At 45.2% G+C, this 57,506-nt stretch carries 56 protein-coding genes and 1 pseudogene (1 of these 57 only partly in view); 39 read left to right on the forward strand and 18 right to left on the reverse strand.

Features of this window, described 5'->3' with window-relative positions; translation table 11 throughout:
• The 5 genes from BS63_RS0103595 to BS63_RS0103620 form a co-directional block, all read left to right on the forward strand.
• A protein-coding gene (locus BS63_RS0103595) for a biotin transporter BioY (RefSeq protein ID WP_002962584.1) crosses the window boundary here: on the forward strand, positions 1-35 show its 3' end. It extends 496 nt beyond the left edge of the window; 35 of the gene's 531 nt are visible here — the last part of the coding sequence; its start codon lies beyond the left edge, outside the window; the stop codon is at positions 33-35.
• Positions 36-177: 142 nt separating this feature from the next.
• Entirely contained in the window at positions 178-1,467 is a 1,290-nt protein-coding gene (locus BS63_RS0103600; RefSeq protein WP_002962582.1) for a DUF975 family protein, read from the forward strand.
• A gap of 1,020 nt (positions 1,468-2,487) precedes the next feature.
• Positions 2,488-6,894 (forward strand): PolC-type DNA polymerase III, encoded by a 4,407-nt coding sequence (locus BS63_RS0103605; RefSeq protein ID WP_002962868.1) that lies wholly within the window; start codon positions 2,488-2,490, stop codon positions 6,892-6,894.
• Positions 6,895-7,878: 984 nt separating this feature from the next.
• Positions 7,879-8,316, forward strand: coding sequence for a MarR family winged helix-turn-helix transcriptional regulator (locus BS63_RS0103615; RefSeq protein ID WP_002962869.1), 438 nt, complete (start codon positions 7,879-7,881; stop codon positions 8,314-8,316).
• 120 nt (positions 8,317-8,436) lie between these two features.
• Positions 8,437-8,985: an NADPH-dependent FMN reductase gene (locus BS63_RS0103620; RefSeq protein ID WP_032798546.1), complete on the forward strand. Its 549-nt coding sequence runs from the start codon at positions 8,437-8,439 to the stop codon at positions 8,983-8,985.
• Between the two features lie 129 nt (positions 8,986-9,114).
• Here the strand turns inward: BS63_RS0103620 and BS63_RS0103625 are convergent, their stop codons facing one another.
• Complete coding sequence (locus tag BS63_RS0103625) at positions 9,115-9,804, reverse strand: CPBP family intramembrane glutamic endopeptidase (protein WP_019770984.1); 690 nt, start codon at positions 9,802-9,804, stop codon at positions 9,115-9,117.
• A gap of 338 nt (positions 9,805-10,142) precedes the next feature.
• On the opposite strand from BS63_RS0103625, the gene BS63_RS0103630 reads away from it, so the two are divergent.
• From BS63_RS0103630 to BS63_RS0103645, 4 genes and pseudogenes are all read left to right on the forward strand, one after another.
• Entirely contained in the window at positions 10,143-10,322 is a 180-nt protein-coding gene (locus tag BS63_RS0103630) for a hypothetical protein (RefSeq protein ID WP_028798441.1), read from the forward strand.
• A 124-nt stretch (positions 10,323-10,446) separates the two neighbouring features.
• On the forward strand, positions 10,447-10,689 hold the full coding sequence (locus BS63_RS0103635) for a hypothetical protein (protein ID WP_002962872.1): 243 nt from the start codon (positions 10,447-10,449) through the stop codon (positions 10,687-10,689).
• A 34-nt stretch (positions 10,690-10,723) separates the two neighbouring features.
• Positions 10,724-10,937, forward strand: a pseudogene (locus BS63_RS1000000111720) (hypothetical protein).
• A gap of 33 nt (positions 10,938-10,970) precedes the next feature.
• Entirely contained in the window at positions 10,971-11,156 is a 186-nt protein-coding gene (locus tag BS63_RS0103645) for a hypothetical protein (RefSeq protein WP_002962873.1), read from the forward strand.
• Between the two features lie 64 nt (positions 11,157-11,220).
• On the opposite strand, the gene BS63_RS0103650 is transcribed toward BS63_RS0103645, so the two are convergent.
• Positions 11,221-12,621 (reverse strand): MFS transporter, encoded by a 1,401-nt coding sequence (locus tag BS63_RS0103650; RefSeq protein WP_002962875.1) that lies wholly within the window; start codon positions 12,619-12,621, stop codon positions 11,221-11,223.
• Between the two features lie 177 nt (positions 12,622-12,798).
• On the opposite strand from BS63_RS0103650, the gene BS63_RS0103655 reads away from it, so the two are divergent.
• Entirely contained in the window at positions 12,799-13,428 is a 630-nt protein-coding gene (locus BS63_RS0103655) for a TetR/AcrR family transcriptional regulator (RefSeq protein WP_002962877.1), read from the forward strand.
• Between the two features lie 694 nt (positions 13,429-14,122).
• Here BS63_RS0103655 and def read toward each other — a convergent pair.
• Positions 14,123-14,737, reverse strand: a complete 615-nt coding sequence (gene def / locus BS63_RS0103660; RefSeq protein WP_002961664.1) for a peptide deformylase — start codon at positions 14,735-14,737, stop codon at positions 14,123-14,125.
• Positions 14,738-14,816: 79 nt separating this feature from the next.
• Positions 14,817-15,470 (reverse strand): Crp/Fnr family transcriptional regulator, encoded by a 654-nt coding sequence (locus BS63_RS0103665; protein WP_002998926.1) that lies wholly within the window; start codon positions 15,468-15,470, stop codon positions 14,817-14,819.
• An 89-nt stretch (positions 15,471-15,559) separates the two neighbouring features.
• On the opposite strand from BS63_RS0103665, the gene BS63_RS0103670 reads away from it, so the two are divergent.
• The 11 genes from BS63_RS0103670 to BS63_RS0103720 all read left to right on the forward strand — a co-directional run bounded on the left by BS63_RS0103670 (position 15,560) and on the right by BS63_RS0103720 (position 27,918).
• On the forward strand, positions 15,560-16,726 hold the full coding sequence (locus BS63_RS0103670) for an MFS transporter (protein ID WP_002961666.1): 1,167 nt from the start codon (positions 15,560-15,562) through the stop codon (positions 16,724-16,726).
• 127 nt (positions 16,727-16,853) lie between these two features.
• A complete protein-coding gene (gene rpsO, locus BS63_RS0103675; RefSeq protein ID WP_002961667.1) occupies positions 16,854-17,123 on the forward strand; it encodes a 30S ribosomal protein S15 in 270 nt (89 codons plus the stop codon).
• Between the two features lie 603 nt (positions 17,124-17,726).
• Entirely contained in the window at positions 17,727-20,396 is a 2,670-nt protein-coding gene (adhE, locus tag BS63_RS0103680; RefSeq protein ID WP_002961668.1) for a bifunctional acetaldehyde-CoA/alcohol dehydrogenase, read from the forward strand.
• Positions 20,397-20,861: 465 nt separating this feature from the next.
• Positions 20,862-21,194, forward strand: coding sequence for a hypothetical protein (locus BS63_RS0103685; protein WP_002959867.1), 333 nt, complete (start codon positions 20,862-20,864; stop codon positions 21,192-21,194).
• Positions 21,195-21,459: 265 nt separating this feature from the next.
• Positions 21,460-23,763, forward strand: a complete 2,304-nt coding sequence (gene pnp / locus BS63_RS0103690; RefSeq protein WP_002959869.1) for a polyribonucleotide nucleotidyltransferase — start codon at positions 21,460-21,462, stop codon at positions 23,761-23,763.
• Positions 23,764-23,890: 127 nt separating this feature from the next.
• On the forward strand, positions 23,891-24,640 hold the full coding sequence (locus BS63_RS0103695) for a hypothetical protein (RefSeq protein WP_002959870.1): 750 nt from the start codon (positions 23,891-23,893) through the stop codon (positions 24,638-24,640).
• A gap of 21 nt (positions 24,641-24,661) precedes the next feature.
• Complete coding sequence (gene cysE / locus BS63_RS0103700) at positions 24,662-25,246, forward strand: serine O-acetyltransferase (RefSeq protein ID WP_019771342.1); 585 nt, start codon at positions 24,662-24,664, stop codon at positions 25,244-25,246.
• Positions 25,247-25,312: 66 nt separating this feature from the next.
• Complete coding sequence (locus BS63_RS1000000112115) at positions 25,313-25,486, forward strand: hypothetical protein (protein WP_169447858.1); 174 nt, start codon at positions 25,313-25,315, stop codon at positions 25,484-25,486.
• Between the two features lie 28 nt (positions 25,487-25,514).
• The gene (locus BS63_RS0103710) at positions 25,515-26,171 is read left to right on the forward strand and encodes a hypothetical protein (protein WP_002959872.1); all 657 of its coding nucleotides are present in this window, start codon (positions 25,515-25,517) and stop codon (positions 26,169-26,171) included.
• Between the two features lie 12 nt (positions 26,172-26,183).
• On the forward strand, positions 26,184-27,527 hold the full coding sequence (gene cysS / locus BS63_RS0103715) for a cysteine--tRNA ligase (RefSeq protein WP_002959873.1): 1,344 nt from the start codon (positions 26,184-26,186) through the stop codon (positions 27,525-27,527).
• Complete coding sequence (locus BS63_RS0103720) at positions 27,520-27,918, forward strand: Mini-ribonuclease 3 (protein ID WP_019769784.1); 399 nt, start codon at positions 27,520-27,522, stop codon at positions 27,916-27,918. The genes cysS and BS63_RS0103720 overlap by 8 nt, the downstream gene beginning before the upstream one ends.
• Before the next feature lie 206 nt (positions 27,919-28,124).
• On the opposite strand, the gene pbp3 is transcribed toward BS63_RS0103720, so the two are convergent.
• Positions 28,125-29,360: a D-alanyl-D-alanine carboxypeptidase PBP3 gene (gene pbp3, locus BS63_RS0103725; protein ID WP_002959876.1), complete on the reverse strand. Its 1,236-nt coding sequence runs from the start codon at positions 29,358-29,360 to the stop codon at positions 28,125-28,127.
• A 185-nt stretch (positions 29,361-29,545) separates the two neighbouring features.
• Complete coding sequence (locus tag BS63_RS0103730; protein WP_019770626.1) at positions 29,546-30,919, reverse strand: aspartate kinase; 1,374 nt, start codon at positions 30,917-30,919, stop codon at positions 29,546-29,548.
• A 169-nt stretch (positions 30,920-31,088) separates the two neighbouring features.
• Between BS63_RS0103730 and BS63_RS0103735 the strand changes: the two genes are divergently transcribed.
• The 15 genes from BS63_RS0103735 (at position 31,089) to BS63_RS0103805 (ending at position 44,853) form a co-directional block, all read left to right on the forward strand.
• Positions 31,089-31,733, forward strand: a complete 645-nt coding sequence (locus BS63_RS0103735) for an HAD family hydrolase (protein WP_002959877.1) — start codon at positions 31,089-31,091, stop codon at positions 31,731-31,733.
• 216 nt (positions 31,734-31,949) lie between these two features.
• The gene (gene fabM / locus BS63_RS0103740) at positions 31,950-32,741 is read left to right on the forward strand and encodes a trans-2-decenoyl-ACP isomerase (protein WP_002959879.1); all 792 of its coding nucleotides are present in this window, start codon (positions 31,950-31,952) and stop codon (positions 32,739-32,741) included.
• Positions 32,742-33,716: 975 nt separating this feature from the next.
• Positions 33,717-34,151 carry a fatty acid biosynthesis transcriptional regulator FabT gene (gene fabT, locus BS63_RS0103745; protein WP_002961461.1) on the forward strand — a complete coding sequence of 145 codons (435 nt, stop codon included), beginning with the start codon at positions 33,717-33,719 and terminating at the stop codon, positions 34,149-34,151.
• Complete coding sequence (locus BS63_RS0103750; RefSeq protein WP_019781548.1) at positions 34,151-35,125, forward strand: beta-ketoacyl-ACP synthase III; 975 nt, start codon at positions 34,151-34,153, stop codon at positions 35,123-35,125. The genes fabT and BS63_RS0103750 overlap by 1 nt, the downstream gene beginning before the upstream one ends.
• Positions 35,126-35,190: 65 nt before the next feature.
• Entirely contained in the window at positions 35,191-35,415 is a 225-nt protein-coding gene (locus BS63_RS0103755; protein ID WP_002961463.1) for an acyl carrier protein, read from the forward strand.
• Between the two features lie 222 nt (positions 35,416-35,637).
• Complete coding sequence (gene fabK, locus BS63_RS0103760) at positions 35,638-36,606, forward strand: enoyl-[acyl-carrier-protein] reductase FabK (RefSeq protein WP_019781549.1); 969 nt, start codon at positions 35,638-35,640, stop codon at positions 36,604-36,606.
• Positions 36,607-36,782: 176 nt separating this feature from the next.
• Positions 36,783-37,703, forward strand: coding sequence for an ACP S-malonyltransferase (fabD, locus tag BS63_RS0103765; protein WP_002961465.1), 921 nt, complete (start codon positions 36,783-36,785; stop codon positions 37,701-37,703).
• Positions 37,704-37,712: 9 nt separating this feature from the next.
• On the forward strand, positions 37,713-38,450 hold the full coding sequence (fabG, locus tag BS63_RS0103770) for a 3-oxoacyl-[acyl-carrier-protein] reductase (RefSeq protein WP_002961466.1): 738 nt from the start codon (positions 37,713-37,715) through the stop codon (positions 38,448-38,450).
• A gap of 133 nt (positions 38,451-38,583) precedes the next feature.
• A complete protein-coding gene (gene fabF / locus BS63_RS0103775) occupies positions 38,584-39,816 on the forward strand; it encodes a beta-ketoacyl-ACP synthase II (RefSeq protein ID WP_021674281.1) in 1,233 nt (410 codons plus the stop codon).
• A 3-nt stretch (positions 39,817-39,819) separates the two neighbouring features.
• Positions 39,820-40,293, forward strand: coding sequence for an acetyl-CoA carboxylase biotin carboxyl carrier protein (gene accB / locus BS63_RS0103780; RefSeq protein WP_002961468.1), 474 nt, complete (start codon positions 39,820-39,822; stop codon positions 40,291-40,293).
• Positions 40,290-40,712, forward strand: a complete 423-nt coding sequence (fabZ, locus tag BS63_RS0103785; protein WP_002961469.1) for a 3-hydroxyacyl-ACP dehydratase FabZ — start codon at positions 40,290-40,292, stop codon at positions 40,710-40,712. Before accB ends, fabZ begins: the two co-directional genes overlap by 4 nt.
• Before the next feature lie 442 nt (positions 40,713-41,154).
• Entirely contained in the window at positions 41,155-42,522 is a 1,368-nt protein-coding gene (locus BS63_RS0103790; RefSeq protein ID WP_019770620.1) for an acetyl-CoA carboxylase biotin carboxylase subunit, read from the forward strand.
• A gap of 8 nt (positions 42,523-42,530) precedes the next feature.
• Positions 42,531-43,394, forward strand: coding sequence for an acetyl-CoA carboxylase, carboxyltransferase subunit beta (gene accD, locus BS63_RS0103795; protein WP_002961472.1), 864 nt, complete (start codon positions 42,531-42,533; stop codon positions 43,392-43,394).
• Positions 43,391-44,161, forward strand: a complete 771-nt coding sequence (locus tag BS63_RS0103800; RefSeq protein ID WP_002961474.1) for an acetyl-CoA carboxylase carboxyl transferase subunit alpha — start codon at positions 43,391-43,393, stop codon at positions 44,159-44,161. The genes accD and BS63_RS0103800 overlap by 4 nt, the downstream gene beginning before the upstream one ends.
• A 65-nt stretch (positions 44,162-44,226) precedes the next feature.
• Positions 44,227-44,853 (forward strand): hypothetical protein, encoded by a 627-nt coding sequence (locus BS63_RS0103805; protein WP_019775164.1) that lies wholly within the window; start codon positions 44,227-44,229, stop codon positions 44,851-44,853.
• Between the two features lie 184 nt (positions 44,854-45,037).
• Here the strand turns inward: BS63_RS0103805 and serS are convergent, their stop codons facing one another.
• Positions 45,038-46,315, reverse strand: coding sequence for a serine--tRNA ligase (gene serS / locus BS63_RS0103810; RefSeq protein WP_002961478.1), 1,278 nt, complete (start codon positions 46,313-46,315; stop codon positions 45,038-45,040).
• Positions 46,316-46,648: 333 nt separating this feature from the next.
• Between serS and BS63_RS0103815 the strand changes: the two genes are divergently transcribed.
• From BS63_RS0103815 to BS63_RS0103825, 3 genes are read left to right on the forward strand one after another with little or no spacing between them, the layout of a single operon-like run.
• Positions 46,649-47,206: a TetR/AcrR family transcriptional regulator gene (locus BS63_RS0103815; protein ID WP_002961479.1), complete on the forward strand. Its 558-nt coding sequence runs from the start codon at positions 46,649-46,651 to the stop codon at positions 47,204-47,206.
• Positions 47,199-47,777, forward strand: a complete 579-nt coding sequence (locus tag BS63_RS0103820) for an NAD(P)H-dependent oxidoreductase (protein ID WP_002961481.1) — start codon at positions 47,199-47,201, stop codon at positions 47,775-47,777. The genes BS63_RS0103815 and BS63_RS0103820 overlap by 8 nt, the downstream gene beginning before the upstream one ends.
• Positions 47,778-47,792: 15 nt before the next feature.
• Positions 47,793-48,278, forward strand: coding sequence for an ATP-binding cassette domain-containing protein (locus BS63_RS0103825; protein WP_002961483.1), 486 nt, complete (start codon positions 47,793-47,795; stop codon positions 48,276-48,278).
• On the opposite strand, the gene BS63_RS0103830 is transcribed toward BS63_RS0103825, so the two are convergent.
• The 11 genes from BS63_RS0103830 to BS63_RS0103880 form a co-directional block, all read right to left on the reverse strand.
• Positions 48,249-48,524 (reverse strand): hypothetical protein, encoded by a 276-nt coding sequence (locus BS63_RS0103830; protein ID WP_002961485.1) that lies wholly within the window; start codon positions 48,522-48,524, stop codon positions 48,249-48,251. The genes BS63_RS0103825 and BS63_RS0103830 overlap by 30 nt on opposite strands.
• Before the next feature lie 431 nt (positions 48,525-48,955).
• Positions 48,956-49,330, reverse strand: a complete 375-nt coding sequence (locus BS63_RS0103835) for a DUF956 family protein (RefSeq protein WP_002961487.1) — start codon at positions 49,328-49,330, stop codon at positions 48,956-48,958.
• A gap of 81 nt (positions 49,331-49,411) precedes the next feature.
• Positions 49,412-50,332 (reverse strand): PTS system mannose/fructose/sorbose family transporter subunit IID, encoded by a 921-nt coding sequence (locus BS63_RS0103840; RefSeq protein WP_002961489.1) that lies wholly within the window; start codon positions 50,330-50,332, stop codon positions 49,412-49,414.
• Between the two features lie 14 nt (positions 50,333-50,346).
• The gene (locus BS63_RS0103845; protein WP_019769395.1) at positions 50,347-51,162 is read right to left on the reverse strand and encodes a PTS mannose/fructose/sorbose transporter subunit IIC; all 816 of its coding nucleotides are present in this window, start codon (positions 51,160-51,162) and stop codon (positions 50,347-50,349) included.
• 36 nt (positions 51,163-51,198) lie between these two features.
• Positions 51,199-52,200, reverse strand: coding sequence for a PTS sugar transporter subunit IIB (locus BS63_RS0103850; protein WP_028798442.1), 1,002 nt, complete (start codon positions 52,198-52,200; stop codon positions 51,199-51,201).
• Between the two features lie 314 nt (positions 52,201-52,514).
• Positions 52,515-52,901: a DUF956 family protein gene (locus tag BS63_RS0103855; RefSeq protein WP_002963193.1), complete on the reverse strand. Its 387-nt coding sequence runs from the start codon at positions 52,899-52,901 to the stop codon at positions 52,515-52,517.
• Positions 52,902-52,914: 13 nt separating this feature from the next.
• On the reverse strand, positions 52,915-53,838 hold the full coding sequence (locus tag BS63_RS0103860; RefSeq protein WP_002963191.1) for a PTS system mannose/fructose/sorbose family transporter subunit IID: 924 nt from the start codon (positions 53,836-53,838) through the stop codon (positions 52,915-52,917).
• A 15-nt stretch (positions 53,839-53,853) separates the two neighbouring features.
• Positions 53,854-54,660, reverse strand: coding sequence for a PTS mannose/fructose/sorbose transporter subunit IIC (locus BS63_RS0103865; RefSeq protein WP_002963190.1), 807 nt, complete (start codon positions 54,658-54,660; stop codon positions 53,854-53,856).
• A gap of 17 nt (positions 54,661-54,677) precedes the next feature.
• The gene (locus BS63_RS0103870; protein WP_019780513.1) at positions 54,678-55,688 is read right to left on the reverse strand and encodes a PTS sugar transporter subunit IIB; all 1,011 of its coding nucleotides are present in this window, start codon (positions 55,686-55,688) and stop codon (positions 54,678-54,680) included.
• A gap of 473 nt (positions 55,689-56,161) precedes the next feature.
• The gene (locus BS63_RS0103875; protein ID WP_002963089.1) at positions 56,162-56,974 is read right to left on the reverse strand and encodes a Cof-type HAD-IIB family hydrolase; all 813 of its coding nucleotides are present in this window, start codon (positions 56,972-56,974) and stop codon (positions 56,162-56,164) included.
• A 223-nt stretch (positions 56,975-57,197) separates the two neighbouring features.
• Positions 57,198-57,506: IS30 family transposase (locus BS63_RS0103880; RefSeq protein ID WP_028798443.1), on the reverse strand; the 309-nt coding region annotated here is incomplete at its 5' end.

A 57,506-nucleotide genomic window follows, 5' to 3' on the forward strand; every position in this document is an offset into this window, starting at 1 on the left:
TTTCACTCCGTTTTCATAAAATTTCAGAAAAATAGTGTGCTGAGATTAGCTTCAGCCTAAAGCTTATCGCCTTTTCATTGTAAGGGGCGACTTTTTTACATTGACAAGCCTTGCTAAGCGTAATAGAATAGTAGTATTCATAATTTTTTGACTAGAAATGCGATAAAGGAGCATATTGTGAAAACAAGAAATGAACTAAAAGAGCAAGCCAAGACTGCTCTACGAGGGAATTGGCCTTGGGCTGTGGGTGTCCTCTGGGTACCGACCCTAGTCCTAATTGTGGTCTTTGGCATTTTGCTGGGCGTGATTAGTCTAGTTTGGAAGGCTGCAACAGCTGACTTTACAGCCTCATCCAATGTTGTACTGATTTTTATCGTGATGGCTTTCTTGATGCTAGCTCTCTTCACCTTCTTTGCCTCAATCGGTATTAGCGCAGGTGCTACCTATGCCTATCTAGATTTGATTCGGGGACGTAAGCAATCCTTTAGGGAAGCTGCCACCTATGCCTTCAAAGAACAGCGCTTTGATAGTATCTTTGGTGTTGTTCTCATGACAGTTATCTATATCCTCCTTTGGATGGTGCTCTTGATTATCCCTGGTTATATGAAGGCTATGGCTTATTCTCAAGGCCTCTTCATTCTTAAGGATGATATGGAGACTGGTAAGGGAATCACGACGACCTCCGCCATCACCAAGAGTAAAATTCTGATGGAAGGCCACAAGAAAGACTATTTCATTCTCATTTTGAGTTTCCTAGGTTGGGCTCTAGTACCGATTGCCTTTTGTGGACTAGCGGTTGCTCTTTTTGTCAGTCATCAGATTGGCTGGGCAATCTTCTGTCTAGCTCTCTATATCCTTGGCTTAGCTATTTTAGTACCTTACGTGACCACGACTCAGGCGGCTTTCTATGAGGATTTGATTCATCAAGAACAACCGGAAGAAATTGCTCAATTGGAAGAAAAATTAGCAGATGCCAAGTTAGAAGCTGACAAGACTATGGCTGACTACAATGGTCGAGTTGCTGAGCGTAAGGCTGATAAGAAAAAGGCTCATGATGAAAAAATGGCCAAGAAGTTGGATGCCAAGAAGGAACGTGAAGAAAAGCGTCGGGAAAAGGTAGCTAAGAAACGTCAAGAACGTGAGGGAAAAGAAGCCAAGAAGCCTAAGAAGAAATCTAAGGCCAAGGCCGATAAGAAGACTTCCCAAGATAAAAAGCCAGAAAAGTCTGCTAAGAAGTCTCAAGACTCCGAGTCACAAGCTAAAAATGGCGCCGACAATACGGCTAAGTCTTCAGCTAAGCCAGAAGCTAGCAAGTCACAAAGTAAGAAAGACGGCGACAAGTCAAAAGAGTCAGCGACCAAGACTGAGAAGTCAGAAACTAAGCCAAACAAGGGCAGCCATTCAAGCTCTAAGAAGCCAAAGTCTAAATCGAAAGCCAAAAAGAAAAAAGGCAAAAAGCGTAAGTAAAATGGTGTCTCTGCTTGGCTGGCCCCCAACTGAAACAACCGCTTCATTTAGAAGAGACTGGAAGATATTTCCGGTCTTTTCTTTTGGCTTCGTCTAAGGGAATTTATGGGTCAAATATGCTATAATAAGAGGGTTAATTGACTCGGGAGTTTTCTTGATACTCCTTAGAATTTAAAATCTGATACTTATGGTACTAGTGTGGTCCTATCTGGCAGAAAGGGTCTAGTTCTTTAGCCAATGATGCAAGGGAAATGGATACTTTCGTCAAAGTGGTATTATTAGCAATATCTACTCTGTTGTTAATAACAGAAATTTTCGAGAGAGATTTAGTCCACCGGACTAAATCTGCCTGAGCTTAAAAACTAGAGAGCGAAGGGGCTCAAAATTTATCACGGGGCAAAGACATCAGCCACTAAAGTAGCGCTGTCTAACGCCAATCTCTATAGCGATTGACTAGCCCCCTGATTAACTTGGTTAGGCCAGTAAAATCGGCTGGGCTAACCTCGTGTCGTAATGAAATTCCGGAATTGAACTCGCCTACACCACTGTGGAAAAAGAGAGGTGGCTGTTTTGACTTTAGTCAATCTACAGCCGCGGCTACCTTGAGGTATAAATCTGCCTTGGAGCTCTGTTAGCTCCTTCGTCAGATTTCCTGCCTCGCCTTCCTATTTTCGAGTTCGGGTAAAAAAGGTCTCCCAGACCTTTTTAATCCTTTGTGGCGCTTAACGGCTCTGTATCTTGCCAGGAGTTTGCTTGCGTCCGCACTTTTAAACGACATTCCCTTTTCAAAATCGATATTATTTGAAAAGGGAATTAGTAAAGTAGCTAGGTAAGTCGCCATAGCGATTACCGTAGTTCATCAGTGATTTTTAAACACTGATGAACTTGCTACGTTAGAAAATACCAAAGTGTAAGTTTTGATTTTAAATGAGTATGATAAGGTCTGATAAACCCCTGCTTTGACTGGGCTTAATGACCTAAGCACTCTGGGTCAATCTTCAAGAAAAATGGGAGCTAGTCATGTCAGAACTATTTAAAAAATTGATGGAACAGATTGAAATGCCGCTTGAGATGAGACAGTCTCAGGCCTTTTCATCTGCTGACATCAAGGAGGTCAAGGTCCATGCCCTCAGTCGCCAGTGGGACTTTCACTTTAGTTTTGACCAAATTTTACCGATTGGTCTCTACCAGGAACTAGCCTACCGCCTAGTCTCGACCTTTAAGGAGGCAGACATCAAGGCAACTTTTGCTATTGAAGCTGGGTCAGTCGATTTTTCTGATGCTGACTTACTACAGGCCTATTATGCCGAAAGTTTCAACCATGCCTTATGCTCCAGCGCCAGCTTCCGCTCAACCTTTTCTCACTTGAATGTTTCCTATGACCAAACCAAGGAGCAGATTATCATCCATGCTCCGGGCTTTTTGGACAATGACCATTTCAAACAAAATCACCTGCCCAAGTTGGAACAACAATTTGTCCAGTTTGGTTTTGGTCAGGTTTCCTTTGCCATTGAAGCAGATGAAGGCATGACCCAGGAGGCAAGGCAATCCTTTGAGAGTGGTCGTGATAAGAAAATTGAACAAGCCCAAGAAGAGAATGCTCAGGCTGTCGCTTCCTTGGAAGCTTCCATGCCTGCTCAAGAAGAGTCAGCTCCTGCCCCCAAGTTTGACTACAAGGAGCGAGCCGCCAAGCGACAAGCCGGCTTTGAAAAGGCAGAAATCACGCCCATGGTTGAAATTGAGACCGAGGAAAATCGGATTGTCTTTGAGGGTATGGTTTTCGATGTAGAACGGCGGACGACCAGAACCGGCCGTCACATCATCAGTTTTAAGATGACCGACTACACCTCATCCTTTGCCATGCAGAAGTGGGCCAAAGATGATAATGACCTCAAAAAATACGATATGATTGCCAAGGGAGCTTGGCTGAGAGTTCGCGGTAATATTGAAAATAATCAATGGACCAAGAGTCTGACCATGAATGTCCAGGACGTCAAGGAAATCGTCCACAAGACCAGAAAGGACCTCATGCCTGAAGGGCAGAAGCGGGTCGAATTTCACGCTCATACTAATATGTCCACCATGGATGCCCTGCCGACAGTTGAAGAGCTGATTGATAAGGCGGCAAGCTGGGGCCACCCTGCCATTGCCATCACTGACCACGCCAATGTGCAGAGCTTCCCCCATGGCTACCATCGGGCCAAAAAGGCTGGTATCAAGGCTATCTTTGGCCTAGAAGCTAATATTGTTGAGGACCGGGTGCCCATCACCTACAATGAAGTCCCCATGGACCTCCACGAAGCGACCTATGTCGTCTTTGACGTAGAAACGACAGGTCTCTCTGCCGTTAACAATTCTCTGATTCAGATTGCGGCCTCCAAGATGCACAAGGGTAATATCGTCGACCAGTTCGATGAATTTATCAATCCCGGTCATCCTCTGAGCCAATTCACCACGGATTTGACAGGAATTACCGACAACCACCTCAAGGATGCTAAACCGCTCTTACAGGTTCTGCAAGAATTCCAAGAGTTTTGTCAGGATACAGTTCTGGTCGCTCACAATGCCACCTTTGACGTGGGCTTCATGAATGCCAACTACGAACGCCACGACCTGCCCTTGATTACCCAGCCGGTTATTGATACCCTAGAATTTGCCCGCAACCTCTATCCTGAGTACAAGCGGCACGGTCTGGGTCCCTTGACCAAGCGTTTCCAAGTTGCTCTGGACCACCACCACATGGCCAATTACGATGCGGAAGCAACGGGTCGCCTCCTCTTTATCTTTATCAAGGAGGCTAGGGAAAACCGTGGCATTACTGATTTGGCCGACCTCAATACCAAGTTGGTCTCTGAGGATTCCTACAAGAAGGCTCGGGTCAAGCATGCCACTATCTATGTGCAAAATCAGACCGGCCTCAAGAATATCTTCAAGCTGGTCAGCCTCTCCAATGTCAAATATTTTGAGGGCGTGGCTCGGATTCCAAGAACAGTGCTGGATCAGTACAGAGAGGGCCTTCTCCTAGGGTCGGCCTGCTCAGAAGGGGAAGTCTTTGATGCCGTCCTTTCTCATGGAGTCGATAAGGCTCTAGAAGTGGCCAAGTATTATGACTTTATCGAGGTTATGCCACCTGCCATCTATCGTCCTCTGGTTGCCCGTGAATTGATTCCGGATGAAGAAGGAATTCAGCAGGTTATCCGTGACCTAATTGAGCTTGGCCGCAAGCTCAATAAGCCAGTTCTGGCAACCGGTGATGTCCACTACCTAGAGCCAGAAGACCAGCTCTATCGGGAAATCATTGTCCGCAGTCTGGGGCCAGGTGCTATCATCAACCGGCCAATCGGCCGTGGGGAAGCTGCCAAGCCAGCTCCCCTACCTGATGCTCATTTCCGCACCACCAATGAAATGCTGGATGACTTCGCCTTTCTGGGCCAGGATTTAGCCTATGAAATCGTCGTTACCAACACGCAAAAATTTGCGGAGCGGTTTGAAGAGGTAGAAGTGGTCAAAACCGACCTCTACACCCCTTATATTGACAAGGCTGAAGAAACGGTTGCCGAGAAGACCTATGCCAGAGCCTTTGAAATCTACGGTAATCCTCTGCCGGATATTATCGACCGACGGATTGAGAAGGAGCTGACCTCGATTTTGGGGAATGGTTTCGCCGTGATTTATCTGGCCTCCCAGATGCTGGTTGACCGCTCCAATAAGCGGGGGTATCTGGTTGGCTCGCGGGGGTCTGTTGGCTCCAGTTTTGTCGCCACCATGATTGGGATTACCGAAGTTAACCCTATGCCCCCCCACTATGTTTGTCCAGAATGTCAGTATTCTGAATTTATCGCCGATGGTTCGGTTGGGTCGGGCTTTGACTTGCCAGACAAGGACTGCCCTAAGTGTGGTCACAAGTTGACCAAGGATGGCCACGATATTCCCTTTGAAACCTTCCTTGGTTTCGACGGCGACAAGGTTCCCGATATTGATCTCAACTTTTCTGGGGATGACCAACCCTCTGCCCACTTGGATGTCCGCGATATTTTCGGGGAGGAATACGCTTTTCGGGCCGGAACCGTTGGTACTGTCGCGGAAAAGACAGCCTACGGTTTCGTCAAGGGCTATGAGAGGGATTACAATAAATTCTACCGTGATGCCGAGGTTGACCGCCTAGCTATGGGTTCCGCCGGTGTCAAACGCTCGACCGGTCAGCACCCAGGCGGTATCGTTGTTATTCCCAACTATATGGATGTTTACGACTTCACCCCTGTCCAATATCCGGCCGACGACACGACGGCCACTTGGCAGACCACCCACTTTAACTTCCACGATATTGACGAAAATGTCCTCAAGCTCGACATTCTGGGCCATGATGACCCCACCATGATTCGTAAGCTCCAGGACCTATCAGGCATTGACCCTAGTCAAATTCCCGCCGATGATCCTGATGTCATGAAACTCTTCTCTGGCACCGATGTTCTGGGCGTGACTGAGGAACGGATTGGGACACCGACTGGTATGCTGGGAATCCCTGAATTTGGGACCAACTTTGTTCGGGGCATGGTTAATGAGACCCACCCAACTACCTTTGCTGAATTGCTCCAGCTCTCAGGCCTTTCCCATGGTACCGATGTTTGGCTGGGCAATGCTCAGGACTTGATTAAAGAAGGTATTGCTACCCTGAAAACCGTTATCGGCTGTCGGGATGATATCATGGTCTACCTCATGCACGCTGGTCTAGAACCCAAGATGGCCTTCACCATTATGGAGAGGGTACGTAAGGGCATGTGGCTTAAAATTTCTGAAGAGGAACGCAATGGCTATATTCAGGCCATGCACGACAATAATGTGCCTGACTGGTACATCGAATCCTGTGGAAAAATCAAGTACATGTTCCCTAAGGCCCATGCAGCGGCCTACGTAATGATGGCCCTGCGGGTGGCCTATTTCAAGGTTCACCACCCCATTTATTACTACTGTGCCTACTTCTCCATTCGGGCCAAGGCCTTTGAACTGGGAACCATGAGTGCCGGCTTGGATGCTGTCAAGGCCCGCTTAGAAGACATTGCCAATAAGCGGAAGAACAATGAGGCCTCCAACGTTGAAATTGACCTCTACACCACTCTGGAAATTGTCAATGAAATGCTGGAGCGAGGCTATAAATTTGGCCAGCTGGATCTCTATAACAGTGAGGCAACTGAGTTCAAGATTGAGGGGGATACCCTGATTCCGCCTTTTGTGGCCATGGATGGTCTGGGTGAAAATGTCGCCAAGCAAATCGTTGCCAGCCGAGCAGACGGCGAGTTCCTCTCCAAAACCGAACTCCGTAAGCGCGGCGGCATCTCAGCCACCTTGGTCGAAAAAATGGACGACATGGGAATCTTGGGCAATATGCCAGAAGACAACCAATTATCATTATTTGACGACTTCTTCTGATAGCAAAAGCTATCTGAAATAGAGCTAGAAAATCAATGGCTCTGCCTGGAACTCAGCAATCTGGGTGCTATAGCCTCTCTTGCTATGTCACCTAACCTAAGAATTGAATTCGCCTACACCACGGTGGAAAAAGATAAATCCGTCTTGAAGCTTGATTAGCTTTTACGACTGATTTCCTATTTTCCTTTGTAGTGCTTAACGGCTCCGTATCTTATCGAAAGGAAAACTATAGAATTAACGATTAAATGGGACGATCAGTCCAAGGATGAACATTTCGACTATCGTTTAGAATTCTCTGGCAAGCAGGCCTTGGTGGCAACCGTAGCCGTTTGTGGGACAATTTTACTAAGTAAGGCCCTGTTCTCAAAGAAATAGACGGGCCTAATAAACTATTAGAACAGCTAGCTTAGACTAGCTGTTTTTCTACATTTCATAGCGATTGCTGGGGGGGGGTTATACCGAGTTAAAATCAAAACTGAAAATTAGTATAAGAAAAATTCATCGTTTTTGGTGCTTAACAGCTTTGTATCCTTGTGGTTTCAAGAAATCGTCCACTGGATAATCTCTTTGGCTGTTCGCACTAGCTACTAAAATAGTCCAGTGGACTATTTTAGGTCTGAGCCTAGAAACTTAGAAACGAAGAAAATAGCAGAAATGAAACTTTTAAAATTAATGAGTATTAGAGGCATTGACGCAAGTTTAAGTAGTAGTGAGAACTAACTTCCAAACAAAATAGGAAGGACTAGATGATAAGAGCTGGCACTAAATTAAGTATAGTTTCACAGGCAATCTGAGCTTCAGCGGTGAATCTTGCCTACGGAGGGTGAATTTCTTGTTAGCTTAAGAGTTTAGTGTTACAATGAACCAGTTAGGTCGCATTGGTAGGAAAGAATGACAGAATAATTTAGGTACCTAATGCTGTTAGAATTATACTTCTGACATGCAGGCAGTTACTACTAAGTTTATCAATAAGGAGATCGCAATATGACAGAATTCAAGAATTCTGCCGTCAAGAGTATGGTGGTTATGCGTAAGGCTTTCCGCACCATTGATAGTAGAGTTTCAGCGACATTCCGTGACTTCGATTTAACACCGGCTCAATTTAGTGTTTTGGATGTGCTTCAAGCCAAGGGTCCCATGAGAATTGGCGACCTCATTGCTAGTATCTTATCAACATCTGGGAACATGACCATTGTCATCAAGAATATGGAAAAAAACGGTTGGGTCAAACGTACAGTTAGTAAGAAAGATCATCGTGCCTACATCATCTCAATTACGGGTGCCGGCCGTCAACTGATTGAAAAAGCCCTACCAGCTCATATTGAAGCGGTGGAAGAGGCTTTCAGCGTCTTAACTGAAGATGAACAAAAGCAATTGATTGAGCTTCTGAAAAAGTTCAAAACCCTAGGCAATAAGGACTGAGCATATTGCTGTACAGTCTTTTAGTTTGATGATATTATTGCTACATAGTAATAACTAAAAGGAGTTATGATGTCATTCATTACTACAATTCAAGACCTATTTAAAAAGGAAGAAAAAAATATGAAAAATATTCTTTTTATCGTCGGTTCCCTTCGTGAAGGCTCATTCAACGGCCAAATGGCTAAACAAGCTGAACAAGTCTTGGCTGGAAAAGCTAATGTGTCTTACCTTGACTGGGGACAAGTTCCAATCATGAACCAAGATTTAGAAACACCTGTTTTACCAGCCGTTCAGGCTGTGCGTGATGCTGTCGAAGCGGCAGACGCCATCTGGATTTTCTCGCCTGTCTACAACTTCTCAATTCCAGGCTCTGTCAAGAACCTCTTGGACTGGTTGTCCCGTGCTAAAGATTTGTCAGATACAACTGGTAAATCAGCCATTGACTCCAAGGTCACAACTGTTTCCCTCGTAGCTAACGGTGGTACCGACCAAGCAGCAGAAATCTACCGCCACCTCCTGCCATTCATTCGGACCAACTTCGTTGATGAGGTAACCACCTCTCGTGTCAACGATTCCGCTTGGGCTGATGGCAAATTCGTCGCTGACGAAGCAACCCTTGCCCAACTCCAAAAGCAAGCAGAAGCATTTTTGGCAGTTACAGCTGAATAATAATAAGATTAAAGCATAAGAAACTCCTCAGGCTCAGAATAAGCTTGAGGAGTTTTCGTTTGGTCGGGCTACTGGGACTTTTCCAGAGCTAGGACTTTTTATAATTTTAGAAGGTTACCTTCCATTTAATTAATGGGTGAGCAGTTGCATAAGGAAGGTAAAGAGAACGGCGATAAGGTTGTTAAAGACATGGAGGCTGTAGCCAAATTCAATCCGCTTATTCATCATGGTTACAAAACCAATCGCAAGGCCCATGCCCCCATAGATAATCCAGAGACCTGGAGATAGGAGGTTGGAAGGGCTGCTATAGAGGTGGATAAAACCAAAGAGGATGGATGTGCCAATCCAGCCCAGCCATTTTTGCCAACCCTCAAAGCCAAAGAGCTTTTCAAAGAGGCACTTGCGGAAAATAGCTTCTTCAAAAATCGGGGCAAAGACACAAGCAAAGACAAAATAGAGATAGATGGGCATACCTAGGTTATCAATGGCAGCCTGATTAGCAGAGGTGCTTGTGTTACTCATCAGCATCAGCACGATACCGCCGATAGACTTAATGGCAAAAAGGATAGGGACACCCAAGCCGACATATAGACCATACATGCCCCAGCGAATCTTCTTAAAGTTGAGTGGTTCTTTTAATAGCCAAAGGAGGAACCAAGCTAGAGCAGCAAAGGCAGTCAAGCCCAGACTAGCGATGATGGCAGTACCAGTATTTGATAAATCCTTTTTGATGACAAATAAAGCCTGAGCGAAGAAATCAAGTGCAAGGAATGCAAAGGCAAGAGCAATCCATTTAAGTTTATTTAGTAGGGTTTTCATGAGACCCCTCCAATCCAATTTCTTAATCCAGCGTAGCCGGCAACTGCCTACTAGTTTAACGAAAGTGAGAGGAGAAAGCAAGAGAGCTAGAAATTTTCCTGCAAATTTTAAGAAGAGAAAAATCAAGATTTTACCCTCCTGAGAAATCTTACGGAGATTGAAAAAATAGTGATTCAACCTATTTTTACAGGAGTCAGGGAAAACCAAATAAAAATCAACAGAACTTTTGCGTAATTTTTGCAATATCTTAACATTCTAATCAAAAGCCTGTTGGAATCCTTAATTAAGAAAAGTATAAGTGATAGTATAACAAACATAAAAATGAAAGGACGAACTATATGGAATCAAATGTATTTGATAAATTTGAATCTGTTCAAACCATAGATTTGTCTAAACAAATCGGTGGAAGTATCGTTATTGGTTATGATTGGGGACTGAGCCTAGCTCGAGCATTTGGAAATCTTTATAAAGGTGGATTTTCAGGAGGAGGAGGTGGTGGGAGCTTCGGCGATCGCTGATGCACCTACCAATGAGTTTATCTTAAATTAAATAGGAGAAACAGATAAAGTCCTGAGTAATCAATTTTCTAATACTCTTGGGTAAGATACTTCTCCCTGATAATTAAAGAAAGTCAATACTAGTATGAGATTCGTAAATCTTCTGGCATGGCCGAAACAGAAGGGAAAGTATCTGATGGCAAAGATATTAAATCAACCAGTTCTTTATAGTTTTGAGACAGTAAGTTCTAAAAGATTATCAAAGATTCAAGGAGATGGATCCAAAAGGTTAACTGAGCTTGGTCACGAAGAGATTTCACTAGGTAAAGACCCAGCTAAGTTTTATCCACCGGTGGTAGGAATTTGGCCGCCATTTCCCTATTATTAATTAAATTTTGATAGCTAATGAAAAGGAGACAATTATGATAAATTTAGATGCAAAAGCATTTGCAGACTTTAAGACAGTAGATAAGACAAACTTGTCAGAGTTTCAGGGGGGGCCGAATTGTTGGTAGAACGCTATATGGTGGTTATCTAGATGATGGTGTCTATCGTGGCAATGGAATTGGAGTTTTGAGAGCAAGACCCTACTTATCAGGAGAAGCTATTACTGTCCCAGTCGTTACAGCCGTATAAAATCGATTGAAAGGTTAAAGGAGAAGAAAAGTTATGGATACATTAGCATTAGACAATTTTGAAGCAGCCAATATGAGTGAACTTTCTGAGGTTCAAGGAGGCTTTTCTTGGCAAGACGCCATTCCTGTAGCTATTGCAACACTATATCCCCCTTTAGGTGCAGCTCTCGGTGTTTATGCATTATGGGGAACTATAAAACCACAGGGCATATTAAGCTAGAAATCATATTTTTTAGATAAACAAGCTCCCCCTAGAGATTTAGTCCTAGAGGGAGTTTTCAATGTTATTTTTTATCAGCCACTCCTTTCAAACGATCTTTTCTCTTAGGAAAGAGCAGGGCCAAAACCAGCATAGCGACCATGAAAGGAATCCAAATCTTGTAGATGGAGATGTAGGCATCGGTCATGGTACTTGGGGTGTAGGTATGGAGAGTTTTGAGGTTGTTGGTCACCATAGAGATGAAGACCAAGACGGCCAGAACAGAGCCAATTTGCCGAACGACGCCTAGAACACTTTGGGACGAGGTCAGAAGCTCCCCTTGCAGGCTCGAGGCAGCTAGGACATTGACTGGACCAGCGATAGTCCCAAAGCCAATACCAAGAATAACCGTAGCAGCAGTCATTTCCCAAGTCTTGGCGGGGTCAACGGTGACTAGCAAAATGTAGGCAATCAGAATACTACCCAAACCGACTAAGACCAAAATCCGTGGGCCCAGTTTATTGATGAGCAGACTACCCAGGCCGCCAAAGATAAAGACGATGATGGACATCGGTAGCAAAATCAGAGCGGCATCAAGCTCCGTCTTACCCTGCATATTGGTGAAAAAGGTCGGCAGGATGACGAGGACACCAACGTAGAAGAATTGCACAACTGTGGCAATGAAGGTGGAAGCTGAAAATTCACGGAATTTAAAGAGTTCCAGCTTAATCATTGGGTGCTTAATCCGTCTTTCTAGGAAGATAAAGGCGATGAGAGCCAGCAGGAAGACGGCAAAACAGCTCAGACTCTTGCCATCCCAGAAGCCCCAGTCCCGCACCTTGATGATGCCTAGGGAAACAGCGAATAGACTAATCATAGACAGGAGACTGCCTACCCAGTCAATCTTGGTTGGGATTCGTTCTTCGCCTTGGAAGTGATAGCAGAAAAGAACGATAAGAAAGGCCAACAGGACAATGGGCAGATTGACAAAGAAAATCCAGTGCCAGGATAGGCTGTCCGTCAGCACTCCACCCAGGGTAGGACCAATAGCGGCAGCGCCACCTTGGGTCAGACCAAGAGCAGCGACCACCTTGACCCGGTCCTTGACCGACCAGGTTGAAATACCTAGGGTATTACCGACAGGTAGGAGAATAGCAGCTCCGAAGCTAGCGATGAGGCGCCCCGCTAAAAGCCAGTTAAAGTCGGCTGAAAAGCCTGAAATCAGACTACCACCGCCAAATAGAATCAAACCCAGGACGAAGAAACGCCCTTTACCAAAGATATCGGCCAACTTACTCAAGGGAATAGTAAAGCTGGCAAAGATGATGGTATAAACATTGATAGCCCAAGATAGCTTGTCAAGGCTGATACTAAAGCTGTTCTGGATAGCTGGGATGGTAATATTCATGATGGTGGTATCCAGTGTTACCAAAAAGACACCTAGACACATGGCTAGGGTCAGTAACATCTTTTTTGTTTTTGTCATAGTGTCCTCCTTTTTATAAAACATGAGTTAATACTCATATTTATTTTGCATTATAATCCTGTCCGAGAAGCTTGTCAAGATAAACATGAGTTTTTGCTCATATTTATTTGAGATTTATCCCAATTATTCGCTCATGTGCTATAATTAGATTAATTTTTACAATAGAGGGAATAAGCGATGGCAGAAAAGAAGGTCCGCTCTCCTCGGCAGGAGAGAAGCATTGAAAAGCGGGAAAAGATTTTAAAGGCGGCCAAGGATCTGTTTTCAGAAAAGGTCTATTTTAATGTGACAACCAATGAAATTGCCAAGACTGCAGGCCTTTCTGTGGGGACTCTCTATTCCTATTTTGCCAGCAAAGAAGATATTCTGACCAGCCTGCTAGAACGCTATAATCAGGCCTTTGTTGATTGGGTCTTTGATGAATTGAGTAGCTGGGAATCTCTGGAACTATTCAAGCAAGCTCCTAAAGATTGGCTGAACAGGTTGATTGACCAGCTCCTGCAAACCGAGGATAAGAAGTTCCATGCTCAAGTGGAAATGTTGGCCTATGCTGTACCTGAGGCTCAGGCTCTTCTGGAAGAGCACAATGAAAAAATGAAAGCTCTAACCTACCAGTGTTTCTTGGATTATCAAGAGAAAAAGTCGGATGCTAAACTGAAAATCCTCTCCTTGGTGGTTTTTGATTTTACCTCGGCCCTAGTCGATGAACTGCTCTACCATAACCATTCTGACCGAGAATTTACGCAAGTAAAAAAGACCGGTGTGGACAGTCTTTATCGTATAATTGCATCTTATCTTGATGATTAAATGAAAGGGAGTGAGACAGTCTTGCTACGGCAAAGCCGCCAATTTCGTAGTCTCACCCCCACACAGTTGACTTGGTTTTCTCCAACAGTCTCCCAGACTGTTTGACCTATCCTGAAAGGGGATAAGTACTTTACCGCCGTTTCACTGGCATGTCTTGGACACGATGCAGAGACAAAAATTGACCTTATAGTTTTGCCGTAGCTAGTGAGGTGGCTAAGCAAGCACGATGGTGCTTGCTGTTAGGAAGTAGGACAGAAGGGCTTTGACGGTTGTCAAAACCTTCGTAGTCTCTACCCCAGCAAGGGTGACTAGCTGTCTGCTGTACTATCTCAGGAGCAAAGACAGCAGTCACCTACTGCGTCATCAGCTGCTTTGAGTAGCTAGATGACTTTGCCACATCATGCCGCCGCTTCGCTGGTATGTGGTGGGCTAAATGCTAAAGCATCAAGCCCATCATCGCAAATCAACCACTGCGTCAAAGTGTTAATATTGGAAAAGTCACCAAGCTAGGACTTCTGTCCCAGCCGGCTTATTTGGCTATTCAAAAAGGCAAACCAAATTCTCTCCAGTTTGCCTTAAGTTGAATCAAAGACAAGCCAGAGAAATAATCGGATATGCCTTTTCGTTTTTTCATTGAGTAAAAAATAAATATAGAGCCTAAAATAAGCCCTGACTATGATGTCAGAGCTTGTTTTTATTGAATAATCAACATACCTTCCTTGATTTCGAAGGGGTTGTCTTCGTTGATATGATCGTAGAACATGATGCCGTTGGTGTGGTCGATTTCGTGTTGGACCACCATAGAGTTATAACCCCGAAGTTTGATTTTTTGCTTGTCGCCATTTTTATCAACATATTCGACGGTCACTCGGGAGTGACGAACCACATAGCCGGGAACTTCACGGTCAACGGACAGACAGCCTTCACCGTCAGCTAGAGCAGCATCCTGAACAGAGTGAGAAACAATCCGAGGATTATACATGATTTCCTGCATGCTATAGGGTTGAGCAGGGGGATTACCTTCTTCATCTTCAGGATTAGGCACTAAAACAGCAATGATCCGTTTGGAGATATCCAATTGCGGAGCAGCCAGACCGACGCCTCCGCGCAGGCCCATCTTTTCAGCCATAACAGGGTCCTGAGAGTGCTTGAGAAATTGCATCATTTTTTCGCCTAGGATAATATCTTCAACGGAAAGTGGCAGTTCCACATCTTTGGCAACTTCCCGCAGGGTTGGGTTGCCTTCGCGGATAATATCGGACATATCAATCAGATGGCTGGCTTTAATAATTTTTTCTTGTGGTGACATGGTGAAACCTCTTTAATTGTAGAAATTTATGCTTGAATTCAGTATAGCATGAAAGCAAGGAGAATGAAAGGCCGGCCCCCTAGTCTTCAATCTTAGTTTTTTCCAGTTGGGCTCGGTTGACGATTTTGTAAGTCTTAAAAGCTATTTTTTCAATAATATTCTGATCCTGTAACTGCTTGGCCACTCGACTCAGGTGGCGGTAAGAAGTCCCGAAAATATCAGCTAGGACACTGGGTTGGAGCTGGAAGACACCTTGGGTCTCCTGAGCTAGAATGTAGGTGGCCAAGCGCTCCTTGACCGAATAGGAAATATTGGTGGAAGAGATAATATTTTGTTGCTCCAATTTTTGGGCCAATTGGCGGCCAATCTGGTAGAGAAAGAGCGGATCTTGGTAAAGTTCTTCCCGATTGGTCAGAGGCAGTTGAATAATCAGGCTGGGTTCAAGAGCAATGACAGATGACACGCTAGTCTGGTCATTCATCAGCTCAATATCCCCAATTAGGGTCGGCTGATTCTGGGTTTCTAGGATATGCTCCTTACCATTAAAAAGCCGGCGGACAATCTTAATATGGCCCTCAATAAAATAAAAGAGATGCTCTAGAACTTGTCCTTGTTGACAGATGGCCTGCCCCTTATCATAGGTCATGAGCTGGAGTTGTTTGATATAGGGTTGAGGGAAAATCGTGTCCAGTCGATACTTGTTTAAATAATACTCTAGGGCCTTTTTCGTCATCGCCACCTCATTTTAGGACCAATGTCCTATTTTTCTCGTTTGCTTTTCATTATACTGGTATCATTACTGTTTTTCAAGAAGGAAGAATTATGAAAATTTTGATGGAAAAAATCAGTCTCTTGGCCTTGTCCCTGATGCTGGTTTCAACCTATGCCATTTCACCAGCTTTGCCAGAGATGATTATTTACTATGGTCGGCAGGGCATCAGTTCTGATTGGGTGGAACTTTTGGTTTCCCTGCCCTCCTTTGCTATTATTGGGGTTCTCTTGCTGACCCCTTGGCTCAGTCGTGTCTTTTCAGAACGCCTGATTATTGTCAGTGGCCTTTGTCTGCTTTCCTTTGGTGGTTTCTTTCCCTTGGTCAATCAGACCTATAGCTTGGTCTTTGTCTCTCGTCTGATTCTAGGCCTGGGAATTGGTCTGATTAATGCCAGAGCTATTAGCATTATTAGTCAATTTTTTACAGGTCGTGAACGTATTAAAATGCTAGGCCTGCGGGGGTCAGCAGAGGTTCTAGGTTCGGCCTTTCTGACTTTTATCGCTGGTCAATTGTTGACAATTTCTTGGTCGGCGACCTTTCTTATTTATGGCCTGGGCTTGGCTATTCTGGCTCTCTATTTGCTCTTTGTTCCCCAAGTTCCTAAGAAAGTTCAGGTTCAGGAGCAACCCCTGAAAAAACAAGCTAAGCCAGAGCCTCTGACTAGCCGTCGCCTACTCTATATTCTCTCCTTAGCTCTCTATGCCGGTTTTGTCATCCTCATAAATTCTGCCAACACCTTGCGAATACCAGTGGTTGTAACCCAATTTGGTCTAGGAACGGCTCAACAGGCCAGTTTCATCCTCAGCCTGATGATGCTGATGGGAATTCTATCTGGCACCTTCTTTAGCAGTCTGGTCGAGATTTTTGGTCGTTCGCTCATGAGTCTAGCGGTCCTGGTTCTAGGTGCTGGACTCTTAGTCATGTGGCTGGCTCATAGCCTGCTAGTTTTAGGGATTGGTGCCCTCTTAACTGGTTTTGTCTATAGTCTGGGGGTCACCTATGTCTTCAATCTCATTTCTGAGACCATTCACAAACGCCACCTTCACACCGCTACGACCCTAGTTCTGCTGGGGTGTAACCTGGGTGGAGCTTGTGCTTCCTTGGTTCTACGCCTCTTTGGTTTCTTTGCCAGCGGACCGGCAGAGGCCTTTGCCATTTTTGGTGGCTTGAGCATTGGATTGGGACTGGTTCTTTGGTTGAAGAGACGATTTTCTTAATAAATTCTTTGACAGAGCTTGTGGCTTCTGCTAGAATATAAGAGTCGCAAAGACATACTAACTTCTTCTTGGTAGTAGGATTTGCCAAAACCTACCACTCGGATGAAGCAATAAAAGGAGAAAAAACATGGCAATTTCAAAAGAGAAAAAAAATGAAATCATTGCTCAATACGCTCGTCACGAAGGTGACACTGGTTCAGTTGAAGTTCAAGTTGCAGTTTTGACTTGGGAAATCAACCACCTCAATGAGCACATTCAACAACACAAAAAAGACCACGCAACTTACCGTGGCTTGATGAAAAAAATCGGTCATCGTCGTAACCTCTTGGCTTACCTACGTCGTACCGATGTAAACCGTTACCGTGAATTAATTCAATCACTCGGACTTCGCCGGTAATCCTCTGCGAAAATTTAAAGCATACGTCGTTAAAGCGACTTGCCGTACTCAAGTACAGCCTGCCTCGCTTTGCCTCGTATGCTTTTTAATTTTCATTGAGGACGATAATATTTGAAGATTTGGGTTAAAAAACAAGTCTTTTTCACAGAGTTGTAGCCCCACCTGATTAGCAAGATACTGGAGCTTTAGGACAGTTCAACTAGGAATAGGGAAGGTGCAGGGGTGAAGTGAATTTGGTTAGTACTTAGTCTGTTTTTACCTTGGAAGCGATTAAATTTGCTATCAAGATTTCAACTATGTTTGACTAAAATATCTCAATTAGATTTTTCGTGGAACTATGTGTCTGCTTATATTCAAGAATAGAATTTTAGGACTGATAATCTTTTGCTTGGCAGTTTTTGCTATTTAAGAGGAGTTGCTGGAGTTTTTATACCAATTTTGATAATTTCGTGAAGAAAATCACAATAAATACTTGACATTATTTTGAAAAGGGTTACAATATAAACGTGAAGAAAATCACAAACTGAAAATTCCACAGAATTTTAGCTGTGATGGCCTTCTTAAATCAGAAGATTTTTAAAGACCCTATTGGAGGATAATTTAATGGCAAAAGAAGCAAAAGTAGTAGATCCTAATGTTGAAGAAGAAGCTCGGAAATATACTGCTCAACTTGTAGACAAGGCTGTCGAAGCAGAAAAAATCTTTGCGACCTACACGCAAGAGCAAGTGGATAAAATCGTTGCAGCCATGGCCTTGGCTGGTTCTGAAAATTCCTTGCAATTAGCTAAGGAAGCCCATGAAGAAACTGGACGTGGTGTGGTAGAAGATAAGGATACCAAGAATCACTTCGCAACCGAAAATGTTTTTGAATCTATCAAGAACGAAAAAACTGTTGGTGTTATCGGTGAAGATAAGATTTCTGGTGGTATTCAAATTGCTGCTCCACTCGGTGTCTTGGCAGGGATTGTGCCAACTACCAACCCAACATCAACAACCATGTTCAAGATTTTGGTAGCCCTTAAAACTCGTAATACCATCGTCTTTGCCTTCCACCCGGCAGCTCAAAAATGTTCAGCTCATGCGGCACAAATTCTCTATGATGCAGCCCTAGCTGCTGGAGCTCCTGAAAACTGTATCCAATGGATTGAAAAGCCATCTATTCCTAATACCAATGCCTTGATTTCTAACAAGAAGATTGCTTCTATCTTGGCAACTGGTGGACCTGGTATGGTTAATGCAGCCCTCAAATCTGGTAACCCATCAATGGGGGTTGGTGCTGGTAATGGTGCGGTTTATGTTGATGCGACGGCCCACCTCAACCGTGCGGTTGAAGACCTGCTTCTTTCTAAACGTTTCGATAATGGTATGATTTGTGCGACTGAAAACTCAGCAGTTGTTGAAGCACCAATCTACAAGGAATGGTTGGCTAAGATGCAAGAAAAAGGTGCCTACCTCGTTCCTAAGAAAGATTATAAGAAATTTGAAGACTTCGTCTTTAATGACAATCACGGCGTTAATGGTCCCGTAGCTGGTATGTCAGCTCAGTGGATTTGCCAACATGCTGGTGTTGATTTGCCAGAAGGAAAAGATGTCCTCCTGTTCGAATTGGACAAGAAGAAAATCGGCGAAAAAATGTCTTCTGAAAAATTGTCTCCACTGCTTTCTGTCTATAAGGCTAAGGACCGTGAAGATGGTATTCAAATCGTTGAAGCCCTGCTTGATTATCAAGGGGCTGGCCACAACTGTGCCATCCAAATTGGTTCCCAAGCTGATCCTTTCCTCAAAGAATATGGTGACCGCCTCAAATCTTCTCGGATTTTGGTTAACCAACCTGACTCAGTCGGTGGTATCGGTGACATCTATACCGATGCTCTGAAAGCTAGCTTGACACTCGGAACAGGATCATGGGGGAAAAATTCATTGTCACACAATCTATCAACTGGCGATCTCTTGAACATTAAGACCGTGGCTAAACGTCGTAACCGTCCTCAATGGATTCGCCTTCCAGAAAAAACTTACTACGAAAAGAATGCTATTTCTTACCTGCAAGATGAGACCGAAGAAATGACTCGAGCTCTCATCGTTGCCGACCCAGGTATGGTGCAATTCGGCTTTGTTGATACCGTTCTTGGCCAATTGGCCCTGCGGGATCAAAAGGTTGAAACTTCAATCTACGGTACCATCAAACCCGACCCAACTCTAGGTCAAACCATCGAAATCGCTCGACAAATGCGGGACTTCAAACCTGATACGGTTATCGCCGTTGGTGGTGGTTCTGCTCTGGATGCGGCCAAGATTGCCCGCTACATCTACGAATACTCATTGGATCAAGAAGCTGACTTCCTTGATAGCTATGAAAAAGTGAGTGAACTCTTCTTGCGTCTGCAACAAAAGTTCATTGATATTCGTAAGCGGATTGTTAAGTTCAAACACCAAGATGCTACTCGTCTCTTCTGTATCCCAACGACCTCTGGTACTGGTTCAGAAGTTACCCCTTATGCGGTTATCACTGATGATAATACCCATGTCAAATACCCATTGACCGACTATGAATTGACCCCTCAAGTGGCAATTGTTGACCCAGAATTTGTTATGACCGTGCCAAAACGCACTGTCGCTCTCTCTGGTCTGGACACCCTGTCTCATGCTCTTGAATCTTACGTTTCTGTCATGGCATCTGACCTGACTCGCCCATGGTCCCTGCAAGCAATTAAGTTGGTTATGGAAAACTTGGAAGAATCTTACAAGTTTGATCCAAAACATCCAACCCTCCAAGGGGAACAAGCTCGAGAAAATATGCACTATGCCGCAACCCTTGCTGGTATGGCCTTCTCAAATTCCTTCCTAGGTATCAACCACTCTCTGGCCCACAAGACCGGTGGTGAATTTGGTCTGCCACATGGACTTGCCATCTCAATCGCAATGCAACACGTTATCCGCTACAATGGTGTAACTGGTAATGTTAAACGCTCTGTTTACCCACGTTACGAAGAATATCGTGCTCAACGCGACTACGCTGACATTGCCCGTGCCCTTGGCCTCAAAGGTAAGACCGATGAAGAATTGGTCGAAGCCCTCTGCCAAAAGATTGACAAACTCATGCATGCTGTTGATGTTGAACCTAAGTTGTCTGCAAACGGTGTTACCAAGAAGGCCTTCGAAGCAGCAGTCGACCGCTTGGCAAGCCTGGCCTACGATGACCAATGTACCCCAGCCAACCCACGTCAACCATACATCGAAGATATGAAACAACTCTTGATTGACCAATTCTAAGCTGTCATCAAGACCAATAAGAAACACGGAACTCAAACTCAGTTTGGGTTCTTTGTTTTGGGGGTTCAAAGTGAAGTGACTCAGTTTGGCAAAGTTGGGGCTGGGACTAATAATGTCATTTGAGTGACAGCCAGAGGGAGTGGGACAAAAATCATGATTTCTAAGAAATCGATTTTCCCTAGCTCTCTAGTTCCAAGGCTTCGGGCTGAAACAGTCCACTGGACTAGACACTCCCACCCCCGACAGTTGACTTGGTTTTCTCCAACAGTCTCCCAGACTGTTGGACCTATCACTTGCTTGTCAAGGGATAAGGACGTCCAATCAACCACTGTGTTTGAAAAAGTTATGAGGATAGGGCCTTTTGTCCCAGCCTCTGATTGCTGAGGCTTGAGCTTAGAGCTCTCTTAGGCTCTCTAAGTCTCATAGCCTTGCTTAACTGTTTAACCTTTATGCTATAATAGGGCCATGTTAGTACAGTTTCTCTTTATTTTTATCCTGGCTATGCCGGCTCTGGGTCTGGCCTTTATCGGCCTGGCCCTGTCACCCCAGCACCACAAGATGACCTGGCTCAGTCTCTGGGGGGCTCTTGTCTTTGGCCTTTCATTTTTCAGCCTCCATCTCAAATATGAAGTCCTCTTTTATGGCTTCTATAGTTTGGGTCCCCTGCTTTTTGGTCTGGGTCTGCCACTGAATTTGACCAGGGCCAAAAGAATTCAAGCCGGTTTGTCTGGCCTGGGTATCCTTATCGTTTTTTGTCTGGCCCTCTTGGCCATCGTTAGGATGCTGAATCGGATTTAAGTTCCAAAGCTTCTTCTGGAGCTTTTTTGCTATATTTGTTACCATTCTGTCCTTATCATTGGGGCTCTTTTGTGGTAGAATATAAGCGATACCATGGTTTTATGCAAAATTAAGTCAAGAGGCCTTGGGGCAAGCTTTTGCTGTCATCTTTATTTAATTTTGTAAAAAACGGGTATCAAGTTTAAGGAGGAATTTCAAGGATCAGTCAAGGTCGGATTTTGACCTTTGGTATTTCCTTGCAGCTTCAAGAAAATGAGGTAGATACATGGCAAAACAAACCTTTCAGATGACCTTTGCTGGTAAGCCCCTAGTGGTTGAAATTGGTCAGGTTGCCAAGCAGGCAAATGGTGCAGCAGTCGTGCGTTATGGGGATTCAACGGTCCTCTGTGCAGCCACCATGTCCAAGAAGATGGCAACAACTGACTTCTTTCCCTTGCAGGTCAATTACGAGGAAAAGATGTATGCAGCAGGGAAATTTCCTGGTGGCTTTATGAAGCGCGAAGGGCGTCCTTCAACCGATGCAACCCTAACTGCTCGTCTCATTGACCGGCCTATTCGGCCCCTGTTTGCCCAAGGCTTTCGTAATGAGGTTCAGGTCATCAATACTGTCCTCTCCTATGATGCGGATGCATCGGCTCCCATGGCTGCCATGTTTGCTAGTTCGCTAGCCCTCTGTATTTCTGACATTCCTTTTAATGGGCCCATTGCTGGGGTTCAGGTTGCCTATTTGGATGGTGACTTCGTCATTAATCCTAGTGCCCAGCAAAAAGAAGACTCCAGTTTGGAGCTGACGGTTGCAGGAACCAAGGAAGCCATCAATATGGTGGAATCAGGTGCCAAGGAGTTATCTGAAGAAATTATGCTGGAGGCCCTGCTCAAGGGCCACCAAGCCATTCAAGAATTGATTGCCTTCCAGGAAGAAATTGTCGCAGCCGTCGGCAAGGAAAAGGCTGAGGTTGAACTCCTTCAGGTTGTCCCTGAGCTTGAGGTTGAAATTCTAGCAAGCTACAATAGCGACCTGCAAAAGGCCGTTCAGGTTGAAGAAAAGTTGGCCCGCGAAGAAGCGACCCAAGCGGTCAAGGACCAAGTCTTGGCTGTCTATGAGGAACGCTATGCGGATGATGACGACTTGGACCGCATCCTGCGGGATGTTGCTGAGATTTTAGAAGAAATGGAGCATGCTGAGGTTCGTCGCCTGATTACTGAGGACAAGGTCCGTCCTGATGGCCGGAAGGTCGATGAAATTCGTCCCTTAGAGGCTGAGGTTGATTTTCTTCCGCAAGTGCACGGCTCTGGTCTCTTTACCCGCGGGCAAACCCAGGCCCTGTCTGTCTTGACTCTGGCTCCTATGAGTGAGAGTAAGATTGTTGATGGTCTGGATCCTGAGTACCGAAAACGCTTTATGCACCATTATAATTTCCCTCAATATTCTGTCGGGGAAACGGGCCGTTACGGAGCTCCCGGCCGTCGTGAAATCGGTCATGGTGCCCTAGGCGAACGAGCTCTGGCTCAGGTTCTGCCAAGCTTTGAGGACTTCCCTTATGCCATCCGTCTGGTAGCAGAAGTACTGGAATCCAACGGTTCCTCTTCGCAAGCCTCCATCTGTGCCGGCACTCTGGCCCTGATGGCTGGCGGGGTACCGATTAAAGCACCTGTCGCCGGGATTGCCATGGGCTTGATTTCAGATGGCAGCAACTACACTATTTTGACCGATATTCAAGGACTTGAAGATCACTTTGGTGATATGGACTTCAAAGTAGCTGGCACCCGCCAAGGGATAACCGCCCTGCAGATGGATATTAAGATTTCCGGCATTACCCCAGAAATTCTTCAAGAGGCTTTGGCTCAGGCCAAGAAGGCCCGCTTTGAAATTCTGGATTTTATTGAGGCGACCATTCCAGCCCCTCGGCCTGAATTGGCCCCAACCGCTCCTAAGATTGATACTATCAAGATTGCTGTCGATAAAATCAAGGTGGTCATCGGTAAGAGTGGCGAAACTATTGATAAAATCATTGAAGAGACGGGTGTCAAGATTGACATCGATGAAGACGGAAATGTCCAAATCTACTCGCCTGACCAAGATGCTATTGACCGAGCAAAGGAAATCATTGCCAACCTAGTGCGTGAAGCCAAGGTCGGTGAAATCTACCAGGAGGCTGAAGTTGTTCGTATTGAAAGCTTCGGTGCCTTTGTCAATCTCTTTGATAAGACTGATGCCCTAGTTCACATCTCAGAATTAGCCTGGGAGCGGACCAATCGGGTCGAAGATGTAGTCAAACTGGGTGATAAGGTCACCGTCAAGGTTCTCAAGATTGATGATAAGGGTCGGGTTAATGCTTCCATCAAGGCCCTCTTGCCAAAACCAGAAGGTTTTGATGAGCAGGAGCCCCAAAAGCACCATCAAAAGAAACATGGCCACCATGCATCAAGAAAGCAGTCAACAGTCAAAAAAGACAGCCAGAGGGACCACAAGTCCAACCGCAGTCATCAAGAGCGGTCTGATAAGCAAGGTGATGACCAAACAGGTAATCACCAAGAACATCAGGCCAAGGCTCAGACTAACGACTAAGTTGAGCAACACGACCAGCACAAGCATGCTGACCATCCAGACGGCCGCAACCAAAAATCATGACCGCCACAATCAGTCCCAGCATGCTGACACCACAGTTGAAAACATGTAAAAGAGGAAACTCATCATGAATAAATTTAATTCAGAACTTGATTTTGCCCTGCGCAATTTCATTGCTAATCCCGAAAATTTTCTGGATGGCTTGACTTTGGTCAACAGCCTTCACTCCATTCCGGTGATTGCAGCTGCCGAGCCCTACGCCATTGCCATGCAGGGACAAAAGGTTATTCCCGTTTTCACCAATAAGACGGACTTGGATAATTTCAAAAAAGAGCATCCGAGTGCTAAAACCCAAGACTGGATTGAGCGTTCCAGTATTAATGTTTTAGAGGAAGCTGTAACCCACCGCCTGCACGGCTTGGTTTTCAACATCAAAAAGAATGGTGACTTTGCCAATTCAACCATTTTTAAGAGTAGTGAACTAGTCCAACTCATCAATACCTACACCACACTTTTGAACGATGTCCTAGGTGAGGAAAATCAAGAGCGTCAGCCTATGCAGCGCCAATACTTTGTTCCTGTTATCATCTTGACTAGCGAGGATGGCAGCTATCAAAGAAGTTATCCAGCTTTAGCTATTGAAAATGAAACTTATATCCCAGCTTTCTCCAGCATCCCCAGTTTTGCCAAATGGTATAATGATGGTGATTTGGGCTATCCTTTCCGAGTGGCTAAAGGCTTAGTTATGACTTGGACTATGAATCAAATTGCCCACCCGGCTCAAGGAGAATCGGGTGTCGGGGCTACCAAGGGCGTGGTTATTGATCCCCTCAATGAAAATCAGACCCTAGTTGACTGGGCTAGCATTGAAGAATAAGAAAGAATAAGAGAGGTGCCTATGGGTTGGTGGAAAGAATCAATAGATATTGTCAAACAACAGGATCCAGCGGCCCGGACTTCCCTTGAAGTGCTCTTAACCTATCCTGGCATCAAGGCCCTAGCGGCCCACCGGATTTCCCACTTCCTCTGGCGCCACCATCTGCGGCTCCTAGCTCGGATGCATAGCCAGTTCTGGCGCTTTTGGACCAATATTGAAATCCATCCCGGAGCTCAGATTGCCGGCGGGGTCTTCATCGATCATGGGGCGGGGCTGGTTATCGGTGAGACGGCTATCGTGGAAAAAGGTGCCATGCTCTACCACGGCGTGACCCTGGGGGGAACTGGTAAGGATGTCGGCAAACGCCATCCCACCATCCGCCGAGGTGCCCTGATTTCGGCCCATTCCCAACTGATTGGTCCCATTGAAGTGGGGACTAATGCCAAGGTCGGAGCCGGAGCTGTCGTTCTGTCGGATGTGCCGGCAGATGTCACGGTCGTTGGTGTTCCCGCCAAGGTTGTTCGGGTCCATGGTCAAAAGGATGAGAAGGCAATCAAGACACTTCAGGAAGCCCGCGAGGCTAGCTATCATTCATCCCATCTTTAGGAAAACAAGGGGCTGGCCTAGATTCTGCCCCGCTCTAGCAAGTGGCCACAAATAAAGGAGGCGAGAATGAACTTTTTCAAGAGAAATTGGTTAAATTTACTGGTCATTGTCCTGGCCTTCCTCAATGTTGGTCAACAATGGCTCTACGGCAGTCGTACCTATGCCTATATCTGGCTGGCTATCGGCATCTTCTGGATCATTTTGACCTTTATTATCAAGGATGATGGGCCTAAGAAATAGAGTAGGTTGAAAAAAAGAAAGTTTAGAGGTGTTAATAGTGATTTGGTTACCCCTAATCGGTTTTATTTGTTTATTTATCTTTCTCGTGTATATGGGGAATTCTGCGGAAAAGAGACGAGATGCTGAAGCAGATTATAGTCAGCTATTGGGAAAAATTAGCCAAAGAGAAAATGGTGATATTTGGTTAGGCTTTAAATATACAAAGAATGAAATAAATAAGTTTAATTATATTAGAAAGACTTACGAACCTGGTCATAAATATAGACCACCATATAATAATGACATTTATGTAGTGTCTCATACAGTTAATCCAATTTTTATTGATAAACAGGATAAAGACTTTAAAGACGGAATTTATTATGTAATAAAGTTGGTGTCAAAGTTTGAATACGATAGGTGGGGTAACCAAACTACTAACAACGGTCCAGTTCAGTATAATTTTGATGGTAACAATTTTCAGGATAATCGCTTTAGCAGCTATTACAATCAAATCATCCAATACAAAAACGAAATGGTTACCAAGGGAATTCCAGAAGAAGAGATTGATTACCTTGCCAATAATACAGAAGACAAAGAAAATCAAAGAAGTTTTTTAAGAAAATATGAGCCAATTTTAAGAGGCATTGAAGTTGCTAGTGCTGCGGCAACCCTGTTTGAAATTCTGAAAGGTTTATTTTTTAGGTAAAGGAAAAAGTTTATGATTAAAATCTACGATACCATGACCAGAAGCCTGCGTGATTTTGTCCCTCTCCATGAGGGGCAGGTCAATATGTATGTCTGCGGACCGACGGTTTACAACTATATCCATATTGGTAATGCCAGATCCAGCGTGGCCTTTGATACCATCCGTCGCTATTTTGAATATGCCGGCTATCAGGTCAACTACATTTCCAACTTCACCGATGTCGATGACAAGATTATCAAGGCAGCCAAGGAAGCCGACATGTCCCCCAAGGACCTAGCTGACAAGTTTATCGCTGCCTTTATGGAAGATACAAAGGCCCTGGGCATCAAGCCAGCCACCCAAAATCCTCGGGTCATGGACTTTATGGACCAAATTATTGATTTCGTTCAGGTCCTCATGGACAAGGGCTTTGCCTATGAGGCTGGTGGCGATGTCTATTTCCGGGTGCAAAAATCGCAAAACTACGCTGCCCTGGCCAATAAGACCCTAGCGGATTTGGAAGTGGGGGCCAGCGGTCGGACCGATAGTGAAACCGAGCTCAAGGAGGATCCACTTGATTTTGCCCTCTGGAAATCTGCCAAGCCAGGTGAAATTTCTTGGGACAGCCCTTGGGGAGCTGGCCGTCCAGGCTGGCATATTGAGTGCTCGGTCATGTCAACCACCATTTTGGGAGATACCATTGACATTCACGGTGGCGGAGCCGATTTGGAATTCCCCCACCACACCAATGAAATCGCCCAGTCGGAGGCCAAGACAGGCCAGACCTTTGCCAACTACTGGATGCACAATGGCTTTGTCAACGTCGATAATGAAAAAATGTCCAAGTCTCTGGGCAACTTTGTGACCGTCCATGACCTGCTCAAGACCGTTGATGGTCAGGTACTGCGCTTCTTCCTGGCTACCCAGCACTATCGCAAGCCTATCAATTTTACCGATAAGGCCATTCATGATGCCGAGGTCAATCTCAAGTACCTCAAGAATACCTATACCCTGCCTCTGGATGACCAGGCGGACACGGCTGGCTTGGACAAGTTTCTAGCCGACTTCAAGACTGCCATGGATGATGATTTCAATGCTGCCAACGGTATCACAGTTATCTTTGATTTGGCCAAATGGATTAATTCTGGTCATTACAACCAGGCCATCAAGGCCGCTTTCGCCAAGATGTTGGAAGTCTTTGGCATCATCTTCCAAGAAGAAAGTCTGGATAGCGAGATTGAAGCCTTGATTAAGAAGCGTCAGGCTGCTAGAGCTGCCAAGGATTTTGCGACAGCTGATAAAATTCGTGATGACCTAGCCGCTCAAGGCATTAAACTGCTGGATACCAAGGATGGAGTGAGGTGGACCCGTGACTAAAAAAGTCAATGTCAACCTGATAAATGGCATTGCCCTGGCCTTTGAAGGGGACGCTGTCTATTCCCTCTACATCCGTCGCCACCTGATTTTTCAGGGTCAGACCAAGCCCAACCAGCTCCACCGTCTGGCTACCCGTTATGTATCAGCTAAGGCCCAGGCCATGCTGATTGAGGCCCTACTAGAGGGAGGACTCCTGACCCAGGAGGAAGAGGCTATCTATAAGCGGGGGCGCAATGCCCACAGCCATACCAAGGCCAAGAACACCGACATTATCACCTACAAGATGTCGACTGGCTTTGAGGCTGTCCTCGGCTACCTCCATATGACCCAGCAAATGGCCCGTCTGGAGGAAATAATTGACTGGTGTATCGCCTATGTCGAAAACCAATAGATAAACAAAAGGTTTGGCAGTCGCCGGATCTTTTTTCAATTCATTGAAAAATCTAAGCTGGCCACCTCATTTTTGGCTTTAGAATACTTAGACTCTTCGAGGAGGACTTTGCATCCCATCCTTAACCACACTCAATAAATGATAGATGGAGAAAGTGAAATTAGGTCAAACAAAAAAAGAGGCCAAGCCTCCGTTTTAAATATCTGCTAAAGTTTCTCATTAACGTAACGGACAAAATGGTTCCACCAGACCTTGAGGAAGAAACTCTTTTTGACAGGCTCCTTGGCCACTAAAGCAATCTTGGGTGGCCCATCCAGATAACCGGTTCCGATTAGGTCTGGATCCTTGTAAGTCAGGCTACCGACTTCGGTCCCCTTTTTGACTGCAGCTGAGACGGTTTTGGTCTTCACCTTGGCACTTGGTTTGTTGTCAGAACCGATTTTGGTGACCACTTGGAAATCGTTCTTAGCAACAGCCGAGACGGTTTTTGCTTTACCGTCAATGACATTAGCCTTGCTGGACTTATAGCTTTCACCCTTGACCGTCAAATTAGTCATCTGGAAGTTGTAGACAACATAGTTAAGAATCTTATTGGTTGCTTCGAAGCGAGCATATTGGTTGGTATCAGCATTATCAGCGTGCATGACAACGGAAATGACCCTCATACCATTCTCCGTTGATGTTGCAACGAAGGATTGGCCGGCCAGTTCAGTTGTTCCCGTTTTTAGTCCATCAACTCCCTCACGAGCATAAGGCATACCGTCCAACATCATATTGAAGGTAGCCATGTCTGTATTCCCGAATTTTTCACTGGCTTTCTTGGTAATGTCCAGCACATCGGGATAGTCGGTAATCAAATGCCGAGCAATGATGGCCATATCTCGGGCACTCATGAGATTCTCATCATCAGACTTGGAACCTGGATAGATATGGTCTCCTAGGTAACTATTGTTAAGACCTGAGGCATTGACCAACTTAGCATCCTTGACGCCCCATTGTTTAAGCTGAGCCTGCATCATGTCAACGAAGGTCGATTCCTCACCACCTATTTTTTCAGCCAGCGCTATAGCAGCACTATTGGCACTGGCAATCAGAGCTGCATTGACTAGTTCCTTGACCGTGTATTCTCTAGCATCCATGGGAATATTGCTGGCCTCAGAATTAGTCGTCAAATCATAAGCATAATCGGAGATTTTTACCTTGGTATTCCAAGAAAGCTTGCCCTCATCGATGGCCTTGTAGACCATGTAGACTGTTAAAATCTTAGTCATAGAGGCAACACCGTCCGGCGTTGTCGCATCCTTTTCGTAGAGGACCTTGCCGGTTGTCGCTTCGACAGCAATCGCATGCTTGGCCGGAGCATCAAAATCATCGGCCTTGGCTAGACTGCCGACAAGGAGTAAAGAGAGAGCCATTAAAAGGCTGATAAAGAATTTCTTCATAACAGTTCCTTTGTTAAGAGTAACCTGATGCAGTGTGAACTTAATGGTATACCTTTTGTTCAAAAAGCAATCTTCTTAATTATACCATAAAAGCGTTTGGCAAAAGATAACAATCTGATTAAGGTTAAGACTGGCTGTCTAAGTAGGCTCAAAAAAAGGCCCCCAAACTGAGCACCTTAGTCAAATCATTTTTTCTTATCTTGATTTTCTTCTCCAAAGAAAGCCTTATAGATAGCTCGGACTGCCGTCTTTTCGTGCTTGCTTTGGATAACCAGCATAACAGAAACTTCGCTAGAACCTTGCGAAATCATTTCAATATTAATACCCTTGTCGGACATCGCCGTGGTAGCAGTCGACATGACACCAACCTGATTCTTCATGTTTTCCCCAACAATCATGATAATGGAGAGGTCACGTTCAAATTCGACCTCATCTACCCCTAGATTTTGCATCAGGTGGGCTTGAATTTCTCGCTCCTTGATAGGGGTCAATTCTCTTTCTCGTAGGATGATGGACATATCATCAATTCCTGTTGGAATGTGCTCCCAACGAATATTAAGCTCTTCCAAAATCTGTAGAACCTTACGCCCAAAACCGACTTCTCGGTTCATCAGGTATTTGGAAATATTGATACTGACAAATTTGTCGTCTCCAGAGATACCGACAACCGGGAGCTCCTGCTTGCTGTGCTCCAAGACAATCCGTGTACCAGGATGACTGGGATTGTTGGTGTTTTTGATAACCAAAGGAATCCGTCCGCGATAGGCTGGAATCAAGGCTTCGTCATGAAGGACAGAAAAGCCAGCATAGGCTAGTTCCCGCATCTCCCGATAGGTCAGTTCCTTGATGGAATGGGGCTTGTGGACCACCCCAGGATGGGCAGCGAAGATGCCGTCAACATCAGTAAAGTTTTCGTAGAGGTCAGCCTTGACACCAGCAGCAACGATAGAGCCAGAAATATCGGACCCTCCACGGGAGAAGGTACAGATTTGTTTGTCAACCGTTACACCAAAGAAGCCAGGGATTACCAATACTTCATCACTATCTCGTAGTTCTTCTAATTTATCGTAACTGCCTGGCAGAATTTGGGCATTGCCAGGTTCGCTGGAAACGATAATACCGGCATTGCCAGGATGAAGGTAGCGGGCTGGCAGACCATTTTTGCGGAAATAGGCCGCAATCAGTTTGGCGTTATTATCTTCACCAGCGGCCAAGAAAGTATCGTAGAGAAAATCATTGCCTTCAATCGGCAGGGTAGCTAGCCCAGTAATGGCAGCAGAAATCTTATCCAAAATACTGTGGGACAGGCCCAGCTCATCAATGATGGCCTTGTAGCGATTGATAATCCACTCTTGATGACTAGAGACATCATCCTCATTGGTATAGGAGCGGTAGTATTTAATCAAGGCATCGGTAACCTTGGTGTCCTCAGGGTTGCGCTTACCGGGAGCAGAGACAACCACGAAGCGACGACTAGGGTCCGATTTTACAATGTCCAATACCTTTTGCAACTGTTGTGCAGAAGCTAGAGAGCTCCCGCCAAATTTAACGACTTTCATAACACTTCCATCTAACTTTCATTTCCAGATTGCCTAAAATTATAGCAAAATTCAGACAACTTTTCAAATTCCTATTTTGGCCTAATATCAGCCATACTTTGTCTGTGCTTCACAGGAGTGCGCTTTGTTCAGACTAGCTCTTTGTGGTAGAATAAGGCTGAGGTTTTTCATGAAGCAAGCAGTTATTTTTGATATGGATGGTGTTCTCTTTGACACCGAGGAATTTTATTACAGCCGCCGTCAGGCATTTTTAGCGACCCGTGGTATCTCAATCAGCCACCTGCCTCCCAGCTTTTTTATCGGGGGCAATATGAAGCAGATCTGGCAAAAGATTCTTGGTCAAGACTACCAGAAATGGGACCTTGCTCAACTTCAGGCTGATTATAGGGCCTATAAGCTAGCCCACCCTCTGCCTTATAGCGACGTTATCTTTTCTGATGTACGTCCCACCCTAGATAGGCTCAGCCAAGCAGGCTATAAAATTGGGTTGGCCTCAAGCTCAACCAAGGACGATATTTTAAAGGCCCTATCCGATACCAACCTGACTGACTACTTTGATGTCATTCTATCAGGTGAAGAGTTTCCGGAGAGCAAGCCAAATCCAGCTATCTACAATGCGGCTGCCGACTACTTAGGCTTTGCTAAGAAAGATTTGCTGGTTATCGAGGATAGTGAAAAAGGCATTGCTGCTGGAGTTGCCGCAGGTATAGAAGTTTGGGCTATTGAGGATAAGCGCTATGGTCTTAATCAGGAAGCCGCTGACAGACTAATCACTAGTCTTAGTCAAGGCCTAGAATTTTTGTTAGAAAAATAAGAGGGAGACTATCCCTTTTTGTTTTTGGGAATTTTCTAAAGTCTTGCTTTCCCAGCTTTTTTCGGGAGATTAGCTAGTTGTCAGAGATAGCTGGAGCAACATTTACTGGTCTGATCACAGTAATTTCTTGTCAAACGCTCATTTTCAGCTATAATAAATTGGAATACGACAAAATCTTACTATTTGTTTGAACATTAAAATAATCGGAGGTATCTTATGAATTTCTCAACCATTCTTTACAGTGTCGAAGATGGTGTAGCAACTCTAACCTTAAATCGTCCGGAGGTCTCAAACGGTTTTAATATTCCAATCTGTGAAGAAATCATCGAAGCCATCAGTCAGGCTGAAAAAGATGACAGCGTGCGAATCCTACTCATCAACGCTAATGGTAAGGTATTCTCAGTCGGTGGTGACCTGGCACAAATGCAAGAAGCAGTTGATGCGGATGATGTCCAATCTTTGGTAAGAATTGCTGAATTGGTTAATACCATCTCCTTTATGATTAAACGCCTGCCTAAGCCTGTTATCATGAGTGTTGATGGACCAGTCGCTGGGGCGGCCTTCAATATGGTCTTGGCGGCCGACTTCACTCTTGCCTCTGAAAAAGCTAAATTCATCCAAGCCTTTGTCGGTGTTGCTTTGGCACCGGATGCTGGGGGTCTCTTCCTCCTGACGCGCTCAATCGGCATTAACCGGGCTACTCAAATCACCATGACAGGTGAAGCAGTTAGTGCTGAAAAAGCCTTGGATTGGGGCTTTGTCTACCGCCTAGCTGACTCAGAAAAGCTAGAGCGCGATACCGACCGCCTCATTAAACGGCTTAAACGTAGCTCACCAAATTCCTTCAGGGCCATCAAAGAAATGGTTTGGAAGAGTGACTTCGCTGGTTGGGAAGAATATGCTGATTTAGAATTAGCCCTGCAAAAATCTTTGGCCTTTACCGAAGACTTTAAAGAAGGTGTTAATGCCTTCAGCGCCAAACGCCGACCAAAATTCACGGGAAAATGAGAGCGGGACGAAAATCGTGATTTCGTCAAATTGATTGACCTCACTCTCTCATTTTAAGGTTCAAGGGAGACTTACGACAAGTGCTAGAGTATCTTGTCTACCTCGCTTACTCACTCTTTTTGACTAGTATTATCGACTAGTCAAAAAGAGTGTTGCGGGAAGTCTAGTCTATCCCCAGACCATCCTAGTCTCAAGGCTCAGGGAAGACCCTCGGAAGCTGCTATCGGCAAACTTCCTGTCTTCCTTACTAACTTCACAGGTAAACTATGATCAAGTTTATTGGTTCCGTGTTGCGGGATTCAAGGGACACTGCACTTTTTGTTTCCCACCCCCGCACAGTTGACTTGATTTTCTCCAACAGTCTCCCAGACTGTTGGACCTATCACTTGCTTGTCAAGGGATAGGGACTTTACTGCTACTTCGTTGGCATGTCTTGAACAAGACGTGGAGACAAACCTATTGACCTTATAGTTTAGTCGTAGCTAGTGAGGTGGTTAAGCAAGCACCATCGTACTTGCTGTTAGTCATCAGCTACTTTGAGTAGCTAGATGACTTTGCCATCTCACAAATCAACCACTGCGTCAAAGTACTTAACCACTAAAATAGTGGAAATTTAGTTTTTTTATCCCAAGCTTATCCTTAGCCCGAAAACGGGAAAGCTAGGCTCAGCAGTCCCTTTATAATCTTGATACTTTCAAAGGTAGTGAATTGACTGCCTTTTTCAGAGAAAAAAGTAAGCCAGCTAGTTTACGAAAGCCCTCTTCATGATTTTTTCACAGGCTGTAAAGTAGGTCAGTTGGGTCGAAAAGACTATCAAAATCTAGTTTTAAGCCCAGCCCGCTCTGTCTCCTAGTGGAGGCATTAGGGAGCTGTTCTGAAAGTCAGATGATTAAGAAAATTTTTCATTTATCTTGCAAAGATATTTCAGTTTTGATATACTTTGACCATCAAATTGTTTGAGAATCGAGGTATAAAGTGGATTACAAACTAGTTAATGAATACCTAACTAAAGTCTTCAACAATGTCTTAGTGATTGAAGAAATGAGTTTGAAAAATAGTCGCTTTAATGATGTGTCCATGAAGGAAATGCACACCGTTGATATTATCGGTCACATTCCAGATGCAACACCTAGTGATATTGCTCGGGAACTGATGGTTACTCTTGGGACCGTCACAACCAGCCTAAATAAATTAGAAAAAAAAGGTTATGTTGAACGGCATCGTTCAAAGGTTGACCGCCGAGTTGTTCATTTGAACTTAACTAAAAAAGGCCGCCTGATTTATCGTTTACATAATCGTTTTCATAAAAATATGGTAACGCGAATTACAGAAGGGATGGATGAGATGGAAGTTAAGACCCTAGAACGAGGCTTACATAAACTCTATCAATTCCTTGAGGAGTTGAAATAATGGCTTTTGCAAAAATTAGTCAAACAGCCTGCTATGTACCAGAACAAATTATCACCAATGATGACTTGTCTAAGATTATGGATACCAGTGATGAGTGGATTTCCAGTCGGACTGGTATCAAAGAGAGGCGCATCAGCCGCAACCAAGACACTAGCGATTTAGCAAGCCAGGTTGCTCAGCAACTCTTAGACAAATCTGGCTACCAGCCTGAAGATATTGACTTTATCATTGTTGCCACTATCTCACCCGACTCCATGATGCCGTCAACGGCGGCCCGTGTTCAGGCTACTATCGGAGCCAGCAGGGCCTTCACCTTCGATTTGACAGCGGCATGTTCAGGCTTCATCTTTGCCTTGGCAACGGCTGAAAAATTTATCAAGTCAGGTAGCTATCAGAAAGGGCTAGTTATCGGAGCGGAAGTTCTTTCTAAAACCCTAGACTGGAGCGATCGCAGGACAGCTGTTCTCTTTGGCGATGGTGCTGGTGGTGTTCTTCTTGAGGCGACTCAGGAAGAACACTTCTTGGCAGAAGACTTACATAGCGATGGTGGTCGGGGGCAAAGCTTGACCTCTGGCCAATGCGGACTATCCTCACCCTATTCGAATAAGGCTGAGAATCATCCCTTCCTCGCTATGGATGGTCGAACAATCTTTGACTTCGCCGTCAGAGATGTCTCCAAGAGCATCAGGGTCTTGCTGGAGGATAACCAGTTGGCCCAGCAAGACTTGGATTACGTCTTATTACATCAAGCTAATATCCGCATCCTAGATAAGATGGCTAAGAAAATTGGTATTGAGCGGGATAAATTCCTAGCCAATATGATGCGCTACGGTAATACCAGCGCCGCTAGCGTACCTATTTTACTAGCAGAGTCAGTAGAAAATGGTATAATTAAACTTGACGGTTCCCAGACCGTACTCCTATCAGGATTTGGTGGGGGATTGACATGGGGCAGTCTAATTGTTAAAATTTAGGTAGATAACTGTGACAAACAGTATTTATAATAATTTATTTTTTATCTTAAAGGAGAATATTAAAAATGGCAGTATTTGATAAAGTACAGGAAATCATCGTTGAAGAACTTGGTAAAGAAGCAGAAGAAGTTCAATTGACAACAACATTTGACGAACTTGACGCTGACTCACTTGATGTCTTCCAAGTTATTTCAGAAATCGAAGATGCTTTTGACATCCAAATCGAAACTGAAGATGGTTTGAATACTGTTGGTGACTTGGTTGCCTACGTTGAAGAAAAAACTAAATAAGCTGGTTTGAGGGACTGGGAGCTTTTCCCAGCCTTTGAATTTTGTGGATTTAGTCACGAAGGTGTAGCCTTGGAACGTCTTAGTTCTTCTGAATAGTACGCTAGGCTGCAAGGTGGACGAGGCAACTCATCCGCCTTCTTCTTTAGGCCAATACTTTGATATTCAAACTTTGAGGGTCAAAGTTGTTGGATTGTTATAACATATAAAAAGGTAAGTAATTATATGAAAACTCGAATTACGGAATTATTGAATATTAAATACCCTATTTTCCAAGGGGGTATGGCGTGGGTTGCAGACGGTGATTTGGCTGGTGCTGTTTCTAATGCCGGAGGACTTGGAATTATTGGTGGCGGTAATGCCCCTAAAGAAGTTGTCAAGGCGAATATTGATAAGGTGAAATCAATTACTGATAAGCCATTTGGTGTCAACATCATGCTTTTATCTCCTTTTGCTGATGATATTGTTGACCTGGTTATCGAAGAAGGTGTCAAAGTTGTCACAACTGGTGCAGGAAATCCAGGTAAATATATGGAACGTCTGCATGAGGCTGGTATCACCGTTATTCCCGTTGTTCCAAGTGTAGCCTTGGCTAAACGGATGGAAAAGCTTGGTGCTGATGCGGTCATCGCTGAAGGTATGGAAGCTGGTGGCCACATCGGTAAATTGACCACTATGACCTTGGTTCGCCAGGTGGTTGATGCCATTGATATTCCAGTCGTTGGTGCTGGTGGTGTGGCTGATGGTAATGGTGCTGCAGCTGTCTTTATGCTGGGTGCTGAGGCTATCCAAGTTGGGACCCGCTTTGTTGTCGCTAAGGAGTCTAATGCTCACCAAAATTTCAAGAACAAATTGCTTAAGGCTAAGGATATTGACACGGTCGTATCTGCTAATGTCGTTGGTCACCCTGTTCGTGCCATCAAGAATAAATTGTCTTCTGCCTATGCCCAAGCTGAGAAGGATTACTTGACTGGCAAGCTGAAAAAAGAAGAAATTGAAGAGCTAGGTGCTGGTGCCCTCCGCAACGCTGTTGTTGACGGTGATGTTCAAAACGGTTCAGTAATGGCTGGTCAAATCGCAGGTCTGGTCCGCAAGGAAGAAACCTGTCAAGAAATCTTGGAAGACCTTTACTATGGAGCTGCCAAGGTTATCAAGGACCAAGCTGCACGCTGGGCAGACGTTTCAGAAGACTAAAACAAGCAAAGACCTCAGATTCTAGCCTAGGCTTTTAGGCTATTGCTCAATGACAAATCAAAGGCATCAATTGTTTGATGAAAATAATAGTGAAGTTAGGACTTTTGTCCCAGCCTTTTCTGGCCTAAGATTTTTTAGAAGAGCAGAATCTCTCGCCCTAACTTGGAGGAAAAACTGTGACGAAGACAGCATTTTTATTTGCCGGTCAGGGAGCCCAAAAGCTCGGTATGGCAAGAGACTTGTATGAAACCTATCCAGTTATTAAGGAAACCTTTGATACGGCCAGCCGAATCTTGGGCTATGACCTGAGAGAACTCATCGACCAAGATGAAGAAAAGCTCAATCAAACCCGTTATACGCAACCAGCCATCTTGACAACCTCGGTAGCCATCTCTCGTTTGCTTAAGGAAAAAGGCATTGAGCCAGATGCGGTTGCTGGTCTTTCCTTGGGTGAATATTCCGCCTTAGTTGCGGCAGGTGCTCTCAGTTTTGAGGATGCAGTTGCCCTAGTGGCTAAACGGGGGCAATTCATGGAAACAGCAGCTCCTGCAGGAACAGGTAAGATGGTTGCAGTGATGAATACGCCAGTTGATGTCATTGAAGAGGCCTGTCAAAAGGCTCAAGACAAGGGCTATGTTCGTCCAGCCAACTACAATACCCCTGCTCAAATTGTTATCGGCGGAGATGTAGCAGCGGTTGATGCAGCGGTTGAGAATCTCAAAGAGGCTGGAGCCAAGCGTTTGATTCCGCTAAAAGTTTCTGGTCCTTTTCACACAGCTCTCTTGGAGCCTGCTAGCCGTCAGCTAGCTGAGGAATTGGACAAGGTTCAATTCTCAGATTTCAGGATTCCTTTGGTCGGTAATACCGAAGCCAAGGTTATGAATGAGGCTGATATCAAGTCTCTCTTAGCTCGTCAGGTTATGGAACCGGTACGCTTTTATGATTCTATTGCAACCATGCAAGAATTGGGCGTGACAGCCTACATTGAGATTGGTCCAGGTAAGGTCCTCTCAGGCTTTATGAAGAAGATTGATAAAGCTGCAGAGCTGGTCCATGTCGAAGACCTATCTAGCCTTCAAGCTCTGCTAGAAAAATAGGAGATTTTTATGGAATTAAGCAAGAAAAATGTCTTTATCACTGGTTCAACGCGGGGGATTGGCCTGGCGATTGCCCATAAGTTTGCTAGCCAGGGGGCAAATATCGTCCTCAATGGCCGTTCAGCAATTTCTGATGAGCTCCTAGACCAATTTTCTGATTACGATGTCAAGGTTGTGGCCATCTCTGGAGATGTCTCTGATTCTGCCGATGCCAATCGAATGGTAGCAGAAGCTATTGAGGCCTTGGGTTCCGTAGATGTTCTGGTCAATAACGCTGGGATCACCAACGATAAGCTCATGCTCAAGATGACTGAGGAAGATTTTGAAAAGGTGCTCAAGATTAACTTGACTGGTGCCTTCAATATGACCCAGGCTGTTTTGAAACCCATGAGCAAGGCCCGTCAAGGGGCCATCATCAATATGTCATCGGTTGTTGGTCTGATGGGTAATGTTGGCCAAGCCAACTATGCAGCCTCCAAGGCTGGCCTGCTGGGCCTGACCAAATCTGTTGCTCGGGAGGTTGCTGGCCGTAATGTCCGGGTTAATGCCATTGCCCCAGGTTTTATCGAGTCAGATATGACTGACGCTATTCCTGAAAAGGCTAAGCAAGCCATGATTGCCCAAGTCCCAATGAAGCGGATTGGTCAGGCAGAGGAAGTTGCCCAGGTTGTAGCCTTCTTAGCCAGTCAGGAATACCTAACAGGTCAGGTTATTGCCATTGATGGTGGCATGACCATGCAAGGTTAATCAGAGCTTTTCACTCTTCGAAAATCAGAGAATTCGTCGTTAACTCGTTTTATCATACACTGGTACCATCTGTAGCTTTTGATTTTCATTGAGTTTTACATAAAAATAATCCAAAAAAGATAGAGGAACTATTATGACTTTTAATCGCGTTGTTGTAACAGGTTACGGTGTCACATCACCAATTGGAAATACGCCAGAAGAATTCTGGAATAGCCTAGAAAACGGTAAAATCGGTATTAAACCCATTACAAAGTTTGATGCTTCCGAAATCCCAGCTCACAATGCTGGAGAAATTCAAGACTTCCCATTCGATAAATACTTTGTCAAAAAAGACAAGAACCGGATGGATAACTATTCTCTCTTTGCTATGTATGCAGCCCTAGATGCCCTTGAAAATGCTAACTTGGACATGGAAAATGTTGACCGTGACCGGACTGGTGTTATCGTTTCTTCTGGTATCGGTGGTCTGCAAGAATTGCAAGATCAAATCATCCGCATGCACGAACGTGGCATGAAACGTATTCAACCCATGTTCATTCCTAAGGCTCTCTCTAATATGGCAGCCGGTAATATTGCCCTTAAGATTGGTGCTCAAGGGGTATGTAAGTCAATTACAACAGCCTGTGCCTCAGCTAATGATGCTATTGGTGAAGCCTTCCGCGAAATCAAGTATGGCCTTCACGATGTTGTGCTTGCTGGTGGTGCCGAAGCTTCCATCACTAAGATTGGTATCGGTGGTTTCAACGCTCTGACTGCCCTGTCAACAACTGAAGATCCTGCTCGTTCAGCGATTCCATTTGACAAGGACCGCAACGGCTTTGTTATGGGTGAAGGTGCTGGTGTTCTAGTTGTTGAAAGTCTGGAGCACGCTCAAGCTCGTGGTGCTAATATCTTGGCAGAGATCGTTGGTTACGGTAGCAACTGTGATGCTTACCACATGACCACCCCAACTCCTGACGGTTCTGGTGCGGCTAAGGCTATGAAATTAGCTCTGAAAGAAGCTGACATTGAACCAAGCCAAGTTGGTTATGTCAATGCCCATGGTACCTCAACCCAAGCCAATGAAAAGGGTGAAAGCAAGGCCATCGTTACTGTTCTTGGGAAGGATGTTCCAGTTTCGTCGACCAAGTCCTTCACTGGTCACCTGCTTGGTGCTGCTGGTGCGGTAGAAGCTATCGCAACCATCGAAGCCATCCGCCACAGCTTCTTGCCAATGACTGCAGGTACTAAGGAATTGTCTGAAGACATCGAATGTGATGTTATCATGGGACAAGGTCGTAAGGCAGATGTTGACTATGCCATTTCCAATACCTTTGGTTTTGGTGGTCACAATGCCGTGCTTGCCTTCAAACGTTGGGAGGCTTAATCCATGAATATTTCAGAAATCAAGGACCTGATGACTCAGTTTGATGGTTCAAGCCTGCGTGAATTTGCCTACAATAATAATGGGGAAAGCCTCGTTTTGAGTAAAAATGATGCTAAGCCAGCTAGTCCAGTGGCTGCACCTGCTCCAGCTCCAGTAGCTGAAGTTGTTAGTGCACCTGTTGCTGCACCGGTATCGTCCGAGGCTGTGGCAGAATCAAGTCCAGCTCCAGCCCTAGCGGCTGAAGGCGACTTGGTTGAAAGTCCACTTGTCGGGGTAGCCTATCTAGCATCGGCACCTGATAAACCAGCCTTCGTTTCCGTTGGTGATAGTGTCAAAAAGGGTCAAACCCTCTTGATTATTGAAGCCATGAAGGTCATGAACGAAGTTCCAGCACCCAAGGATGGTGTTGTAACGGAAATTCTTGTTGACAATGAAGAAGTGGTTGAATTTGGAAAGGGCTTGGTACGTATCAAATGATGGATATTAACAAGATTAAAGAAGCCCTGCCCCACCGCTATCCTATGCTTTTGGTTGACCGTGTTCTGGAAATGTCTGAGGACGAGATTGTGGCCATTAAAAATGTCACCATCAATGAGTCTTTTTTCCAAGGCCATTTCCCAGAATATCCTGTTATGCCAGGTGTCCTGATTATGGAAGCCCTAGCCCAAACAGCTGGTGTTTTGGAGCTTTCTAAAGAAGGCAACCAAGGCAAACTAGTCTTTTATGCTGGTATGGACAAGGTTAAATTCAAAAAACAAGTGGTCCCTGGAGACCAATTGGTCATGACCGCCAAGTTTGTCAAACGCCGTGGTTCCATTGCTGTTGTCGAAGCCAAGGCAGAAGTTAATGGTAAATTGGCAGCCAGCGGAACCTTGACCTTTGCCCTAGGCAAGTAAAAAAGCAGTAGCTGGATGGTCATGTGACCATTGCGACAGCTAAAAAATAAAACTCGAATGGTAGGGAGCGGCTTCTCTAGGAAGTCCGTCTTCCCCAACACTAGGGACTGGCTGGATAAAGGATTCCTCAGACGGAAAGCCCTGGCCAGCTTGTTCCTTTTTCTTTGAAAATCACAAAAGATATAAGAGGTAAAACAGGCCGTCCCTTGCTAGCAAGCCTGCTAGGACAGACTTCTGAAAGGCAGTATTAGAGTTTGGCTCATGTTTCAAATTTCCCATGCTCTAGTCGGCCTAGTTGAGCTTCTGGGGAGGTCCTGCCGGCGAAGCTAGGAACTACGACTTGCTAGCTGACCTCTGGTAGCCTAGAGTCTCACGCCTCTCTAGCTTGTATTGATTTTCATTGACCTTTACCAGCGAGTTTTGAATGACTGAAAGGCAGAATATGTTTAAGAAAATTTTGATTGCCAATCGTGGTGAAATCGCCGTGCGTATCATTCGAGCAGCTCGTGAATTGGGTGTAGAAACGGTTGCCGTCTACTCAGAAGCGGACAGGGAGTCCCTCCATGTCCTCTTGGCTGATGAGGCTGTCTGTGTTGGTCCAGCCCGTTCGACAGATTCTTATCTCAATATGAATGCTGTCCTCTCTGCAGCCATTGTTACTGGGGCAGAAGCTATTCACCCTGGTTTTGGCTTCCTGAGTGAAAATTCCAAGTTCGCCACCATGTGTGAGGAGATGAATATTAAATTCATCGGTCCTTCTGGGGCCATTATGGACAAGATGGGTGATAAAATTAATGCCCGCTCGGAAATGATTAAGGCCCAAGTTCCAGTCATTCCTGGCTCAGCTGGCGAGGTCATGACTGCTGAGGATGCCCTCAAGGTTGCTGACGAGATTGGTTACCCTGTCATGCTTAAGGCCTCTGCCGGTGGTGGTGGTAAAGGGATTCGCAAGGTCGAAAAGGCTGATGATCTAGTTCCCGCCTTTGAATCGGCCTCTCAAGAAGCCCTGGCCGCCTTTGGTAATGGAGCCATGTATATCGAAAAAGTTATCTACCCAGCCCGTCATATTGAAGTGCAAATCTTGGGAGATAGCCATGGCAATGTTATCCACCTAGGAGAGCGGGATTGCTCATTGCAACGTAATAATCAGAAGGTGCTGGAAGAAAGCCCCTCTATCGCTATCGGCGCTAGCCTGCGGACCAAGATGGGTGATGCTGCTGTGCGGGCCGCCAAGGCTGTCGGCTATGAAAATGCCGGCACCATTGAGTTCTTGCTGGATGAGGCCTCTGGTAATTTCTACTTTATGGAAATGAATACCCGAATTCAGGTGGAACATCCCGTCACCGAATTTGTTACCAACGTTGATTTGGTCAAGGAACAAATCAAGGTCGCAAATGGTCAAGAACTCTCTTACAGTCAAGAAGAAATTAAAATCACGGGCCATGCCATCGAATGTCGGATTAATGCTGAAAATCCTAAGTTCAACTTTGCCCCAAGCCCAGGTAAGATTACCGATCTCTACCTGCCTGCTGGTGGCGTTGGCATGCGGGTGGATTCGGCCGTCTATCATGGTTACACCATTCCACCTTACTACGATAGTATGATTGCCAAAATCATTGTTCACGGGGAAAATCGTTTCGATGCCTTGATGAAGATGCAACGGGCCCTCTACGAATTGGAAATTGATGGCGTCCTAACCAATGCCGACTTCCAATTAGATTTGATTTCTGATGAAAATGTCATTGCTGGAGATTACGATACGGCATTCTTGATGGAGAAATTCTTACCAGCCTATAACCAAGAGGATTAGGAGATATTATGGCTTTATTTAAAAGAAAAGATAAATACATCCGAATTAATCCTAATCGGTCCACAAGAACACCTGAGAAGGCTAAACCAGAGGTTCCAGACGAGCTTTTTGCCAAATGTCCTGGCTGTAAGCATGTCATCTACCAGAAGGACCTGGGGGCTGAAAAGATGTGCCCAGCCTGTGGTTACAACTTCCGCATCTCAGCTCCAGAGCGTCTCGCTTTGACCGTTGACCAGGATAGCTTTAAGGAAATGTTCACGGGGATTGACAGTAAGGACCCCCTTAACTTCCCAGGCTACAAGGATAAGTTAGCAGCTGCCAAGGAAAAAACTGGCCTTGATGAAGCTGTTATGACTGGGACTGCTCAGATTGGGGGGCAAGATTTGGCCCTAGCTATCATGGACTCTAACTTTATCATGGCTTCCATGGGGACGGTTGTTGGGGAAAAAATTACCCGACTCTTCGAATATGCAACCGAACACAAGTTGCCAGTTGTCATTTTCACGGCTTCGGGTGGAGCACGAATGCAAGAAGGAATTATGAGTCTTATGCAGATGGCTAAGATTTCAGCAGCGGTTAAACGCCATTCTAATGCTGGCCTCTTTTACCTGACGGTTCTGACTGACCCAACAACTGGTGGGGTTACCGCTTCCTTTGCCATGGAAGGGGACATCATCATCGCTGAACCGCAGACCTTGGTTGGTTTTGCTGGTCGTCGCGTGATTGAGACGACAGTTCGCCAAACCCTGCCGGATGGTTTCCAAAAGGCTGAATTCCTCTTGGAGCACGGCTTTGTTGATGCCATTGTCAAACGGCCAGATATGAAGGCAACCATTGCTAAATTATTAGCCTTTCATGGAGGTGCCAAATGAGTGATGTAGCTCGTATTTTAAAAGAAGCCCGCGATCAAGCACGCATGACAACCCTAGATTATGCCAAGGAAATTTTTGACGATTTCTTTGAACTGCATGGCGACCGCCATTTTGCCGATGATGGGGCTGTTGTTGGTGGCCTTGCGACCTTAAATGGGCGTCCGGTAACCGTTGTAGGTATCCAAAAGGGGAAAAATCTCCAAGACAACCTCAACCGTAACTTTGGCCAACCCAATCCAGATGGCTACCGCAAGGCTCTTCGCCTCATGAAGCAGGCTGAGAAGTTTGGCCGTCCCGTTGTGACCTTTATCAATACAGCTGGTGCTTATCCAGGTATCGGTGCCGAAGAAAGGGGGCAGGGGGAAGCCATTGCCAAAAATCTGATGGAAATGAGTGACCTCAAGGTGCCTATCATCGCCATCATCATTGGTGAAGGGGGCTCTGGCGGAGCTCTGGCCTTGGCAGTTGCCGATAAGGTCTGGATGCTGGAGCACACCATCTATGCCATCCTCAGCCCAGAAGGTTTCGCTTCTATTCTCTGGAAGGATGGCTCTCGGGCAACCGAAGCTGCTGAGTTGATGAAGCTGACGGCCGGTGAACTCTACAATATGGAAGTTATTGACAAGGTTATCCCCGAGCATGGCTACTTTACCAGTGAGATTGTCGAAAATATCAAGACCAGTCTCATTGAAGAACTGGCCCAGCTCAGCAAACTTCCGCTAGACCAATTGCTGGAGAACCGCTACCAACGCTTTAGAAAATACTAAGAGAAAACGAAGGCACTTGATTTTAGTCAAGTGCTTTTTTCATTCTCGAGTGCTATAATGGAGCCATGTTAAAAGCTGTTAATGATTATTTATCCAACCAAGGTGTCAAGTACCTCAAACCTGAGAAGGCTGGGGAGCAAGCCTCTTTTATGCAGGAATTGCGATCTCAAGCTCAGACTGCCCGCCAGGAATTTGCTGAAATCAGTCAGGAACTGGCTGAGCGGGTGGCTCCTTTTGAGCCTGAGCGGGTCAGTCAATGGATGAATCAGGCTCAGATCTGTCGGCCTCATTTCTGGTGCTATTATCGTCTGCCCTCCGATAGTTTAGAAGATGTCGCCCTAGCCATTCGTCTCTACGGTCAAGAGGATGACTTTGGCATTTCGGTGGAGGTCAGTTTTATCGAACGTAAGAAGTCTGACCAAACTCTGGCCAAGCAGGCCAAGGTCTTGGACCTACCGCTTGAAGAAGGTCTCTATTATTGGGTGCAAAAGGATGGACAGAGTCGTCGAGTTGAAGGAGGCGAAGACAATCGTCAAGCCCTGAAAGAGGCCCTAAATCAAGGGGAGGTTCGGAAGGTCTTGGTTAAGGCAGATATTCCCATTGAGACATCAGGTTCAAAGGGAGCCCTGGTCTCTCAGCTGGCTAAGGACTTTGACCGTCTCCTGCCCTACTATCAAATCACAAAATCTTAAAGCTAAAAAGCCAAGCAAAATTTCTCTTGCTTGGCTTTTAGCTTATCTTGTAGCTGAGCAAATTGTCCTGCGGTTCCTGAATTTCGCTGAGAAAGTAGGTGATTGCTGTGGAGTTTATCTACGGCTCCTGACCTTTTATGGGCTAGGACTCTCGCTTCTTTTCTACCTTTCTTTCAGGAGGTTCTTAGTCGGCCTTGATAACTTCGAGGCCACCCATGTATGGACGAAGGGCTTCTGGAATAGTGATAGAGCCATCTTCATTTTGGTAGTTTTCTAGGATAGCCGCAACCGTCCGGCCGACAGCTAGGCCAGAACCGTTGAGGGTGTGGAGGAGTTTAACCTTACCGTCGGCCTCATCACGGTAACGGATTTGGGCCCGACGGGCTTGGAAATCTTCACAATTTGAACAGGAAGAAATTTCCCGGTAGGTATTTTGGGCGGGAATCCAAACTTCCACATCGTAGGTCTTAGCAGCAGAGAAGCCCATATCGCCGGTACAGAGGGTAATAACGCGGTAGGGCAGGTCTAGTTTTTGCAGGATATTTTCGGCATTGGCAGTCATTTTCTCCAATTCGTCATAGGAGGTCTCAGGTTTTGCGAACTTGACCATTTCAACCTTGTGGAATTGGTGGAGACGAATCAGGCCTCGGGTATCACGACCAGCAGAACCAGCTTCGGAGCGGAAGGATGGACTCATAGCTGTGAAGTAAACCGGCATATCCTTACCGTCAATGATTTCTCCGCGGTAGTAGTTGGTGAGAGGAACTTCAGCAGTTGGGATGAGAACATAGTCAGAATCGGCCAATTCGAAGGTATCTTCCTTGAATTTTGGATATTGACCAGTACCAAACATAGAATCATGGTTGACCATGTAAGGGGGGATGACTTCGGTGTAGCCTTCCTTGGCATGCTCGTCCAACATAAAGTTGTAGATGGCCCTTTCCAAACGAGCCCCTAGGCCTTTGTAGAAGAGAAAGCGCGAACCAGTCACCTTAGCACCGCGTTCCCAGTCAAGAATATCCAGGTCTTCTCCCAAGTCCCAATGGGGCTTGACATCAAAGTCAAACTTGCGGGGAGTTCCCCAGCGGCGGACTTCGACATTGTCGTCCTCGTCAGCTCCAACGGGGACATCAGCGTGAGGCATATTAGGCAGGGTAACTACGATGTCATTGAGTTCTTGATCAACCTCAGCCAGTTGGGCATCTAGGTTCTTGATTTGGCTGGAGACCTTTTGCATTTCAGCAATTTGTTCAGAAGCATCTTCTTTATTGCGTTTGGCCTGGGCAATAGCAGTAGAAGCAACATTGCGGTGAGCCTTGAGTTCTTCGGATTTGACCAAGAGGTCGCGGCGTTTAACGTCCAGTTCCTTGAGCTGGTCCAGAGTCTCTGCCTTGACACCGCGATTGGCCAAGTTTTTAGCCACATCGTCAAAATTTTGGCGGATACGTTTTAAATCTAACATAGATCCTTCTTTCTAAAAATAAAACACAGCCAAGTTTTCGTTGGAGTGCCTGGGGCACGGTTCCATCCAACTTCACTTGCTGTGCACTTGATTGCTATTAAATTAGGTAATTAAACGGTAGAATTTCAATCAGCCCCTCTATCTGCTCGCAGCCACCGCAGACTTTCTGGAAAAGGTAAGCTCACCTACTTATCCGTTGCGATTATTATACCTGATTTTGGGAAAAATGTAAATGTGAGCGTGACTGTTTTGCTTGACTGCAAAATATAACTATGTTATCCTGACACTAATCTTATAGATAACGTTGTTATCTATAGAAAGGGAAGGCTTTCCATGAAAAAAGAGAGCACACACGACCGCATTTTGGAGCAGACGCTTACTTTGATTCGTCAGCAGGGTTATCAGAATATCACCCTGCGGCAGCTGACCGCGCAGCTGAATGTGACGACAGGAGCCTTTTATAAGGCCTTTAAGGATAAGGAAGAACTTTATTACCAGGCTTGGCTGCTGGAGTCCAAGCGGCAGGATGAGCGGTGGCAGGCGGCTTATCTGAGTCAGATCGAGAGTCCGTTGGACGGGCTTTGGACCATTGGCCTTTTCTTCCTGTCTGAGTATGAAAGCGATACCAAGATGATGGACTTTCTCTTCTTTAATCCGGTAGCTATCAAAACCTACCGGCAAGGTCTTTTACTTGCCGTTGGAGAGCGGGCAGTGGCCTATATTGAAACCTTGCCTATTGCTGATGCTGAAGAAAAGCAGCGTCTCTTGCTTAAGCTGAATGCTTTTATCTCGGGCTATGGCCATTTCATTTCGAGCGGGGTGGAAACGTTTGACGAAGCTGTCTATCGTTCTCTCTTTGAAGATATATTAGGAGGTTACCGCTATGACTAAGACACTGATTATTTATGCACATCCCTATGAAAAAAGCTTTAACCATGCGATTTTGCAGCAGGTTGAAGCACTTTTGGTACAAAAGGCTTCTCCTTACGAGGTAATTGATCTGTATGAAGATGGTTTCAACCCAGCCTACAGCAAGGAGGAGCTGGCACTGTTTAATAAAGGACAGGCTCTTGATCCGCTGGTCTTCAAGTATCAAGAAGCTCTGGCAGCCTGCAGTCGGCTTATCATGATCTTTCCTGTCTGGTGGGCTGATATGCCTGCTATTGTCAAAGGCTTTGAAGATAAGGTCTTTTTAAAGAACAAGATTTACCAAGAGACTAAGACCCGTCGCTTGGTCGGCCGGCTGACCAATATTCGCGAGGTACTTGTTCTGACGACATCAGCGGCTCCGACCTTTTACCTCAAGCTCTTTTGTGGCAATGTCATTAAAAAAGCTATGCTGGGGCACACCTTCAAGGCCATAGGTGCTAGCCGCAGAAAATGGCTTAATTTCGGTAATATAGGCGTTTCTACAGCCGAGCAGCGGCAGGCCTTTTTAGATAAACTGGCCAATAAGATTTGAGCTGCTTATGAGTTATTGAAGAAAGGAAAATTCATATTATATTTAAAACGCATCAGCAAGATCTATCAAACAGGCAGTAAAAAAAAGAAAGCCTTGGATGATATTTCCATCAATTTTAGAAGCAATGAATTCGTATCTATCCTAGGGCAATCAGGTTCCAGAAAGACCACCATGCTCAATATTATTGGCGACCTTGACAATACCCCAGCGGGGACTTGGTTATTAATGGGAAGTCAACTAAAGAATTTAAAGACCGTGATTGGGATGCTTATCGTAATCACGATCTTTCAGTCCTATAACCTGATTGTTCGTCAGACAGCTGTCAGCAATGTTGAAATGCTGCTGACCTTATCAGGTGTATCAAAGGTTGAGCGTCATCAGCGTGCCTTGGTTAATAACCCTGAAATCCTCTCGGCGACACCGCGGTTGGCAAGGAAACTGGCCACAGCATCAAAGTCATTACAAATGTGTTTAATATCTAACCTCAGTTCCTCCAAATAGATAAATAAAGTAACTGAGATAGCTTACTTTAAATCGTCCTTGCTGATGGCTACAAACAGGATGATGAGGCAAATCAGCCAAGCCGCATTCAAACGGTAGATCATAGATAGCTAGGAAGTCCGCAGGATAAATCTTTTGAAAGTCGGTCATCTTTGCAAGCACAGATTGCTCATTGGCTGAGGTAAAGAGCATCTCTACAACAGTTTCTTCAGTTTCTACAAATGCGTGAACGATAATCTTAATCATCACAATCCCTTAGCTATGAAAAAAGCACAGTATGTTAACTGCTGGTTTTATCCAGCTTCACTTGCTGTGCACTTGATTGCTATGTAATTGAGTGATAAACGGTAGAATTTCAGTCAGCCTCTTTATCTGCTCGCAGCACCCGCAGACTTTCTGGAAAAGGCGAGCCCACCTACTTATCCGTTGTCACCATTATATAAGAAAAGCCTCTAATTGTAAAGACTGGCTGTCGGTTGACCTAGCCTGAAACGGGGTGTTGGCTAATCTGTCTCTAACCGAGCCTTGTCTTCTGCTCGTCTGATTTTCAGCCTATTTCTGATAGCTTGGCTCCCTCATAAGAAAAGCTTCTGATAAGCCAGAAGGCAAGTCAACGAAGACCAGAAATCTGGCGAGACATCCTGCCTAATTTTTTTATCTTGCTGAGTTTCTCAGATTTAACCTTTCTTTTTAAAGAGGCCTGTGATACTCCCCCAAAACTTCTGCCAGAGAGTAGGAAGACGAACGATTTTATCGTTGCCAACCTTTTCGCGAGCAGCTTTGAGAATCTTACCCGAGTCCTTGGAGGCAAAGAGGAATTTTCCTTGATTGGTAAAGACCTGGAAATGTCGGCTAACCTTACGTCCTGAGACATTAGCCCCGATTTTTTCCACAGAAGTCCAAGGAATCTGGATATTATCCTCGGGATTACTGTCATTGTAAAACTCTAGGGCCTTGTCACCAATCATATACTTGCCGACCTTATTGCCCATGCCCATATAAAATACTCCAGTTGTGGTCACGTTGACCTTGCTGTTGAGTGATTGTGCCATAGTTCCTACCTTTATGTTTTTTTCTATTATACCATAAGAAAAAGAGGACCGAAGCCCTCCTTTTGTCCTGTTAAAGATGAATTACATGATTCCGATAACGTGGAAGACAACACCGATAACAAAGAGACCGATAATCATTACGATTGGAGAAACCTTCTTCTTAAGCAACCACATACAAAGAAGAGTAAGTAGTAGACCTAGAAGTCCTGGAATCAATGCGTCTAACTGCATTTGAATAGAGTTAGCCTTCATTTGTCCAAGATTGAGGTTATTGCTAAAGCCTTCAATGGCTTCCTTCAATTTTGCACCAGTAATGGATCCTTTTGGCAAAGCGACAAATGTTTGACCATTATCGTTCGTCAATTTTTGAGCCTGTAGGTCGATCGTCATCTTGACACTTACCCAACGTTCAACCAGGGCAGCCAAGATAAACATACCCAAGATTGATGCTCCTTTGGTGATGTCTTGAAGGATACCACCAGAGAGGTCTTTAGTGATTTCAGAACCAGCCTTGTAACCCAGCTCTTGAGTGTACCAAAGGAAGGCCATCCGAATGATGTTCCATCCAAAGAAGAAAATGAGTGGGCCCAAGATATTACCTGAAGTTGCAATCGAAGCACCGAGGGCACCCAAGATAGGACGAACTGTAAACCAGAAGACTGGGTCACCGATACCGGCCAAAGGTCCCATCATACCGATTTTAACCCCTTGGATTGCGGTATCATCGATTTCAGCCCCATTTGCTTTTTCTTCTTCCAAAGCGAGGGTAACCCCAAGGATTGGAGCAGCTACGTAAGGGTGAGTATTGAAGAATTCCAAGTGCCGTTCCAAAGCAGCGGAACGTTCTTCTTCAGATTTATAAAGTTTCTTAATGGCTGGGATTAAGGCATAGGCCCAACCCAAGTTTTGCATCCGTTCATAGTTCCATGACCCTTGCAAGAAAGTGGAACGCCACCAAACTTTACGACGGTCAGATTGTGATAATTGAATTCTTTCTGCCATGATGATGCTCCTTTCTAATAATTTTCCAAAATGTCACCGATAGGGTCACCTGAACCACCACCGAAATTACCGCCTGATGAACTACCACTGCCACCTTGTTTTGAAAGGTTGAGGTAGATGAGTGCAATAGCGACACCGATTGCACCGAGGGCAATAAGAGTAAGTTTAGAAAGAGCAGCAAAGACGAAACCAAGGACAAAGAATGGCCAGGTTTCACGGCTTGCCATCATGTTGATAACCATGGCGTAACCAACGGCTACGACCATACCACCACCGATTTGCATACCATCTGACAACCAGTTAGGAATGGCATTGAGGGCACCCTTAACAGCGTCAGTTGGCAAGAAGAGAAGAAGTCCAATTGGCACAGCAATACGCAGACCTTGCAGAAGAAGGGCTGTAAAGTGAGAACGTTCAACGGCCCGGATATTACCCTTTCTGGCAGCGGCATCGGCACCGTGGACGATACCAACTGAGAGGGTCCGAACAATCATAGTCAGAGCAAGTCCAGCAACAGCAAGTGGGATAGCTGTACTATAGGCAATAGTGATACCTTTTTGGGTGAAGTTTTCACTCTTAACCAAAAGTACCGCAGCCGCTGTAGATGCAAGCGCTACGTCGGGAGCTACCGCAGCCCCGATGTTAGCCCAACCAAGAGCCAACATTTGTAGTGTACCACCAAGAATGATAGCTTCTGTTGGGTGGCCAGTGGCTAACCCAATCAAGGTACAAGCTACCAAGGGTTGGTGGAATTGGAATTGGTCCAAGATACCATCAAGACCTGCTAAAAAGGCAATGATGAGGACCAAAATAATAGAAATAATAGACATTATTCTAGTTCCTTTCGTTTCTATCTCTAAAGTTAACTATTGAATGTGAGCTTTTTCAATCAGGTCAAACAAATCTTTCTTAGAATCGTTTGGCACCTTACGCACGTCGAATTTAACACCCAGGTCACGCAATTTTTCAAAGGTTGCCACATCGTCTTTGTCCATAGACAAAACGTTGTTGACAACAGTCTTACCAGTTGAGTGAGCCATTGAACCGACATTAAGTTCTTTGATTGGCACGCCACCTTCGATAGCTTCAAGAGCTTCTTGTGGGGTTTCAAACAAGATCAGTGCGTGCGTATTACCGAAGCGAGGGTCCTTAGCGGCTTCAATCAATTTCTTGATTGGAACAACATTGGCCTTGACACCATTTGGTGCTGCCTGCTTAATCAAGCTCTTACGCAAGTCATCTTTAGCAACCGCATCGGATGCAACAATAATCCGATTAGCCTTAGAAGCAGGTGTCCAGCCTGTCGCAACTTGGCCGTGCAGGAGACGCGTGTCCACCCGTGCCAAATTGATTTTAAGCTTACCATCTCCAATGACAGTTCCTTCTGGAATAGCGCCGGAAGGATGCTGTCCAACTGAAGCCGCAGCAGTAGCTGCTGGATCTTCCTCAACGGGGTCAAGCTCTTCAGGAAGCGGCTTGATTCCACCTTTTGCTTCCTTGATGATGTTTGCCGCTACTTGATCGACACCTGCATCAGCCGCCATCATGCGTTCTGTGTAGGCTTGGATCAGCATTGGCAAGTTTAGTCCTGTGATGATAGCCATCTTGCGATCGCTCAATTCACCCATAACGCGACTAGCTTGGTTAAATGGTGAACCTGACCAAAGGTCAGCTAGGACTAGGATTTCATCGTCAGCCTCAAATTGTGCGATAGCATCATTGAAGTGTCCATACAAATCATCAGGTCCTTCGTTTGGCATGAAGGTTACAACTTGAACCTTCTCTTGCTCACCAAAAATCATGGAGCCAGATTGGTGGATACCTTCAGCGAATTTACCGTGGCTGGCAATAATAATACCGATACCCATTCTTGAATTTCCTCCTTTATTATTAGTTGCCCCTCTTCCACATAAATCTCTCCCTCAGACTTTTCTTCATAGAATTAGGACAGTCAAGAACACTATAATTGTAAAACGCTTTCAGGGAAAAGTCAAGCTAATTTTTTCAAAAAACTGCAAACATTTTCAAAAAATATCATTTTCTATCGTTAATTCTTTCATTTTCAAGTATTGCTGCCATCAATTCTGACCTTGTCAACTTAAGGTTGAAGCCTTTATCTAGCGCTTTTGAACAAAAAAAGAGGGTGAGAAAACCGCTTAGATTTTCTCACCCTCTTATGATTTTATTTTTTCTTGGCAATGAGTCGGACAAGATTTTTAAAGCGTTGTTTTAAAATTGTTCCGACACCCTGTGCCCTCCTCAGACTTTCACGAGGAATCCGTTTTTGAATAGCTTTGATGGTCTCACGGCTTTTACGACTTGAAAAGCGTAAGTTCCCATTGTGCTTGGTACGGATTTCAAAACGTGGGATGTATCTACCCCCAAAGTAAATGTCAACAATGACATAGGTTACTTCAGTCCAAGGAATTTGAATATAATCCCGCAACTTGGTATCGTTGTAAAATTCAAAGGCCTGATCGCCAACCATGATATTGCCGTAAATCGGACCTTCACGGAACCAAGTTCCCTTAGAGGTTATATCCATCTTTGTATTCAGCGATTGAACCATAGACTGTCTCCGCTTAGATTAAACCGATGACATGAACTACAATTGCTACAACAAAGATTCCCAAAATAATGATAATTGGAGAGACTCTCTTCTTAAGCAGGTACATACACAGGAAGGTCAGACCAAGAGCTGCGAGACCAGGAATCAACGAATCTAAGTTATCTTGAAGTGTGGTAACCTTGTTGATATCAAGAGATTTTCCCTTGCCCAAATTGTACTGGGTCAGAGCTTCTTTAATCCCCTTAACGCCAGCAGGAAGTTTATCCCATTCAATATAAGCACCAGACTGTTGTTTAACGGTAGAAACAACTGGGGTAAAGGTGATGGTTACCCAGCGTTCGATAAGGGATCCGATAACAAACATCCCCATCATAGAAGCTCCACGGGTTACTTGTTGGAGCAGATTACCTGAGACGTCATCGGTAATGGCAGTCCCTGCTCGGTAACCAAATTCTTGACCATACCATTTAACAACAAAGGCCATGACATTCCAAAGTACATAGAAGAGAATTGGGCCTAGGACATTACCAGAAACAGCCAAACTAGCTCCCAATGAAAGAAGGATTGGACGAAGGGTAAACCAGAAGAGGGGGTCGCCGGCACCAGCCAGAGGTCCCATCATACCAACCTTGACCCCACTGATGGCAGCATCATCAACCTTGGCTCCGTTAGCACGATCTTCTTCTAGTGCTAGGGTAACCCCAAAGATTGGGTTAGCCATGAAGGGGTGGGTATTGAAGAATTCCAAGTGACGCTTAAGGGCAGCTGCTCGGTCTTCTTTAGACTTGTAGAGTTTTCTGATGGCAGGGATAAAGGTATAAGCCACCCCACCATTTTGCATCCGTTCGTAGTTGAAAGAACTCAAAAGGAAGTAAGAGCGGATGAATGTTTTAAAGCGATCTGATTTTGTCAGAGTAATTTTATTATTATCAGCCATTATAGTTCCTCCTCATTAAAAGTCTTCCAAAATTTCGCCGAGTGGGTCGCCAGAGCCACCGCCTTCGCCAGAGCCACCACCATTGGAGCCACTGCCTTCAAGGGCAAGGAAGAGAAGGGCTAGGCAGGCACCGATGATACCCAAACTAATCAAAGTGAGCTGACTGATAGCAGCGAGGGCAAAACCGAGGAAGAAGAAAGGCCATACTTCACGACTAGACATCATGTTGATAACCATGGCATAACCTACGGCTACGACCATACCACCACCAAGAGTCATACCGTCTGACAACCAGCTAGGGATTGACTCTAGGCCGCCACGAACCATGTGAGCAGGCAAGAGCATGAGCAAGAGGGCAGGAATAGCAACCCGCAGACCTTGCAGAGCCATACCAATAAAGTGCCATCTTTGGATACCAGCGATATTAGCAGACTCAGCTAGGCTGTCCATGATGTGGGCAATGAAGGAAGCAATTGTCCGGACGAACATGGTAAGAGCAAGACCGGCAACAGCTAGGGGAACAGCAAGCCCGATGGCAGTCCCGATTCCCTTGGATCCTTGACCACCAAGAAGTAGGATAATGGTAGAGGCAACGGCTGCTAGAGAAGCATCTGGCGCCATGGCTGCACCAACGTTAGCCCAGCCCATGGTGATGAGTTGCAAGCTACCACCCAGCATAACACCTAGTTCTAGATTCCCCATTACCAATCCGATAAGGGAACAGGCCACAACAGGCTGGTAGGTTTCAATTTGGTCGTTAACAGAGCTACATCCGATGATGAAGGCAACCAGAACGACTAGAACGATTTGAACTATATTCATTTATCTATCCTCCGAGATCAATTTTGTTCGGCCAATTTCTTTTCAGCCGACTGAATGAGGCTATCAATGTTGGCAGGGCTATCACTTGGTACACCGCGAACGTCGAATTTCACACCCAGATTTTGCAATTCCTTAATGGCATCAACGTCAGTTTGGTCAAATGATAGGGCCTTGGTAACATTAACCTTACCTTCCTTATAGGCTGAAGAACCGAGGTTAATTTCTTTAACCTCAACCCCAGCCTTGATGGCAGCAAGGGCATCTTCAACAGATTCAAAAAGAAGCATGGCCCTGGTATCACCGAAGCGAGGGTCATTGTTGGCTTTGACCATGTTTTCAATGGGAATAACATTGACCATAACCCCGTTTGGAGCGGCTTGCTTGATCATATTGGTCCGCAGTTTATCGTGGCAAACTGTGTCAGAGACGACGATAATCCGATTTGGATTAGTTGAGTGAGTCCAACCTGTGGCAACTTGTCCGTGAAGCAGACGAGTGTCTACGCGGGCTAAAACATAGTCAATCTTACCATCTCCCAAGACCGTTCCTTCTGGAATGCTACCTTTTGGAACTGATGCTTCTGCAGGTGCTGGGCTAGTCGTTTCCTGCTCAGGGGTCAGATCTTGAGGAAGAATCTTAACCCCTTCTTTTGTCTCCTTGTAGATGTTGGCAACAACAGCCTCAACCCCAGCATCCGCCGCCATCATACGCTCAGTATAGGCTTGGATTAGCATAGGCAAGTTGAGACCGGTCATGATAACTATCTTCCGCTCAGGGTTTTCTTCCATCAAGCGACTAGCTTGGTTGAAGGGAGAGCCAGACCAGAGGTCAGCAAGGACAAGGATTTCATCGTCAGCCTCGAACTTTGCGACGGCATCCTGAAAATGTCCATAGAGGTCGTCAGGTCCTTCATTTGGCATGAAAGTGACAACCTGGACCTTTTCTTGCTCTCCGAAAATCATTGAGCCAGATTGGTGGATACCTTCAGCAAACTTCCCGTGGCTGGCAATAATAATACCGATACCCATTCTTGATTTTCCTCCTTTTGATATTAGTTTTCCCCCGAAAGGCCTTACAAGCCATTAAAATCGGGGGTTCAAGAACACTTCTATTATAAACGTAATTTTCGGAAAAATCTATACATTTTCAAAAATTTTCAAGGTTCAGAAATTTTTCGGGTTAGAACTGATGTTGTCTCCTAATAAGAACAGGCAAGCTTTTTTCGCTATCCCGCCCTAGGCCTGGCCTTTTGGGGATTGATGAAACTTTTCAGAATTCTGAAATCAGAGGGATAAAATGTGACTGGAAATTGAAAATGGACTCGGAGAAGTCCGATTCGGTCTGGCCTAGCCCTCAAGCTATGAGGAAATCGTCTCTTGACTAGCGAAAAATTTGTTTCCTCCCCACCCTAGAAAACTGGGAGGAATGGATAAAAAAAGCCCATAAGAAATAGAATTCTTATGAGCATTCTTGTAAGAGTCATTTGTTTGTTGAGCCTGCCTTAAAGAAGCAGTTGGGCCAACTGCTTGGCAACGCCATCTTCTTCATTAGTGAATTTGGTCATGGCATCGGCATAGGGAAGAAGGGTATCGCTGGCATTTTTCATGGCGAAGCCTTGTCCCGCATAGGCCAGCATCTCAGTATCATTATGTTCATCACCAAAGGCAATCAGGTCCTGAGGGGACTTGCGCAGGCGCTCCAGTAGGTGTTTGAGAGCAAAGGCCTTATTGACCCCCTTGGGCGAAAATTCCAAGATATTGAGAGGGCCACCCCAGGAGTCCACTTCCAGTTGGTTGTCGAAGTGTTGGCGGATTTCATCGGCTAGGAGGTACTTGTCAGCCGCATGAGTCTGCATGAGCAGGGCATTGGGATCGCGCGTGATTTTCTCAGGCTTGAGTTCCATCTTGTCAATAATTCTTGGCACGCCAAAGATTTCCGGTGGAATCAGCTGGCGATTGTCCATGGTAATATAGAAGTTTTTGCGATATTCGCTAGCCAGGAAGTCTGTTTCAAAGGCCTGGTAGTGGTCCAAAACATCAAAGAGGAAGTCTTTATCAATCTTCATGCTAAGCTCACCGGCCCACTTGCTTTCAGGAATATGGGTCAGGGCACCGTTAAAATTAATCATGGGTCCACCTAGGCCTAGGCGCTTGTATGCAGAAATGGACATACGATAAGGTCGTCCAGTGACAATGACGACCTGATGCCCTTGTGCAGCCACCTGCTTGAGGGTATTTACTGTATAGTCGGAGATGGTATTATCACTGCGTAAGAGTGTCCCATCTAAATCTAAAGCAATAATCTTTTTAGTCATAAGCTTTATTATAGCAGATTAGGCAAAAACAGGATCGGAAATTACCTACTTTCAATTATAGCTGTTTTTGACAATTTTAAGGAAGAGTACTACTATAAATGTGCTAATTTTCAAAAAATTCAAAAAGCTGCTTTAGCTTTTTCTATTTGGTTAGCAGGGAGTTTAAGTCATTAAACGATAAGGAGATTTTAATATGAATAAATTGCAAGAATAAGTGCAACATTTACTTGAACTCATCCTCTAGAGCTTCACTAGCAGTTCTGTAAGCTAAACATTTTCGTGGTCGGTGATTGATATCATATAAAGCCTTGTTCAAAACCTCATCAGAGATAGCGGCTAAATCTGTTTTCTTTGGGAAATATTCTCTTAGTAAGCCATTTGCGTTTTCATTGCTTCCTCTCTGCCAGGATGAATAGGCGTCCGCAAAGAAAAAGGAAATTCCTAAATTCTCTACCAGAGGATAGCAGGCAAACTCTTTTCCCCTGTCTGAAGTGAAGGTTTTAAGAGCCTCTTTTGGAAATAGCTTACAAAG

Source organism: Streptococcus sobrinus DSM 20742 = ATCC 33478, assembly GCF_000686605.1.
Classification (GTDB): Bacteria; Bacillota; Bacilli; order Lactobacillales; family Streptococcaceae; genus Streptococcus; species Streptococcus sobrinus.

What these genes read in the sequence shown, in the direction of transcription:
- BS63_RS0103605 (WP_002962868.1), top strand. Translation starts at nt 2,488, where the DNA reads ATGTCAGAACTATTTAAAAAATTGATGGAACAGATTGAAATGCCGCTT.
- BS63_RS0103615 (WP_002962869.1), top strand. Translation starts at nt 7,879, where the DNA reads ATGACAGAATTCAAGAATTCTGCCGTCAAGAGTATGGTGGTTATGCGT.
- BS63_RS0103620 (WP_032798546.1), top strand. Translation starts at nt 8,437, where the DNA reads ATGAAAAATATTCTTTTTATCGTCGGTTCCCTTCGTGAAGGCTCATTC.
- BS63_RS0103625 (WP_019770984.1), bottom strand. Translation starts at nt 9,804, where the DNA reads ATGAAAACCCTACTAAATAAACTTAAATGGATTGCTCTTGCCTTTGCA.
- BS63_RS0103630 (WP_028798441.1), top strand. Translation starts at nt 10,143, where the DNA reads ATGGAATCAAATGTATTTGATAAATTTGAATCTGTTCAAACCATAGAT.
- BS63_RS0103635 (WP_002962872.1), top strand. Translation starts at nt 10,447, where the DNA reads ATGAGATTCGTAAATCTTCTGGCATGGCCGAAACAGAAGGGAAAGTAT.
- BS63_RS0103645 (WP_002962873.1), top strand. Translation starts at nt 10,971, where the DNA reads ATGGATACATTAGCATTAGACAATTTTGAAGCAGCCAATATGAGTGAA.
- BS63_RS0103650 (WP_002962875.1), bottom strand. Translation starts at nt 12,621, where the DNA reads ATGACAAAAACAAAAAAGATGTTACTGACCCTAGCCATGTGTCTAGGT.
- BS63_RS0103655 (WP_002962877.1), top strand. Translation starts at nt 12,799, where the DNA reads ATGGCAGAAAAGAAGGTCCGCTCTCCTCGGCAGGAGAGAAGCATTGAA.
- def (WP_002961664.1), bottom strand. Translation starts at nt 14,737, where the DNA reads ATGTCACCACAAGAAAAAATTATTAAAGCCAGCCATCTGATTGATATG.
- BS63_RS0103665 (WP_002998926.1), bottom strand. Translation starts at nt 15,470, where the DNA reads ATGACGAAAAAGGCCCTAGAGTATTATTTAAACAAGTATCGACTGGAC.
- BS63_RS0103670 (WP_002961666.1), top strand. Translation starts at nt 15,560, where the DNA reads ATGAAAATTTTGATGGAAAAAATCAGTCTCTTGGCCTTGTCCCTGATG.
- rpsO (WP_002961667.1), top strand. Translation starts at nt 16,854, where the DNA reads ATGGCAATTTCAAAAGAGAAAAAAAATGAAATCATTGCTCAATACGCT.
- adhE (WP_002961668.1), top strand. Translation starts at nt 17,727, where the DNA reads ATGGCAAAAGAAGCAAAAGTAGTAGATCCTAATGTTGAAGAAGAAGCT.
- BS63_RS0103685 (WP_002959867.1), top strand. Translation starts at nt 20,862, where the DNA reads ATGTTAGTACAGTTTCTCTTTATTTTTATCCTGGCTATGCCGGCTCTG.
- pnp (WP_002959869.1), top strand. Translation starts at nt 21,460, where the DNA reads ATGGCAAAACAAACCTTTCAGATGACCTTTGCTGGTAAGCCCCTAGTG.
- BS63_RS0103695 (WP_002959870.1), top strand. Translation starts at nt 23,891, where the DNA reads ATGAATAAATTTAATTCAGAACTTGATTTTGCCCTGCGCAATTTCATT.
- cysE (WP_019771342.1), top strand. Translation starts at nt 24,662, where the DNA reads ATGGGTTGGTGGAAAGAATCAATAGATATTGTCAAACAACAGGATCCA.
- BS63_RS1000000112115 (WP_169447858.1), top strand. Translation starts at nt 25,313, where the DNA reads ATGAACTTTTTCAAGAGAAATTGGTTAAATTTACTGGTCATTGTCCTG.
- cysS (WP_002959873.1), top strand. Translation starts at nt 26,184, where the DNA reads ATGATTAAAATCTACGATACCATGACCAGAAGCCTGCGTGATTTTGTC.
- pbp3 (WP_002959876.1), bottom strand. Translation starts at nt 29,360, where the DNA reads ATGAAGAAATTCTTTATCAGCCTTTTAATGGCTCTCTCTTTACTCCTT.
- BS63_RS0103730 (WP_019770626.1), bottom strand. Translation starts at nt 30,919, where the DNA reads ATGAAAGTCGTTAAATTTGGCGGGAGCTCTCTAGCTTCTGCACAACAG.
- BS63_RS0103735 (WP_002959877.1), top strand. Translation starts at nt 31,089, where the DNA reads ATGAAGCAAGCAGTTATTTTTGATATGGATGGTGTTCTCTTTGACACC.
- fabM (WP_002959879.1), top strand. Translation starts at nt 31,950, where the DNA reads ATGAATTTCTCAACCATTCTTTACAGTGTCGAAGATGGTGTAGCAACT.
- BS63_RS0103750 (WP_019781548.1), top strand. Translation starts at nt 34,151, where the DNA reads ATGGCTTTTGCAAAAATTAGTCAAACAGCCTGCTATGTACCAGAACAA.
- BS63_RS0103755 (WP_002961463.1), top strand. Translation starts at nt 35,191, where the DNA reads ATGGCAGTATTTGATAAAGTACAGGAAATCATCGTTGAAGAACTTGGT.
- fabK (WP_019781549.1), top strand. Translation starts at nt 35,638, where the DNA reads ATGAAAACTCGAATTACGGAATTATTGAATATTAAATACCCTATTTTC.
- fabG (WP_002961466.1), top strand. Translation starts at nt 37,713, where the DNA reads ATGGAATTAAGCAAGAAAAATGTCTTTATCACTGGTTCAACGCGGGGG.
- fabF (WP_021674281.1), top strand. Translation starts at nt 38,584, where the DNA reads ATGACTTTTAATCGCGTTGTTGTAACAGGTTACGGTGTCACATCACCA.
- accB (WP_002961468.1), top strand. Translation starts at nt 39,820, where the DNA reads ATGAATATTTCAGAAATCAAGGACCTGATGACTCAGTTTGATGGTTCA.
- fabZ (WP_002961469.1), top strand. Translation starts at nt 40,290, where the DNA reads ATGATGGATATTAACAAGATTAAAGAAGCCCTGCCCCACCGCTATCCT.
- BS63_RS0103790 (WP_019770620.1), top strand. Translation starts at nt 41,155, where the DNA reads ATGTTTAAGAAAATTTTGATTGCCAATCGTGGTGAAATCGCCGTGCGT.
- accD (WP_002961472.1), top strand. Translation starts at nt 42,531, where the DNA reads ATGGCTTTATTTAAAAGAAAAGATAAATACATCCGAATTAATCCTAAT.
- BS63_RS0103800 (WP_002961474.1), top strand. Translation starts at nt 43,391, where the DNA reads ATGAGTGATGTAGCTCGTATTTTAAAAGAAGCCCGCGATCAAGCACGC.
- BS63_RS0103805 (WP_019775164.1), top strand. Translation starts at nt 44,227, where the DNA reads ATGTTAAAAGCTGTTAATGATTATTTATCCAACCAAGGTGTCAAGTAC.
- serS (WP_002961478.1), bottom strand. Translation starts at nt 46,315, where the DNA reads ATGTTAGATTTAAAACGTATCCGCCAAAATTTTGACGATGTGGCTAAA.
- BS63_RS0103815 (WP_002961479.1), top strand. Translation starts at nt 46,649, where the DNA reads ATGAAAAAAGAGAGCACACACGACCGCATTTTGGAGCAGACGCTTACT.
- BS63_RS0103820 (WP_002961481.1), top strand. Translation starts at nt 47,199, where the DNA reads ATGACTAAGACACTGATTATTTATGCACATCCCTATGAAAAAAGCTTT.
- BS63_RS0103830 (WP_002961485.1), bottom strand. Translation starts at nt 48,524, where the DNA reads ATGATTAAGATTATCGTTCACGCATTTGTAGAAACTGAAGAAACTGTT.
- BS63_RS0103835 (WP_002961487.1), bottom strand. Translation starts at nt 49,330, where the DNA reads ATGGCACAATCACTCAACAGCAAGGTCAACGTGACCACAACTGGAGTA.
- BS63_RS0103840 (WP_002961489.1), bottom strand. Translation starts at nt 50,332, where the DNA reads ATGGCAGAAAGAATTCAATTATCACAATCTGACCGTCGTAAAGTTTGG.
- BS63_RS0103845 (WP_019769395.1), bottom strand. Translation starts at nt 51,162, where the DNA reads ATGTCTATTATTTCTATTATTTTGGTCCTCATCATTGCCTTTTTAGCA.
- BS63_RS0103850 (WP_028798442.1), bottom strand. Translation starts at nt 52,200, where the DNA reads ATGGGTATCGGTATTATTATTGCCAGCCACGGTAAATTCGCTGAAGGT.
- BS63_RS0103855 (WP_002963193.1), bottom strand. Translation starts at nt 52,901, where the DNA reads ATGGTTCAATCGCTGAATACAAAGATGGATATAACCTCTAAGGGAACT.
- BS63_RS0103860 (WP_002963191.1), bottom strand. Translation starts at nt 53,838, where the DNA reads ATGGCTGATAATAATAAAATTACTCTGACAAAATCAGATCGCTTTAAA.
- BS63_RS0103865 (WP_002963190.1), bottom strand. Translation starts at nt 54,660, where the DNA reads ATGAATATAGTTCAAATCGTTCTAGTCGTTCTGGTTGCCTTCATCATC.
- BS63_RS0103870 (WP_019780513.1), bottom strand. Translation starts at nt 55,688, where the DNA reads ATGGGTATCGGTATTATTATTGCCAGCCACGGGAAGTTTGCTGAAGGT.
- BS63_RS0103875 (WP_002963089.1), bottom strand. Translation starts at nt 56,974, where the DNA reads ATGACTAAAAAGATTATTGCTTTAGATTTAGATGGGACACTCTTACGC.